The organism is Micromonospora sp. NPDC023956 (assembly GCF_040639195.1).
Lineage (GTDB): Bacteria > Actinomycetota > Actinomycetes > Mycobacteriales > Micromonosporaceae > Micromonospora.
In genome coordinates this window covers 171,520-227,220 of record NZ_JBEZZN010000010.1, presented here as the reverse complement: position 1 = coordinate 227,220, position 55,701 = coordinate 171,520, and the positions used below count along the sequence as shown (strand labels likewise).

Sequence of the window (55,701 nt, the reverse complement as noted above, 5' to 3'; positions counted from 1 at the left end):
GGCGTCCGGCCACCGACATCGGCATCGCGCCGAGCCCGATCGCGCCCACCTCGACCGGGCCGATGCGGCGGTGCTGCATGGTCTTCCTCCTCGTTCGCTGCCGGCCGGCTCCCACCGGCCGGGCGGGTCGTCCCGCTGACCGGACAGCATGCCCGGCGTCGCCCGCCCCGTCCCGACAGCGTCCCCGGCCAGCCGGTGGGGAAACCGGGCCGGTCGGCGGCGGTGAGGGTGACGGCTGACACCTTCGGTCCGGTCGAACCAGGCGCTAGGCTGGGGCACGTGCTGAGCATCGACCGGTCGATCGTCGACGCGATCGTCGCGCACGCCCGTCGGGACCATCCGGACGAGGCGTGTGGAGTCGTGGCCGGCCCCGCCGGCAGTGACACCCCGACCCGGCACATCCCGATGGACAACGCCGCCCGCTCGATGACGTTCTACGAGTTCGACTCGATGGAGCAGTTGCGGGTCTGGCGCGAGATGGACGACCGCGACGAGGAACCGGTCGTCATCTACCACTCGCACACCGCGACCGAGGCGTACCCGTCCCGCACGGACGTGTCGTTCGCCGGTGAGCCGGGAGCGCACTACCTGCTCGTCTCCACCCGCGACCCCGGCACGGAGGAGATCCGCTCCTTCCGCATCGTGGACGGCGTGGTGGCCGAGGAGCAGGTCCGGATCGTGGATGCCACCGTGGACCCGCACGCCGTCCAGTCCTACATGTTCGGGCAGAGCCCGGCGACGGTCGACTACGAGTGTTCCGACCGCTGAGCAGTTCAGCGTCCGGTACACCTTTCCGTCCGTCACCGTAGCCACACCCGAACGAGGAGTCACGACACCATGGCCATCGAGGTTCGCATCCCCACCATCCTGCGCAGCTACACCGGCGGCGCGAAGGTCGTCGAGGGCGCCGGGGACACCCTGGCCGACCTGCTCACCGATCTCGACTCGCGGCACGGCGGGCTGCGTGCCCGGCTGGTCACCGAGACCGGCACGCTGCACCGCTTCGTCAACGTCTACGTCAACGACGAGGACGTCCGCTTCCTCGGCGCGCTCGACGCCAAGGTCGCCGACGGCGACACGGTGACGATCCTGCCGGCCGTCGCCGGTGGTGCGTTGGGCTTCGCCGCCATGGCCGCGATCAGCGGACACGGCAGCGTTCGTCACGCCGTCACCGCCCGCTGAGGCGGTTCCGCCATGGCGCGGTACGACAGCCTTCTCGACGCCTGCGGCGGAACGCCCCTGGTCGGGCTGCCGCGCCTCTCGCCGACGGTGCCCGAGGGGGCACCGCCGGTGCGGCTCTGGGCGAAACTGGAGGACCGGAACCCGACCGGCAGCATCAAGGACCGGGCCGCACTGTTCATGGTCCAGGCGGCCGAGGCCGCCGGCCGGCTCCGCCCGGGGGACACCATCCTGGAGCCGACCAGTGGCAACACCGGCATCTCGCTGGCCATGGTGGCGAAGCTGCGCGGCTACCGGCTGGTCTGCGTGATGCCGGAGAACGTCTCGACCGAGCGGGTCCAGATCCTCCGGATGTACGGCGCGGAAATCATCTTCTCGCCGGCCGCCGGCGGCTCGAACCAGGCGGTCGCCACGGCCAAGCAGATCGCCGCCGAGCACCCCGACTGGGTGATGCTCTACCAGTACGGCAACGAGGCCAACGCGCGGGCGCACTACGAGACCACCGGGCCGGAGCTGCTGCACGACCTGCCCACGATCACTCACTTCGTGGCGGGGCTCGGCACCACCGGCACGCTGATGGGCACCGGCCGGTACCTCCGGGAGAAGGTCGAGGACGTCCAGATCGTCGCGGCGGAACCCCGCTACGGCGAGCTGGTCTACGGCCTGCGCAACATCGACGAGGGCTACGTCCCGGAGTTGTACGACGCGACGGTGCTCTCCCGCCGCTTCTCCGTCGGCACCCGGGACGCGGTGCTGCGTACCCGGCAGTTGGTGGAGGTGGAGGGGATCTTCGCCGGCTTCTCCACCGGGGCGATCCTGCACGCGGCGCTCGCCATGGCGCACGAGGCGGTCCGGGACGGCCGTCGTGCCGACGTGGCCTTCGTGGTCTGCGACGGTGGCTGGAAGTATCTCTCCACCGGCGCGTACGGCAGCACTCTCGCGGAGGCCGAGGAGGCGCTCGAGGGCCAGCTCTGGGCCTGACCGGCGCCTGTGTCGACCGGTGGCCAGCCGGGGTGCGGTGGCTCGGGTGTCCGGCGCGGTGCCCGCAGCGGTACCGCGCCGGTGGCCTGCTCAGGGCAGGCTGGCGGTGAGCCCCGCGCTCACCCCGACGACCACGTTGGCCAGCCCGAGGGCGGCCCACCGCAGCCCCGGACGGGCGGCGGCGTGCAGGGCGACGCCACCCAGGGCGATCCCGCCGAGTCCCAGGGCGGCCACGGTCGGCTGGTACCACTGTGGGACGGTCCCGGTCAGCACCAGCACCAGACCGCGTATGCCCGAGGCGATGGCCACCGTCCCCAGGCCGGTGGCCCAGCCGTAGATCACCAGAAGCGGCCCGCTGCCGGCCGCCCAGCCCCGCCGCCGGGGCGCCCGGTGCCGCCCGCCCGACACCGACGACCGCGACCGGGCGGCGTCCTCCGTCTCGGTCCGCACGTTCTGTTCCACCCCGTCGTCACCCCCGCCGACGGTCGACGGGTTTCACCGTGTGCAACGGTTCGATCCGAGAAGCGTGACGGAGTGGGCGGGGGAGACATGGAGGGGTGTCACGTTCGCGACAACTTCCATCAGATCATTCTTGCCACCGCCCTGTCCGGCGTAGGCTGCGCAGCGTGGCGTACGCGTCGGTAGAGATCATCGGCGGGACGAGTCTCGACGGTTCGACTACCGGCAGTGGCGACGGGGCGACCGCATGAGATTGACCGTGCTGGGCTGTGCGGGCAGCTTTCCCGGCCCGGAGTCCGCCTGTTCGGCGTACCTGGTGGAGGCCGAGGGCTTCCGGCTGTTGCTCGACTTCGGCACCGGTTCCCTCTCCGCGCTCCAACGCTACGCCGGCCTGCACGCCCCGGACGCGATCGTCCTGTCCCACCTGCACTGCGACCACATTCTCGACGCCGCCTCCTACGTCGTCGTCCGCCGGTACGCCCCGGACGGCCCGTACCCGCCGCTGCCGGTGTACGCCCCGGCCGGCGCCCCGGACCGGCTGCACGCCGTCTACGGGCAGCAGGAGGACCTGGGCGTGGAGGACGTCTACCAGTTCTACGCCCTGGAGCCGGGCACCTTCCCGATCGGCCCGTTCAGTGTCACGGTGGACCGGATGAACCACCCCGTCGAGACGTACGGGATCCGGCTGGAGCACGGTGGTCGCACCCTCTGCTACTCCTCGGACACCGCCCCCTGCGAGCCCCTGCTGCGGCTCGCCCAGGATGCCGACGTCTTCCTCTGCGAGGCCAGCTACCTCGACGGCGTGGACAACCCGCCGGACCTGCACCTGACCGGTCGGGAGGCGGGTGAGGCGGCGACCAAGGCCGCCGTCGGCCGGCTCCTGCTCACCCACCTGGTCACCGCCTGGGGCAGTGAGGCGCAGACGGTCGAGGCGGCCAGTGCCGCGTACGCCGGTCCGCTGGAGGTCGTCCGCCCCGGCTCCCGGTACGAGATCTGACCCGGGCCGCCGCACGGCGGGCGGGAGACCCCGGGAGAGTCCGATCACGGCACCGCATAGAGTGCCTGCATGGCACGACCTGACGGGCGCCAGCCCGATCAACTCCGACCGGTGACCCTGACCCGGGGCTGGAGCACCCACCCGGAGGGCTCGGTCCTGGTGGAGTTCGGCAGCACCCGGGTCCTCTGCACGGCCAGCGTGACCGAGGGGGTGCCCCGCTGGCGGAAGGGCTCCGGCCTCGGCTGGGTGACCGCCGAGTACGCGATGCTGCCCCGGGCCACCCACACCCGCTCGGACCGGGAGAGCGTCAAGGGACGCGTCGGTGGGCGGACCCACGAGATCTCCCGGCTCGTCGGCCGGAGCCTGCGCGCCTGCGTCGACCTGAAGGCGCTCGGCGAGAACTCCATCGTGCTCGACTGCGACGTCCTCCAGGCCGACGGGGGCACCCGCACCGCCGCGATCACCGGCGCGTACGTCGCCCTGTACGACGCCGTCACCTGGCTCTCCGGGCGCAAGGCGCTCGCCGGCAAGCCGGAGAAGGTGATGCACCGGTCGGTGGCCGCGGTGAGCGTCGGCGTCGTCGACGGTGAGCCCCGCCTCGACCTCGCCTACGACGAGGACGTGACCGCCGAGGTCGACATGAACGTGGTGTGCACCGGCACCGGTGACTTCGTCGAGGTGCAGGGAACCGGCGAGTCCGGGGTCTTCGCCCGGTCGCAGCTCGACGCCCTGCTCGACCTGGCCGTCGCCGGGTGCGCGCAGCTGGCCGCGGCCCAGCGCGAGGCCCTCGGCCGGTGAGCGCGCGAGGAACGGGCCGCCGGGCCCCGCAGACGGCGACGAAAGGTGGTCCAGCGTGAACAAGGTCCTGCTCGCGACCCGTAACCGGAAGAAGCTGGTCGAACTCCAGCGGATCCTCGACGGTGCGCTGGGCGCGCACCGGATCGCGCTGCTCGGCCTCGACGACGTCGAGGACTACCCCGAGCTGCCGGAGACCGGCCTCACCTTCGGCGAGAACGCGCTGATCAAGGCGCGGGAGGGCTGCCGGCGCACCGGTCTGCCCACCATCGCCGACGACTCCGGGATCGCGGTGGACGCCCTCAACGGCATGCCCGGGGTGTTCAGCGCCCGCTGGGCCGGCCGGCACGGCGACGACCGGGCGAACCTGCAACTGGTCCTCGACCAGATCGCCGACCTGCCGGACGAGCACCGGGGGGCGGCCTTCGTCTGCACCGTGGTGCTGGTGCTGCCCGGTGGCAAGGAGCACCTGGTCGACGGCCGTCAGACCGGCCGGCTGCTGCGCGCGCCGCGCGGCGAGGGCGGGTTCGGCTACGACCCGATCTTCCTGGGGGACGGGCAGAGCCGGACCAACGCCGAGCTGACCCCGGCGGAGAAGGACGCGGTCAGCCACCGGGGCAAGGCCCTGCGGGACCTGGCCAAGCTGGTCGCCAAGGTGCTGCCGCCCGCCCCCTGACCTGCCGACCCGGCCGCTGCCGGCGGGGGCCGGACCCCGGCGCTGGCGGGTAGGACGCCGGCGGAAGGGAAAGGGACGACGTGCCGGGTGTCCTGACGGGCTTCGCGGTCATCCTGGCCGTCGTCGCGGTCGGCTGGCTGCTCGGCCGGCGCGGCACGCTCGGCCCGGACGCGTCGACCGTGCTGTCCCGGGTGGCGTTCTTCGTGGCCACCCCGGCGCTGCTGTTCCTGACCACGGCCCGCGCCGACGTGCTGGCGGTCGTCTCCTCGGCCATGGTCGTCACGGTGGCGGGCACCGCCGTGGTGGCGGCCGTGTTCGCCGCCGTCGCCGGGCTCTGGTGGCGCCGGCCCGCGCCGGAGGTCACCATCGGGGCGCTCGCCTCGTCGTACGTCAACGCGGCGAACATCGGCATCCCGGTCGCCGTGTACGTCCTCGGCGACGCCTCGGTGGTCGTGCCGGTGATGATGTTCCAACTCGTGGTGATGGCGCCGATCGCCTTCGCGGTGCTGGAGACGGCGACCGGCACCCGGGGGTCGCTGGCCCGGACGATGGCGCAGCCGCTGGCGAACCCGGTCACCGTGGCCTGCGCGCTCGGCGTGGCCTGCGCGCTGACCGGCTGGCTGCCGCCGGAACCGGTGCTGCGGCCGGTGGAACTCGTCGCGGCGATGGCGGTGCCCGCCGCCTTGCTCGCGTACGGGCTGTCGCTGCACGGTGCCCCGGCGCCGGGCTCGGGGGAGAACGGGCGGGAGGTCCGGCTCGCCGTGTTCCTCAAGACGGTGCTCCAGCCGGCGGTGGCCTACCTGGTGGCCCGGTACGCGTTGGGGCTGCCGCAGCCGGTGGTGCTGGCCTGCACGATCACCGCCGCGCTACCGACCGCCCAGAACGTCTTCGTCTACGCGGTTCGCTACGGCCGGGGCGTGGGGCTGGCCCGGGACGCGATCCTCCTGTCCACCGTGGGCGCGGTGCCCGTACTGATCGCCGTCGCCCTGCTCGGCACCGGGTGAACCCCCGCGCCGAGCAGCACCAGCCACCAGCCGGCGCTCAGCCCAGTGGGCCCACCTCCCGCTCGATCGCGGTGCGCAGCTGCGGGCTCCGGACGACCTCGCGGGCCGCCTCCATCACCGGGGCGAGGAAGACGTCCGGGCCGGGCTCCCCGGCGATCCCGCCCAGCGCCGCGATCGCCGCCCGACCGGCCGGGGAGGGGACGAGCGGGGTGCGCAGTTGCAGTCCGCGTACCGCCGAGAGCAGCTCCACCGCGAGCAGGCTGGTCAGGTTGTCCAGGACCGTGTGCAGCTTCTTGGTGGCCGCCCAGCCCATCGAGACGTGGTCCTCCTGCATTCCGCTGGTCGGCAGCGAGTCGACCGAGGCGGGGGCGGCCAGCCTTCGGTTCTCCGCGACGATCCCGGCGGCGGTGTACTGGGCGATCATCAGCCCCGAGTTCACCCCGGCGTCGGGGGAGAGGAACGCCGGCAGGTCCCGGGAACGGGTCACGTCGAGCAGCCGGTCCACCCGACGTTCGGCGATCGCCCCCACCTCGGACGCGGCGATGGCGAGGAAGTCGGCGGCGAAGCCCAGCGGCGCACCGTGGAAGTTGCCGGTGGACTCGACCCGGCCGTCCGGCAGCACCACCGGGTTGTCCACCACGGACACCAGCTCCCGGGCGGCGACCTGCTCGACGAAGGCCAGGGTGTCCCGGGCCGCTCCGGCCACCTGCGGGGCGCAGCGCATCGAGTACGCGTCCTGCACCGCGTGCGCCAGGTCGTCCCGGTGCGAGTCCATCACCGCCGAGTCCTGGAGCAGCCGGTGGATGTTCGCCGCCGAGGTCGCCTGCCCCGGATGGGGGCGGATGGTGTGCAGCTCGGACAGGAACGGCCGTTCCGAACCGAGCATCGCCTCGATCGCCAGCGCGGCGGTCACGTCGGCCATGGTGAACAGGTGGGCGGCGTCGTGGATGGCCAGCAGGAGCATGCCGAGCATCCCGTCGGTGCCGTTGATCAGCGCCAGCCCCTCCTTGGCGGCCAGCGCCAGCGGGGTCAGCCCGGCCCGGCGCAGCTCGTCGGCGGCGGGGAGCCGCCCGCCGTCCGGCCCGAGCACCCACCCCTCGCCGAGCAGCACCAGCGCGCAGTGGGCCAGCGGGGCGAGATCACCGGAGGCGCCGAGCGAGCCGTGTTCGGGCACCCACGGCGTGACGTCGTGGTTGAGCAGGTCGACCAGGGCCTCGGCGACCAGCGGCCGGACCCCGGAGCGGCCGAGGGCCAGCGACCGCACCCGCAGCAGCATCATCGCCCGTACCACCTCGCGGGGCATCGGCGCACCGATCCCGGCGGCGTGCGAACGGATCAACGCGTGCTGGAGTTCGGCCCGTCGCTCCGGCGCGACGAACGTGTTGGCCAGCGCGCCGAAGCCGGTCGACACTCCGTAGACCGGGCGGCCGGAGGCCTCGATGCCGTCCACGATCGCCCGACTGGTGGCCATCGCGTCCACCGTGGCCGGGTCGAGGACGACCTTCGCGGTGCCCCGGGCCACGGCGAGCACGTCGGCGGGACGGACGCCGGTGGGCTGGACGGTCACGACGCTCACGAGGTCACCCCGTCCCGGCTGGCGGAGCGTCGGGGCTGGTGCGTACGGGGTTGTTGCTTGCTCATCGCGGAACTCCGTTGTGCAGGACCTGGCGGATCAGGGGAACCCCCGGCCGGTAGGCCAGGTGCAGGTGGGACGGGGCGTCGAGGATCATCAGGTCGGCCCGCGCCCCGGGGGCGAGGACGCCCACGTCGTCGCGGCGCAGCGCCCGCGCGCCGCCGGCGGTCGCGGCCCAGACCGCCTCCGCCGGGGTCATGCCCATCTCGCGCACGGCGAGCGCCACGCAGAACGGCATCGACGACGTGTACGACGAACCGGGATTGCAGTCGGTCGCCAACGCCACGGTGACCCGGGCGTCGAGCAGCCGGCGCGCGTCCGGGTACGGCGACCGGGTGGAGAACTCCGCGCCGGGCAGCAGGGTGGCCACCGTGGCGGACCCGGCCAGCGCGTCCACGTCGGCGTCGTCCAGGTGGGTGCAGTGGTCGGCGCTGGCCGCCCCGAGTTCCACCGCGAGCTGGACCCCCGGGCCGGGGCCGAGCTGGTTGGCGTGCAGCCGCACCCCGAGGCCGGCGGCCTGCCCGCAGGTGAGGATCGCCCGCGCGTGGTCGGCGTCGAACGCGCCCCGCTCGCAGAACACGTCGACCCATTTCGCGTACGGGGCGGCGGCCCGCAGCATCGGCCCGCAGACCAGCCCGACGTAGTCGTCCGGGCGGTCGGCGTACTCGGCCGGGACGACGTGCGCGCCGAGGAAGGTGGTCTCCCCGGTCACCTCGGCGGCGATCCGCAGCGAGCGGGCCTCGTCGGCGACGGTCAGGCCGTACCCGCTCTTGATCTCGATGGTGGTGGTGCCCTGGCGCAGCGCCTCCGCGCGGAGCCGGCGCACCGTGTCGCGCAGCGTGTCGTCGGAGGCGGCGCGGGTGGCCGCCACCGTGGTCCGGATCCCGCCCCCGGTGTAGGGCTGCCCCGCCATCCGGGCGGCGAACTCGGCGGCCCGGTCCCCGGCGAAGACCAGGTGGGCGTGGCTGTCCACGAAACCGGGGAGCACCGCCGCGCCGTCGGCGTCGATCCGCCGGGTGGCGGCCGGGGCGTACCGGGCCGGGCCGAGCCAGGCGATGCGGTCCTCCTCGACCAGGATCGCCGCGTCGCGGCGGATGCCGAGCCGACCGCCCTCGCCGGTGCCGGCCACGTTGGTGACCAGCTCCCCGATGTTGTCGATCAGCAGGCTCGTCATGGGGTGCCGTCCTTTGTTCGCGACTGCGGGGCTCGCAAACCCGGCTCACTCCTCACGCTCACCTGCTGATCACCGCTTGGATGGTGTCGGCCAGCGCGGCGGGCACGTCGACGGTGGTGTGCCGGCCGTCCCGGACCACCACCCGACCGTCCACGACGACCTGGGTGACGTCGGCCGCGGTCGCCGCGAAGAACACCCCCACCGGGGGTACGCCGGCCGTCCGCGCGCTGTCCAGCCGGACGGTGACCAGGTCGGCCCGCCCGCCCGGGGCGATCCGTCCCGCGTCGGTCCAGCCCAGCGCGGCGTGCCCGGTCACGGTCGCCGCGTCGCACAGCGCCGCCGGGGTGAAGTGGCCACGCTGCCGGCTGCCCAGCCGCTCGTCCAACTCCACCGCGCGGGCCTCCTCGAAGAGGTCGACGACCGCGTGACTGTCGCTGCCCAGGCTGAGCGGGCTGCCCGCCTCGGCCATCCGGCGGGCCGGCCCGATGCCGTCGGCGAGGTCCCGCTCGGTGGTCGGGCAGAGGCAGACGCCGGTGCCGCTGGCCCCGAGCAGGACTATGTCGGAGCTGGTCAGGTGGGTGGCGTGCACGGCCGTGGTGGCCGGACCGAGGACCCCGTGGTCGGCGAGCAGCCGGGCCGGGGTGCGTCCGTGCACCGCCCGGCAGGCGTCGTTCTCGGCGGGCTGCTCGGAGAGGTGCACGTGCAGCGGCGCGTCGTGCCGCCGCGCCCACCCGGCGACCGTGCCGAGTCCGTCGGCGGGGACCGCCCGCACCGAGTGCACCGCCGCGCCGACGCGGGCGTGCGCGCCGGCCGGGGCGAACGCCTCGACCCGGTCCGCCCAGCGGGTCGCGTCCCCGTCGCCGAAGCGGCGCTGCGGGCCGGTCAGCGGCCGGCCGTCCACCGTCGCGGTCAGGTAGCAGGTGTCCAGCAGCGTGATCCGGATGCCGGCCTGCGCCGCGGCCTCCACCAGCGCCGCGCCCATCGCGTTCGGGTCGTCGTACCGGCCGCCGTCGGGGCGGTGGTGCAGGTAGTGGAACTCGCCGACGCAGGTGACGCCGGCCAGCGCCAGTTCGGCGTAGACGGCTCGGGCCAACGCCAGGTAGCTGTCCGGGTCGAGCCGGTCGGCGACCGTGTACATCAGGTCCCGCCAGGTCCAGAAGTCGCCCCGCCCGTCGTGGGTCCGTCCGCGCAGGGCCCGGTGGAACGCGTGCGAGTGGGCGTTCGCCAGGCCGGGCAGGGTCACCCCGGGCAGGCGGACCGCGTCGTCCAGCACCTCGACCCCGGCGGTGGGCGGGGTCCGGCCGGCCAGCGGGGTGACCGTGGTGATCCGGTCGTCGACGGTTTCGATCAGCACGTCGGCGGTGGGTTCGGCGGCGCCGGGCAGCCAGGCGTACTGGGCGAGCCAGCGGGCGGTGGTCATGTCGCCGCCCCGCTCCGGTCGGTGCGGCCGGCAAGGTCGTCGTTCGCGGCCCGGGAGGTCAGCTCCGCCAGTACCCGGGCCAGGGCGGTCACCCCGGCGGCGCAGTCGGCGTCGGAGGCGGACTCGGCGGGCGAGTGCGACACCCCGGTCGGGTTGCGGACGAAGAGCATCGCGGTCGGCAGGTGACCGGCGAGCACCCCGGCGTCGTGCCCGGCCGCGGTGGGCAGCGTCGGCGCGGCCAGCAGCGCGGCCAGCCGCCGACCCAGGTCGGCGTCGAAACCGACCAGCGGCGTCGCCGACTCCTCGGTCAGGGTGACCTCGGTGCCGTCCCGGCGGGCCCGCTCGGTCGCCTTGACGCGTACCGCCTCGACCAGCTCGGCGAGCGTGCCCTCCTCGGCGGCCCGCGCGTCCAGCCACCCGGTCACCCGGGCCGGAATCGCGTTGGTGGCGTTCGGTTCGACCCGTACCCGCCCGACGGTGGCGTGCGCACCGCGCAACCGGGCCTCCTTGTTCGCCGCCAGCACGGTGAACGCGTAGGTGAGCATCGGGTCGCGGCGGTCGGCCATCCGGGTCGTACCGGCGTGGTTGCCCTCGCCGGTGACGTCGAACCGCCAGCGGCCGTGCGGCCAGATGGCCGTCGCCACGCCGACCGACGCGTCCCGGTCGACCATCGCCCGGCCCTGCTCCACGTGCAGCTCCACGAAGGCGGCGAACCCGGCGAGCAGATCCGGCCGGGCGCCCGCCGGCCGGTCGCCGAGCGCCTCGGCGAAGCCGATCCCGTCGGCGTCGCGCAGGTCGGCCGCGCGTTCCGGCGGGAGTGCCCCGGTGAGCAGCCGGGACCCCAGGCACGGTACGCCGAACCGGGCCCCCTCCTCCTCGACGAACGCGGCGACCACGACCGGCCGCTCCGGCGTGATCCCGGCGGCCCGCAACTCGTCCACGGCGAGGAAGGCGCTGACGATGCCGAGCGGCCCGTCGTACGCCCCGCCGTGCGGCACCGAGTCGAAGTGGCTGCCGGTGAGCACCGCGCCCCCGGCCGCCGGGTCGCCCCAGCGGGCGAAGAGGTTGCCGTTGCCGTCGTCGGTGACCGGCATGCCCCGCCGTTCGGCCTGCTCGCGGAACCACTCCCGGAGCCGCCGCTCCGGCTCGCCGAACGCGTACCGCAGGTAGCCGCCGGTACGCGGGTCCCGCCCGATCGGCGCGATCTCGTCCCACAGCTCGCGGAAGCGGGCGGTGCTGGCAGGGGAACCCTGCCTGGCGTCTTCGGTGAACAAGGGCCCTCCTACCGCTCGGCCATCGGGACCCGCACCCCGGTGCGGGCGGCGACCTCGTGGGCGTGGTCGTAGCCGGCGTCGACGTGCCGGATGACGCCCATCGCCGGGTCGTTGGTGAGCACCCGCTCGATCTTCTGTCCGGCCAGCGCGCTGCCGTCGGCGACACAGACCTGACCGGCGTGGAGGCTGCGGCCGATGCCGACCCCGCCGCCGTGGTGGATGGACACCCAGGACGCCCCGCTGGCCGTGTTGACCAGGGCGTTGAGCAGCGGCCAGTCGGCGATCGCGTCGGAGCCGTCGGCCATCGCCTCGGTCTCCCGGTACGGGCTGGCGACGCTGCCGCAGTCCAGGTGGTCCCGGCCGATCACCACCGGGGCGGAGAGTTCGCCGGCGGCGACCATCTCGTTGAAGCGCACGCCCGCCCGGTCGCGTTCGCCGTAGCCGAGCCAGCAGATCCGGGCCGGCAGGCCCTGGAAGGCGACCCGCTCCCCGGCCAACCGGATCCACCGGGCCAGGGACTCGTTCTCCGGGAAGAGGTCGAGGATCGCCCGGTCGGTGGCGGCGATGTCGGCCGGGTCGCCGGAGAGCGCGGCCCACCGGAACGGGCCCTTCCCCTCGCAGAACAGCGGCCGGATGTACGCGGGCACGAAGCCCGGGAAGTCGAACGCCCGCGCGTACCCGCCGAGCTGCGCCTCGCCCCGGATCGAGTTGCCGTAGTCGAAGACCTCCGCCCCGGCGTCGAGGAAACCGACCATCGCCTCGACGTGTTTCGCCATCGAGGCGCGGGCCCGGTCGGTGAACTCGGCCGGCTTGGCCGCCGCGTACGCGCGGGCGTCGGCCAGTTCCACCCCCTCCGGCAGGTACGACAGCGGGTCGTGCGCGCTGGTCTGGTCGGTGACGATGTCGATGTCGACGCCCCGGCGCAGCAGCTCCGGGAAGACGGTGGCCGCGTTGCCGACCACGCCGACCGAGAGCGCCCGGCGGTCCCGCTTCGCGGCGAGCACCCGCTCGACCGCGGCGTCCAGGGAGTCGGCGACCTCGTCCAGGTAGCGGTCGCGCACCCGGCGGTCCAGGCGGGACCGGTCCACGTCGACGATCAGGCAGGCCCCGCCGTTCATGGTCACCGCGAGGGGCTGCGCCCCGCCCATCCCGCCGCAACCGGCGGTGAGCGTCAGCGTCCCGGCCAGGCTGCCGCCGCTCAGCGGCTGCCCGTCGCCACGGGCCCCGGCGAGCTTCGCGGCGACCGCGGCGAACGTCTCGTAGGTGCCCTGGAGGATGCCCTGGGTGCCGATGTAGATCCACGAACCGGCGGTCATCTGCCCGTACATGGTCAGGCCGAGCTGCTCCAGGCGGCGGAACTCCGGCCAGGTGGCCCAGTCGCCGACCAGGTTGGAGTTGGCCAGCAGTACCCGGGGCGCCCACTCGTGGGTGCGCAGCACGCCGACCGGCCGGCCGGACTGGACCAGCATCGTCTCGTCGTCGCGCAGCTCGGTCAGGGTGCGCACCAGCGCGTGGTACGACGGCCAGTCCCGCGCGGCCTTCCCGGTGCCGCCGTAGACCACCAGATCCTCGGGACGTTCGGCGACCTCCGGGTCGAGATTGTTCATCAGCATCCGCAGGGCGGCCTCCTGCGGCCATCCCCGGGCACTGCGCTCGGTGCCGCGAGCGGCACGAACGGGCTGGTACATCGTCGGATCTCCTCTCACCCGAGGAACAACTGTCGGCGGGCGGCGGACGCCTCGAACGCCTCCAGTCGGGCCTGCGTGTCGGTCGGCGCGGCGTCGCAGATCGCCTGGAGCACCACCATGGCCAGGGCCATCGGGGCGGTGTGCAGGTCGAAGACCAGGTCGGTGCCGACGGCTGCGGGCAGCACGAGGTCGGCGTACTCGGTCGCCGGGCTCACCGGCGAGTCGGTGATCGCCACGACCCGTAGCCCGGCGTCCCGGGCGGCCCGCAGCGCGTCCAGCGTCTCCCGGGGGTAGCGGGGCAGGACGAAGGCCAGCAGCGCGTCCGCGCCGGCCACGGCGGCCTGCTCGAGGCGGTCGGTGAGCAGGCTGCCACCGGTGTCGAGGACCCGTACGTCCGGGTGCACCTTCGCCGCGAAGTACGCGAAGTACGCGGCCAGCGGCGCGGCGGCGCGCAGGCCGAGCACCGGCAGCGGACGGCTGGCCGCCAGCAGCGCGCCGGCCCCGGCGATCCGTTCCCGGTCGGCGAGCTGGCCGGCGAGCCGGTCGAGGTTGCCGATCTCGGCCCGTACCGCGCGTTGCAGTTCGTTCTCCCCGGCAGCCGTGCCGGTGGCACCGGTGCCGGCCAGCTCCCGCAGCCGGCGGCGCAACGCGGGGTAGCCGTCGTGACCGAGCGCGACCGCGAACCGGGTCACCGACGGCTGGCTGACCCCGGCCAGCTCGGCGATCTCGGCGGCGGAGAGGTAGGCCACCGAGCCGGCGTGCTGCACCAGGCAGTGCGCGATCCGCCGCTGGGTCGGGGTGAGCCGGACGCCGTGGAAGAGATCCAGCAGGCGGTCGCTCGGCGTGGCCCCGATGGTGGCGGTTTCATTCACACCGTGACTCTATGCAAGAAATATTTCAGCAGGCAAGGGTTCGCCACCCCTGCCTTCCCGCCCCTGCCTCCCCGTTCCCGCCTGCACCCACTCCCGGCCGCCTCTGCCCAGTTCCGGCCGGCTCGCCCCGCTCGCCGCCGCGGCGCCTGCCGGTGGCACCCGCGCCCCGGTGTGCTGTGGGGTGTTGACAGCCGTTCTATTCATAGTCGACCATCGATATTGCCAATGGCGGCGCGGGTGCCATCACGGCGGTTGCTTCGTCCGGCAATCGCAGGAGCGATCACTCCTGATGCGTACCCCACGAAACTCGATGGGGGAATGCATGCGACGTGGGACCTCCTCACCTCTTCGTCTCTTCAAGATCTTGGCTGTCGGTGCCGCGCTCGTCCTGGTCGCGCCATCGGCCACGCCAGCAGCGTCTGCAGCGCCGGCAGCGCAACCGCTGGCCAGCAACGACTTCCGGGTGACCGCATCGTCGGCCGACCATGACACCGGCACGTTCGCCCGCTCGGCCACGATGATCGAATTCGCGGCGGCGGCCACGAGCGCCGTGTCGACGAAGGTGACGCTGACCGTCGGCGGCAAGACGTTCACGGCCACCAAGGACCACGCGAAAGGCTCCGCCCGGTGGTCCGGTGGTGGTGCCTCGTTGCAGCCGGACGAGAACCTCGCGCTCGACGCCTTCGCCAATGCCCTCGAGTCGACGTGGGTCGAACCCGCCAGTGCCACGAAAGCCCCGATCCCGTTGCACCGGGACCTGACCATCCGTCTCGCCATGCTCCTCGCCGAGGCGCCCCCCGGCACCAGGATCGGCAACCAGGACGTGCCCCGTCCGGCGGAACGGTTCGGTGACCGGAAGCTCCCGGAAAGTGCGGTCGCGGTGGAGTCCTGCCTGAAGGAGGGCACCTTCGCCACCGTGAAGAACAGCGCGGAACGGAAAGCGGTGGTCGCCGCCTGTCAGGAGAGCAACGAAGACGGGATCTGGTACACCGGATGCAACGTGAACGAATGGGTGCTTCACGATGCGGGCGACCACTGCATGATGAGCGAGGTCGTCTATGTCGGCCCGGCCTCGTACGACTGTATGGGTAAGTGCGGTGGCGGATGCTTCATCATCACCGGCTACACCTACGACTGCGCTGACCACGACCGCTGTGGTCGGGTCCACGGCGGATCGACGGACCCCTGGGACAGCGAGTGCGGCGACGAGTACTGGGAAGCTGACGACGACTTCCTGTGGTCGACGAACCAGTGCGGTTAGAGGCCGGTCCTCCCCAACCATGAAGCGACTTCTTCTCACCGTGTCGTTCGTCGCGCTGGCGCTGGTGACGACCGGCTGCGGGTCCACGGACCGCTCCGTGGACCCGCCGCCGAACGCGCTGGCCACCGTGGCCGGCCAACCGGTCACCGTCGAGCAGGTCCGGGCACTGATTCCGGAGAACCCCCTGCCGGCGGTGCTGGTGGCAGGCGGCTACTCCGGTCCGTGGCCCGAAGCGCTGGAGCGGGCGATCCGGGACGAACTGCTGGGGCGGGAAGCCGCCCGCCGTCGCATCGGCGGGTCGACCAGGGCCGCCCAGATCGCCACCCTCATCACGCAGGAGCAGCGCAGTGCTCCCGACCTCGCCGTCGAGAGCATCACGGACGGGGAAGCGCGCGCCTGGTACGAGGAGCACCGCCGGTTGTTCGGGAACGTGGCACAGGCCGACGTGGCGTGGGCCGAGTTCGCCGACTCCGCCCAGGCTAATCTGGCCCTGGAACGTGCGGCCGGTACGGATCAGTCGACCTTCCAGCGGCTGGCGCGCGAGGGCGGTGCGACGGGCAGTGGCACGGCCACACTCGACGATCACGGCGAGGGGGCGGACCCGATGATCGCCCGCGCGGCCTTCGCCGTCGCCGCCGCCGGGGGAGTCGGGTTGTCCGCAGACCCGAAGAACAAGCGGTGGTGGGTGGTCCGCGTGGAGCGCATCTCGTTCAAGCAGTTGACCTGGGACGCAGCGCTGGCCTACAAGGTGAGGTCCGCGATGGCCACGTACCGTCAGGAGGAACACCTGCGCCGGCTCGCGCACTCCCTGCGGAAGACGTGGCCGGTCCACGTGTACGAAGCGCGGCTCGCCGACGTCGTCGCGACAGAGGAGCCACCGAGGTGACCGTAGCCACGACAGTGGGCGCAGTTCTGGCGCTGTTCATCGCCCTGGCAGCGTTCAGGCACCTGAGCAGGCACCGCGCAGTACCCGACGTCGTCGGCCGGGTGTTGAGACTGCTTGCGTTCGCCGCCACGACCGGGATCGCCGTCGCGCTGTTGCCGTCCACGGTCGCGGACAGTGGCGCCTCCACCGGCTACCTGCTGGGCGTGCCCGTGGTGGCGGCCGTGGGTCCCCTCGTCGCGGACCTGGCCGGCCGCGCTGTCGGAGTCACGACGGTGGTCGGGGCCCTGGTCATGCTGGTATGGGGCCTCGTACTCGGCCTCGGCATCGGATTCTGGTTCATCCTCCCGGCCCTGTTGCTGGGGGCAGCGGCGGTAGCCGGCATCTCTTCGCGCCGCGCGACGGCGACCGGCGACCAGGCCGCCGGCTGAGGTCGGGGCTGTCAGCAGACACGTCACGGAGAACCGACGCACGTCCCCGAAGCCGCCGACCGCGTCCGGTCCACCGCCTCCCGGACCCGGACCCGCAGGTGGTGGCCCTCCTGGCTGCCGTGCCGGCCCGCCGACGCCCCCCTTTCGCGGACCGTTCCGATCCGGTAGCGGGAAACTGGTGCTGGCGCTCGCCCCGGGGGTGGGTGGTACAACCCTTGCGTGGACGCAACCAAGCTTCGTCGGGCCATCGCCCGCACCCCGCTCGCCCCGGTGGCCGCCTTCCCCAAGCGGCTGGTCCGGGTCGCCCGGCACGACACCAAGCTGTTGAAGGTCTCCGCCCGGTGGCTGGTGACCTCCCGGGAGCACCACAACTACACCTACGACCTCACCTGGCTGAGCAAGAGCCACCTCGCCTGGTTCGTCAGCGTCGTCTGCGACACCCCGGTGAAGCAGATCAGGACGTACATCCAGGAGATCGAGAACGACGAGAACCTGCGCCGGCACATCGAGCGGTCCACCCAGGGCGCCGCCCGGCGTGGACTCGCCGACCGTCAGGTCCGCTACGCCCGCCGCGTCGGCTGGTACGCCATCGTGCGGGCCCGCCGTCCCCAGCACGTCGTCGAGACCGGGGTGGACAAGGGCCTCGGCAGCTGCGTCCTGGCCGCCGCCCTGCTGCGCAACGCCGCCGAGGGACACCCCGGCCGGCTCACCTCCCTCGACATCAACCCCGAGGCCGGTTACCTGGCCCGCACCGCGCCCTGGTCCGACGTGGTCGACCTGGTCATCGGCGACTCCATCGCCTCCATCGGCGCCCTGGACCGCCCGGTCGACCTCTTCCTGCACGACAGCGACCACAGCAAGGCCCACGAGAAGCGGGAGTTCGACGCGGTCGAGCCGAAGCTCGCGCCCGGCGCCATGCTGCTCACCGACAACGTCACCGTCACGCACGTCCTCGCCGAACACGCCGAGCGCACCGGCCGGCGCTTCCTCGCCTACCGGGAGACCCCGCTCAACCACTGGTACCCCGGTGACGGGATCGGCGTCGCCTGGTGAGGGCGGTGTCCCTGCACACGTACCCGGTCAAGGGCTGCCACCGGCTCGACCACGACGTGGTCGCGGTCGAGCCGTGGGGCCTGGCCGGCGACCGCCGGTGGATGATCGTCGACGCCGACGGGATCGGGGTGACCCAACGGCAGCATCCGGTGCTGGCCACCCTGCGGCCGGTCATCCGGCCCGGCGGACTCGTGCTGCGCGGCCCCGGCCGCCCCGACCTGGAGGTGCCGGAACCGGCCGGCACCGCCCCGGTCGCGGTCCGCACCTTCCGGCACCGGAAACTGCCGGTCGACGCGCTCCCCGCCGGTCCGGCCGCCGACGCCTGGCTCACCGCCGTCCTCGACCAGCCGGTCCGGCTGACCTGGCTCGCCCGGCCCACCCGGCACATCGCCGAGGGTGAACGCGCCCACGACACCGGCGACCAGGTCAGCTTCGCCGACGCCTACCCGCTGCTGCTGACCGTCACCGCCTCGCTGGAGGCGCTCAACGGCTGGCTGGCCGAGACGGGCGCGGCACCCGTGCCGATGACCCGGTTCCGGCCGAATGTGGTGGTCGAGGGCGCGCCCGCCTGGGTCGAGGACGACTGGGCCGGCCGGACCCTGCAGATCGGAGGGGCCACCTTCCGCGCCGCCGGGTCGTGCGAGCGCTGCGTGGTGACCACCACCGACCAGGAGACCGGGGTACGCGGACACGAACCTCTGCCCACCCTGGCCCGACACCGTCGCATCGACCGGAAGGTGCTGTTCGGACTCCACCTCGTCCCGGTGTCGGGCGGCCAGATCGGCGTCGGCGACCCGGTGCGGGTCGAGTCGGCGCCCTGATCCCGGGCCCGACGGGGGTGTCCGTCGGTCGACCCGGTCGGGCCGCACGGGCACGTCGGGACGGGCCCGGCCGGGAAGCCCCCGCAGCTCGGCCGCTCGCCGCCGGCTCGGCTGCCGTGGGCCCGGCCGGGCCGCGGAAGGCCCGGCCGGCTGTTGCTCGTGCGGGAGAGGGGACTCGAACCCCTACGCCCGAAGGCACAGGAACCTAAATCCTGCGTGGCTGCCTAGTTACACCACTCCCGCCTGACCCAGAGAGTCTAGTGCGTCGCACCTGTGCCGTGTGCAGCCCGGCGGCCCGCAGGATGTTCGACACCGTGCCGTGACTGGGCTGGTCCCGTCCGCCGGTGGCGACCCGGATCAGCTCGGCGAGCTTCCGGGGGCCAAGGTCGGGATGGGCCAGCGCATACCGAACCACGAGTGCGGGGTCCACCACCGGCGCGCGGGCGAGCCGTGGCTGCGGTGCGACCATGCCGGTCCGTTCGAGGCGCTGCCGGAGGCGGTAGACGTGGTTGCGGTGGCAGCCAATCCGGCGACCGGCCTCCACCGCGCTCATCGCACCGGCCGTGACCTGCCGCACCAGGGCCTCGACCTGGCCCGGATCGAGTGGCCGGAGCGGCTCGGCCCAGTCCGGGTCATGGTTGGCCGGCTGTTCACCGGCGGGCGTGGGCACCGGGGAGGGCCCGCGGTTGCGGCCGGCGTACGTGGCGGTCTGGCTGTGGCAGTTCGGGCACAACAGGCGCAGGTTCGGCGGACGGTTGTCAAGGAAGTCGCCGTTGACGTGGTCGACGTGCAGGGTGAGCGGAGCGCCCCGCCAGGTCGTCCCGACGCCGCACTCCTCACACCGCTGCGCAACGCCGATGTCGGACAGGGCCCACCTGAGCCGGGTGCCGGCCGTGCGGCGAGAGCCCTCGGGCAGCCGCACCAGCAGCGTCGAGGACGAAACCCGGCGTCGGGGACCGGGCAGCCCTCGGGGTCGGCCGGTGAAATGGGAGGTGTCGATGCCGAACCGCTTGAGCTGACGGCTGATGTGGGCGTGCGAGCCGCCGCTGACCCGAACGCCCAACAGACGCATCACCTCGGTGACGCTGTGGGCGCGCGCCGCCGCGTCGGCGAGCACCTGCGGGGTGTACCGGTACCGGACCACGTACGGAGGGTAGGGGCCCGGTCTGACAGTTCCCGTCACCCGGAACGGACGCCCCGCTCCGGGTGACGGTCGGCGGGGTTTCAGTCCAGGCCGAGGTCGCGCCGCAGTTTGGCGACGTGCCCGGTGGCCCGGACGTTGTAGAGCGCCCGTTCGACCGTGCCGTCCTCGTCGACGACGAAGGTGGAGCGGATCACCCCGGTGACGGTGCGGCCGTACATCTGCTTCTCGCCGAACGCCCCGTACGCGGAGAGCACGGCCTTGTCGGGGTCGGAGACCAGCGGGAAGCTGACGGCGTCGCGCTCGCGGAACTTCGCCAGCTTCTCCGGCTTGTCCGGGGAGATGCCGACCACCTCGTACCCGGCCGCCTGGAGAGAGGCGAGCGAGTCGCGGAAGTCGCAGGCCTGCTTCGTGCAGCCCGGGGTCATCGCGGCCGGGTAGGCGTACAGGATCACCTTGCGCCCACGCAGGTCGCTCAGGGAGAGCGTGCCGCCGGTGTCGGTCGGCAGGGTGAACTCCGGCGCGGGGTCGCCGGGGCTGAGACGGTGCGGCGTGGTCATGCCCGAGACCCTACGGCTTGCCGTCCGGGCCGGGGCGCGACCCCACGCGCCGTGTCGCCCCGTTTGCCGTCTATCCGGCCCGCTCGGGTCGGAGGTGCCCGATGCCGGTCGGCCGGCGGGTGGTCGCCTCGGTCACCGCCCGACTCGCGGCGTGCAGCCGGAACACCCCGGCCAGGGTCGCCCCCGCCCCGGTCACCAGGATCAGCGTGACCACCAGCCGGACGGGCTGGGCCGGCCAGGGCACCGGGGGCACCGAGCGGGCCAGCACCGCCGCGTTGGTCACGCCGGCGAACAGGGCCAGGCAGGCGCCGGACAGGGCCAGCCCGAAGTCGGCGGCGGCGTGCCGGGTCAGCGCCCAGCCGCCGGCGGCCACCGCGCCGAGGCCGGTGATCAGGGCCCAGGTCTGGCCGGTCGACAGGGTGACGAGCAGTCCGCCGACCCCCTCGGCCCCGGCGTCGAGGGCCCGGCCGACCGCGACCGCGACCGCCGCCAGTCCGCCCACGGCGAGCAGCGCGCCGAGCCCGGCCAGGGCCCGGCGGCCCGCCCGGGTACCGGCCGGGGCCAGCCCGAGCGCGCCCAGCGCGAGCGTGCCGAGGGCCACCGCCGCCCACCACGGGTACGGGTCCGGCGGCGGGACCCAGTCCAGGGTGCCGCGCAGTTCCACGGCGGCCTCGCCGTCGCGCAGCGGCACCACCCAGTCGCGTACCCGGTGTTCCCGGTCGGGGGCGGCACCGACCTGCGGCGGCGGGCCGGCCTCCCGCCACAACGCCCGCTGGTCGTGCCAGCGGGCCACCGGCTCGTCGGCGATCCGCCGCCAGGACGGCTCGGCGGTCGGGTCGGCGTCGGCGGGCACGGCGGTCTCGCCGGCGAGGGTCCGGTTCAGGTACGTCGCCGGGGAACGGACGTTCTCGTACACCCCGTCGGGGCGCACCTGGAGGTACGGCTCGCCGGAGTAGCCGAGCACGGTGACCGTCCGGTCGGTGTGGTTGCGCAGTTCCAGCCGCGCGCCCGCCTCCACCGTCCGGACGTCCACCCCGTCGCGGGCCGGGGCCAGCCCGGTCACCCCGACCCGGTAGTCGCTGCCGTTCGGGGCGTCCGCGCCGTGTGCCGTGGCCGGGGCGGCGCTCGCCAGCAGCGCGACGAGCGTCCCGACCAGGGGAACTCCCACCCGGAGCAGCAGCGACCGGATCACCGGGCGGCTGCCTCGACGGCCGCGGTGATGGCGTCCGGGGTGGGGTTCTCGACCGGCTTGCCGTCGATCAGGACGGTCGGGGTGCCGGTGATCCCGGCCCGGCTCGCCTCCTCGGTGACGTGCTCGGTCCACGGCTTGAAGGTCCCCTCCCGCAGGCAGGAGGCGAACCCGTCCCGGTCGATGCCGGCCCCGACGGCGATGTCGGTGAGTTCGCCGTCGCTGAGCCCCGCACCGCCCTCCGGCGGCTGCCGCTCGAAGAGTGCCTTGGCGTACTCGCGGTACCGGCCGCCCTCGGCGGCGCAGCCGGAGGCGGCCGACGCGCGGGTGGAGTACTCCGTGCTCGAGAAGCGGTTGAGGTACGCGACCGGGTGGTAGACCACCCGGACCTTGCCCTGGTCGATCAGGGTGTCCAGGGTGGGGCCGCTGAGCTGCTCGAACTGCTTGCACGCCGGGCAGATGAAGTCCTCGTACACGTCGACGGTGACCGGTCCGGAGCCGGCCACGATCCCGGTGCCGGCGTCGTTCGCGCCGGTCGGCGCGGTGAACTCGTCGGAGCGCTGCCCGGCGTAGACGCTCCAGCCGATCAGTCCGGCGATCACCAGCACCGCCACGGCGGCCACCGAGGTCCAGAGCGTGCGGCGTCGCCGGCGTTCCCGGGCGAGCTGCTCGCGGACCACCCGGGAGGCGTCCTTCCGCCCCTTGCGACTACTCATCCTCGTCCTCCGTGGCCGGTGTGCCCGCCAGCCACCCGTCCACCGAGACGGGGCTGCGTGGCCAGATCAGCAGGAACCCGGCGAGCGCCAGGAAACCCAGGTCCCGGAGGATCTCCGGGAGGTAGGCGGGGCTCTGGCCGGCGGCGAGTTCGCCACCCCCGCCGAAGCAACCGCAGTCGATGGCGAGGCCCCGCGCCCAGGCGGAGACGATGCCGACCACGAAGACCACCAGCAGCGCCGCCGACACACCGGCGGTGAGCCGGGTGGCCAGTCCGACGAGCAGCAGGACGCCGAGCGCCAGTTCCACGAAGGGCAGCGCCGCGCCGACGACCATCGCCAGGTCGTACGGCATGACCTGGTAGGCGTTGACGGCGCGCCCGGAGCCGGCCAGGTCGCCGACCTTGCTGCCGCCGGCGACGAACCACACCGCGGCGAGGCCGAGCCGGGCGGCGACGGCGAGCCAGGGGCGGAGGAGGGGCCAGCTCATGACCCGGGGGCGGGGTGCGGTCACGGTCATTGGTCGCTCCGATCCGCCGTGAAGTTCCGGGGCGGGATCCCGTACGACGATCTCGTGACCCAACTCACCGGATTCGATGGACCGCCGGCCGGTCCGGTCGGTGCCGGCCGCCCGTCGCGTCGTCGCCCGTCCCACCGCCCGGCCTCCTGCTCAGCTGCCCAGGGCGTCGCCGACCGCCTCGATCAGTTCGCCACGGGCGCGGGCCACCCGGGACCGGATGGTGCCCACCGGCACGCCCCCGACCGCCGCCGCCTCCGCGTACGACAGGCCGAGGAGCTGGGTGAGGACGAAGGCCTCGCGTCGGTCGGCGGGGAGCCGGCGGAGCAGGTCGGCGGCGCCGAAGTGCCCGGCGGGGTCGGGGTGCGGCCGGTCGGTGTACGCCTGCGCGGCGAGCCGTTCGTCGAGCCGCCGCCGCCGGACCACGGTGCGGAGGTGGTCGGCGCAGGTGCGGCGGGCGATGCCGAGCAGCCAGGTACGCGCGCTGGCCCGTCCCTCGAACGCCGGCAGCGCCCGGAACGCCCGCAGGTAGGTCTCCTGGGTGAGGTCGTCGGCGTTGTCCGGGTCGATCAGCGCGGCGACGAAGCGCCACACCTCGGCCTGGGTGAGCCGCACGAACGCGGCCTGTGCCACCGGGTCGCCGTCGCGGGCGGTGAGCGCCCAGTGGGTCGCCGGGTCGGGTCCGGGGGCGGCGGGGTCGCCCGGCGTCGCCCACACGGGCTCGGCCGGGGTGTCGGCGGGACGGCCGACCCCGGCGGCGTCCAGGGGCGCGGGGATCACGACACTCCAGGTTACGCGGCGATGACGGAACGGGCAGAGACCTTCGGCACTTCCATGGCGTGTGCCACGTCGGGAACCAACCGGGCCCGGCCACCGACTATCCCACCATGACATGCGACGACGTACGCGCGGCGCTGTCGGCGCGGCTGGATGGCGAGGATCCGGGCACGCCGCCGGCCACGCTGGACGCGCACACCTCCACGTGCTCCGGGTGCCGGAGCTGGCTGTCCCGCGCCGAACAGGTGACCCGGCTGGTCCGGGTGCAGGCCGTGGCCGTCCCGGATCTGACCGCCGCGGTGCTGGCGGCGGTGGCCGCCGACGAGCAGGCCGCCCGGGTGGCGGCCACGGCGGCGGTCCGGGCCCGCCGGCAGGTGCTCCGGGTGGCGGTGGCGGTGGCGGCGGCCGCCCAGCTGGCCATCGCGCTGCCGATCCTCCTCGCCGGCCTCGGGGTGGCCGTCGACCCGCACACCAGCCGGGAGATGGCCTCCTTCGACGTGGCGCTGGCGGTGGGCTTCGCGCTGGCCGCGTACCGGCCGGAGCGGGCGCAGGCGTTCGTGCCGGTGGCCTTCGTGCTCGCGGTCTGCCTGGCGGGCACCAGCGCGGTGGACATCGCCAACTCGACGACCGCCCTGGTGCACGAGATCGGCCACCTGGCCGCGGTGGTCCAGGCCGGTCTGCTCTGGGCGCTCGGCCGCACGACCCGCCAGGTCGACCGTCCGCTCACCGCTCCCGCCGTCGCGGGACCGAGGTGACCTGGGTCGTCAGGGTGCCCAGGCTTGGGCGAGCATTGCGCACATGACAGCTCCGACACCCCTCCCGCGCCGTCGCGGCGCGGTCCATCCGCTCGCCCGCCTGGCCGCCGGGGTCGGCCTGCTGGTCGTCCTGGTCGCCCTGCTGCTCGTCCCGGCCGGGCCAGCGAGCGCGCACGCGGTGCTGGTGAGCAGCAGCCCGGCCGCGTCCGCGGTGGTGCAGAGCGCCCCGGCCGAGGTGGTGCTGACGTTCAGCGAGTCGGTCCGGCAGGTTCCCGACAAGATCCGGGTGATCGGCCCGGACGGGTCACGGGTCGACCGGGACGGGCCGGTCTTCGACGGCGGTGTGGTGACCGTGCCGGTCGACCCGGAGGGCGGTCGCGGCACCTACCTGGTCAGCTACCGGGTGATCTCGGCCGACAGCCACCCGGTCTCCGGGGCGTTCACCTACTCGGTCGGCGCGCCGTCGACGCCGCCGGTCGACGCCGGGGCGGACAGCCGTGCCGACCCGGCGGTGGGCCTGAGCATCAAGGTCGCCAAGTACCTCACCTACACCGGTCTGCTGTTGCTGGTCGGGCCGGTGCTGATCCTCGCCGCCTTCTGGCCGCGGCGGCTCTCCCGCACCGGGCCGGCCCGGGTCACCTGGATCGGCTTCGCGCTGGTGGTCGTCGGCACCCTGACGGGGCTCTGGGCGCAGGTGCCGTACACCACCGGCGGCGGGCTCCTCGACGTCGACGGGGCGAGCCTGCGGGACGTGCTCGGCAGCGACTTCGGCCTGGCCCACCTGGTCCGGCTCGGGCTGCTGGCCGCGTCGGCGTTCCTGCTCCGGCCGCTGCTGGCCGGTCGGGAGGGCCGGGCGGACCGGGTGATCCTGGCCGTCCTCGGCGTCGCCGCGCTGTTCACCTGGCCGCTGGCCGGGCACCCGGCGGCCTCGCCCGCCCCGCCGCTGTCGGTCTTCGCCGACGCCGTGCACCTGGGCAGCATGGCCGTCTGGCTGGGCGGACTGGTGGTGCTCGCCGGGTTCCTGCTGCGCTCGGCCGAGGAGCAGGAACTGGCCGCGATCCTGCCGGTCTGGTCGCGGTGGGCGGCGATCGCCGTGGTCGCCCTGCTGCTCGCCGGCACGGTCAACGCGCTGATCGAGGTGGGCAGCCCCGGTGCGCTGGTCGACACCACCTACGGTCGGCTGCTGATCGCCAAGATCGCACTGTTCGCGTTGGTGGTCGGGGTGGCGGCGGTCTCGCGTCACCTGGTACGCCGCTGGCGGGAGGCAGCCCGGCCGAGGCCGCTGCGCCGGGCGCTCTGGCTGGAGCTGGCGGTCGCCGCGGTGGTGCTCGGGGTCACCGCCACGCTGGTGCAGACCACGCCGGCCCGTACCGCCGGAGCCGACATCGCCGGGACCGGCGGCACCCTGTTCAGCACCACGGTCACCAGCTCGCTCTACTCCCTCCAGGTGGAGGTGGACCCGGCCGGGCCGGGCAGCAACTCCATGCACCTGTACGCGTACCAGCCGGACAACCGGCCGCAGCCGGTGGTGGAGTGGAGGGCCACCATCGCCCTGCCGTCGGCCGGGATCGAGCCGATCGAGATCCCGCTGCTGCCGCTGACCGACAACCACGCCACCGGGGAGATCAACCTGCCGGCGTCGGGGGAGTGGCAGCTGCGGGTCACCGCCCGTACGTCCGACATCGACCAGGCCACGGTGACCACCACCGTGCCCGTCCGTTAGGAAGGTTCCATCCCATGATCCCTCACCGGCGCATCGCGGCAGCCGCCGCCGCCCTCACCCTCGGCACCGTCGCCACCGCCGTCCTCGGCTTCGCCGGGCCGGCCTCGGCGCACGTCACGGTCAACCCGAAGGACGCCACCCAGGGCAGCTACGGCCGGTTCGCGTTCCGGGTGCCGAACGAGAGCGACACCGCCTCGACCGTCAAGGTGGAGGTGGTACTGCCGGAGAACGCCCCGGTCGGCTCGGTGTCCACCATGCCGGTGCCCGGCTGGACAGTGACAGTCGAGAAGCGCAAGGTCGACCCGCCGGTGGAGGTGCACGGCAGCCAGCTCTCCGAGGTGGTGTCGAAGCTCACCTGGACGGCCGCGGCCGGCGGTGGGGTCAAGCCGGGCGAGTTCCAGGAGTTTCCGGTGTCGATGGGACCGCTGCCGCAGACCGAGCAGATGATCTTCAAGGCCCTCCAGACCTACTCGGACGGCAACGTGCAGCGGTGGATCGAGGAGCCGACCCCGGGCGGTGCGGAGCCGGACAGCCCCGCGCCGGTGCTGGCCCTCGCCGCGGCTGCCCCGTCGGCCGGCCCGACGGCCGCTCCGGCGGGCCGGGACGCCGATGACGACGACGCCGACGAGGCGTCGGAGGACACCGGACTGGCCGTCGGGCTCGGGGTCGCCGGGCTGGTCGCCGGGCTCGCCGGGCTGGGGCTGGGCGGTGCCGCGTTCGCGCGTACCCGGCGGGAGCCGGCGCGGGACGCCTGAGCCGTACCGCCTCACAGCGGCCCTGTCGGAACCCGGCGGGGCCGCTGTCTGAGCCGTGCCACCGTCACAGCGGCCCCGTCGGATTCCGGCGGGGCCGCTGTCTGGGCGGACCGGCGAGCGGTGGTCGGACTACTGTCCGCTTCATGGCTATATCCGGGGATTGTGCCACTTGTCTGGGTAAGGTCGTCCAGGTACCCGGCTCAGGAGGAGGACGACACGGATGCGGTTCGCGCGGGCGCTTGCCGGAATGCTGTTGCTGGTCATCGGGATCCCGGCCCTCGTCGCCGGCGGTGCCCTGTGGATCGTCGCCCGCCAGGCCGACCCCGACGGCGGGTTCCGCGCCCGGCTCGAACCGGTCACGACCCCCGGTCACGCGGTGGTCGTCACCGACCTGCCCGACCTGCTGCGTCGGGACGCGCCGTTCGTCCACGCCGGGACGAACCGGCTCCGGCTGACCGCGCGGACCGCCGAGGGGCCCGCCTTCCTCGGGCTGGCCCCGACCGCCGAGGTGGACCGCTGGCTGGGCGACGCGCCCCGGGCCGCCCTGACCCGCATCGTGGTGGCCCGGGGGGCGCTGCCGGCGCGGGTGGCGCCGGTGGGCCGCGCGGATCCCGTCGAGCCCGCGCCCGGCCCGGTCGGCCGACCGTTCTGGGTGCACGAGGGCATCGGCGTGCTGGAGTGGACGCCGGCCGAACTCGACGACCAGCCGCTGAGCCTGGTGCTGATGCGCCCGGACGGCCGGGCGGACCTGACCCTCGACGTCCGGGCCGAACTGCGGCCCGCCTGGCTCACCCCGGCCCGCTGGGCCCTGCCCGCCGGTGGGGCGCTCCTGGTGGCCCTGGCGCTGGTGCTCCTGCTGCGTCCGCCCCGCCCCCGCGAGGTGGTCTTCGTGGTCGAACCGGACCAGGTGCCGATCCTCGCCCAGCGACTCGGGGTGACCTCGCTCAGCGCGCTCGGCGACCCCGCCCCGCCGCCCCCGGAGCGGACGCTGGTGGCGGTGGGCTCGGGTGACCGTGCCGCCATCGGAGCGGCCCCCGGTCGTCCGACCACCCTGGCGGACCTGGCCACCGGTCGGCGCGGACCGGAGGGGGAGCGCCTCGTCCCGCCCGGCCTGGTCTGGCCGCCGCTGGCGTCCGACGGGACCGGTCCGGCGGCCTCCGGGGGCCGGGAGCCGGACTGACTCGGCCCGGTATGCGGGTGGCCCCCCGCGCTGCCGACGCGGAGGGCCACCTTCACCGGGGGATCGGTGCTACCTGAGAGAACGTCTGAGGTAGGTGGTACCAGATTAGCCGAAAACGCGTTACCCGTCAGTTCTGTCCATTTGATGCAACTTTCGTCTTCGGTCGCCACCGGATCCACCGGGGCGGTCGTGCCCGGGGCACGTGCGGACCCGCCTCCGGCACCCGGTCCCCGGCGGCCGGTCGCACCGGCAGCACCACCAGCAGCAGGAGCGAGAGCAGCACATAGGTGTTGCGGGTCAGCACGTCGACCGGGTCGTCGATCCGGGCCGGACCGGCCCCCCAGTCCTGGAACGAGACCACCCCGTAGGTGATCACCAGGTAGGTGGCGACGGCCGCCACCACCAACCAGCGGAACCGGACCCGCCCTGCGGCCGGTTCGGGGTCGTCGGCCGCCGGCCGGGCACGGTCCGGATTGAGCCCGGCGTCGAGCATGATCACCACAGCCGGGATGAACCAGTAGATGTGGTGGGTCCAGGTGATCGGGCTGACCAGCCCGCCGACCAGGCCGGTCAGGGTCAACCCGGTCAGCGCGTCACCGGCCCGTGCCGCCCGCCAGGCCCGCCACAGGCCGTAGGCGGTGACCGCCGCCACCAGCAGCAGCCACACCAGCCGGTCCGGCTTCTCCGGCACGGTGAAGCGGCTCAGCAGCCCGAACAGGGACTGGTTGCCGGTGTAGTCGGTCCGCCCCACCCGGTCGGTGGCCCACAGCTCGTGGGTCCAGAACCGCCACGAGTCACGCGGTGCGACCGCCGCCGCCACCAGCGTCGCCGCCGCGGCGGTCGCGCTCGCCACGACCGTCGCCCGCCACTGCCGGGTCACCAGCAGGTAGACGATGAAGATGCCGGGGAAGAGCTTGAGCGCCGTCGCCAGCCCCACCGCCACCCCGGCCCAGCGACTTCTCCCGGGTACGGCGAAGAGCAGGTCCGCCAGGATCAGCACCACCAGCAGCATGTTGATCTGGCCGAAGGTGATGGTCTCCCGGGTGCTCTCCACCGCGAAGGCGAGCAGCACCGCCACGGTCAGCGTGAACAGGCGGGGCAGGTCGTGCCGGGCGAGCAGTGGGCCGACCAGCCACCGGGTCGTCACCAGCACACCGAGCGCGGTGAGCACCGTGAAGACGGCGATGGTCGCGCCGAGCGGCAGCGCCGCGAACGGTCGCAGCAGCAGCGCGCTGAACGGTGGGTAGGTGAAGTACAGCGCACCCTGGACCCGGTCCGGCTGGCTGTAGTCGTAGAGCGGGTTACCCGCCGCCCACCACTCCATCGCCCGCATGTAGATCTTCAGGTCGAAGAAGTCGTGTACGAGTCCCGGCAGGTAGAGGGCGGGCAGCACGGCGGCGAGGGCCAGCACGGTCAGGAGCCGGCGGACCCTGCGGCCGCCCGGGTCCTTCTCGACCAGGGCGGACGAAACGGCAGGTTCGGCTGGCACGGGGAAACCCTAACGGTCGTCCCGCCCGACGGTGCGCAGGCGCGGGCCGTCTGCGCTGCGCGTAGTCTGTGCCGGTGGCTGATCTTCTCGTCTGGATCGACTGTGAGATGACCGGGTTGGACCTCGGCAGCGACGCGCTGATCGAGGTCGCCGCGCTCGTCACCGATCCCGACCTCAACGTGCTCGGTGACGGCGTGGACGTGGTCATCCACGCCGACGAGGAGAAACTGGCCGGAATGCCGGAGATCGTGCGGACGATGCACGAGAAGTCCGGCCTCACCGAGGAGGTACGCCGCTCCCCGGTCACCCTCGCCGAGGCCGAGGACCTGGTGCTGGAGTACGTCACCAGCTTCGTCAAGGACCCGCGTACCGCCCCGCTCTGCGGCAACTCCATCGCCACCGACCGGGGCTTCCTCGCCCGGGACATGCCCCGCCTCGACGGGCACCTGCACTACCGCATGATCGACGTCTCCTCGATCAAGGAACTCTGCCGGCGCTGGTACCCACGGGTGTACTTCGGGCAGCCGACCAAGGGGCTGGAGCACCGGGCGCTGGCCGACATCCGGGAGAGCATCCGGGAGCTGGAGTACTACCGCCGTACCCTGTTCGTCCCGCTGCCCGGACCGGACGTGGAGACCGCCAAGGCGATCGCCGCGCAGCTGTAGGGCCCGATTCCGAACCGGGAGCGGAACCCGCTCGACGGGAGCGGGAGGGGTGTGGCTATTATTGGTCGGCGCGCCCGCCCGGGTCGGTGATCCGGGCGAGACGGCATGGTGGCTGTAGCTCAGTAGGCAGAGCACCGGGTTGTGGTCCCGGGTGTCGTGGGTTCAATTCCCATCAGTCACCCCAGTTGGCGATGAGCCCCCTCCACGGAGGGGGCTCACTGCTTTTCCGGTCCTGCCCCGGGCCGTGGGGGCGCCGCCGGTCACGGGCGGTGCCGGAAGTTGTCGAAGTTCGTGGATATCACCGACGGCGATCCGAGGCCACTGCCGGTAACGTACGTAGCATGACTACTGTTACGCCTCGTCAGGCACCGATAACCGTGATCCTGGCCGCCGTGGTGTTCCTGCTCGCCGGTCTCCAGGCCGTCCTGCGCATGTACGACGGCCTCGGCGGCGCGGGTGGGGTGGTCGTCGCCCTCATCGCGGCGGTCATCTACCTCGCCATCGCCTTCGGGCTCTGGAAGGGCAACAAGATCGCCTGGATCCTGGCCCTCATCGGTGGCGCGCTGGCCCTGCTGAGCGTCTTCAGCGGCGAGTGGCTGTCCTTCGTCACCGGTCTCGTCCTGCTCGTGCTCCTGCTGCTCCCGCAGTCGCGCCAGTGGTTCAACCGGGCGTGAACGGGGACGGCCGGGGTGGCCCGCCTCCACCGCGGGCCACCCCGGCCGTCACACGCTGATCGTCAGCGTCCGGTCACGGCGTCGGCGTCGCCTCCGCAGACGGGGCCGCCTCCGGCTGGTACGGCAGGGCGCTGCCCTTGACGTACTCGTCCCAGCTCATGTTCCAGTCCGTCCAGCCGTTGCCGTTCTGGAGCTTGCGCTCGGTGCCCTTGACGGTGACCGGGTCACCGATCCGGGTCTGGTTGAACAGCCACGCGCCCTCGGCCATCGAGACGTTCACGCAGCCGTGCGACACGTTGACCCGGCCCTGCTGCCCCTCCGACCAGGGCGCGGCGTGGATGAACTCCCCGCCCCAGGTGAGCCGCTGCGCGAAGTCGATGTCGGTCCGGTAGCCCTCGTCCGGTCCCAGCTCGTCGAAGGTGTCGAAGACGGTCTCCTTCAGCTTCTCGATGACCACCATCGTCCCGCTTGAGGACGGGGTGCTCTTCTTGCCGAGGCTGACCGGAATGGTCCTGATCACCTTGCCGTCCCGGGTGACCGTCATCCGCTTGGTCTTGTTGTCGACCGTCATCACCGTGGCCGGACCGATCTTGACGTCCACGTTCAGGTCGGCCCGCCCGTACCAACCGGCCCCCACCGGCAGGCCGCCGGCCTGCACCCGGTACTGCACCGTGCTGCCCGCCTGCCAGAACTGCTTCGGCCGGTAACGGACCTCGGTCGGACTGACCCAGTGCCAGATGCCCTCCTGCGGCGGGTCGGAGCGGACCGTCATCCGGCTCTGCACGTCGTCGCGGAAGTCCTCCGGGATCGCCCGGCCGAACTTGACGATCAGCGGCATGCCGACCCCGACCACCTGGCCGTCACCGAGGAAGCTGGTCACCCGCACCTGGTTGGCCGGCTTGGCCATCGTGGTGAAGGAGTGCGTCGCGGTCGCGGCCTTCCCGTCCGACCCGGTCGCCGTCACGGTGGCGGTGTACGTCGTGCCGTACTCCAGCGCGCCCGAGGGCAACCAGCTCGTCCCGTCGGCGGCGAGCGTACCCTCGACCACCGTACCGGCCGGGTCCTTCAGCTCGACCGTCGTACCCTGGGCCTTCTCGGTGGTGAAGGTGAGCCCGGTCGAGGCCGGCACGTCCTTCGCGTCCGCTGCCGGAGCGGTGATCGCCACGGTCGCCTCGGGCGTCTTCTCGCCGGCGCCCGGCGGGGCCGCCGGCCCGTCGCCGCCACCGGTGCAACCCGAGGTCAGCGCGAGGGCGACGGCGAGCACCGCCGCCGCGAACCCGCCGCGTCGCCGGCCGCGCCGGGCGCCCCCGCTCCGGATCAGCCGGTTCTGGTCAGCTCGCATGATGTCCTCACAGTCGTGGTCCGGAAACCATCGTCCCCCAAGAGACGCAGGGAACCCGGTAACCGTTGCGGGGCGTGAAGGAGAACACCCGACCCGGTCGGTCAGAGCGCCAGCGCGGCGCCCTCACCCCCGTCCGGTACGGGCAGCGCGCTGCCCTTGACGAACTCCGTCCAGCTCAGGCTCCACGCCGTCCAGCCGTTACCGGCTGCGAGCTTACGCTCCGTACCGGTGATGGTGATCGGGTCGCCGACCATGGTCTTGGCGAACAGCCACCGGGCATTCTCCATGGAGACGTTGACGCAGCCGTGCGAGACGTTGCGTCGTCCCTGGTGCTGGACGGACCACGGCGCGGCGTGGATGTACTCGCCGCCCCAGGTGAGCCGCTGGGCGAAGTCGATGTCGGTGACGTAGCGGTTGGCCGGGTCGGGGTCGTCGCGGGTGTCGAAGACGGTGGCCTCCTTCTTCTCCATCACGACCATGGTGCCGCTGGAGGAGGGGGTCGACTTCTTGCCGAGGCTCACCGGGACGGTCTTGACGACCTGGCCGTTCTCGTACACGGTCATCTGCTTGGTGGCGTTCTCGACCTTCATCTCGAAGGCCCGGCCGATCTTCGCCTTGGCCCGGCGGTCGACGTTGCCGTACTTCCCGTTGCTCAGCGGGATGCCCTCCAGGGCGATCCGGACGGTGATCGTGGTGCCCGGCGTCCAGTACTCGGCGCCCCGGTAGTAGGCCTGGGTCCCGTTGGACACCCAGTGCCACGCGCCCGGCTGCGGCGGGTCGGTCTGGACGAACATCCGCTTCTGCACCGCCGCCCGGTCCTTCTTCGGGATGCCCGGGGAGAACTCGGTGACCACCGGCATCGCCACGCCGTAGGTCTTGTCGTCGAAGAGGTAGAGCCCGGAGCCGACCAGGGACCTCGGCTTCTTCATCGTGGTGAAGGTGCTGGTGCCGGTCACCTGGCCGGCGGCACCCGTGCCGGTGACCTTGGCCGTGTAGCGGGTGCCGTACTTCAACGGGGCGGCCGGCACCCAGGAGGAACCGTCGGCCCGCGGCGTGCCCGCGACCGGCTTGCCGTCGGCCGTGGTGAGCGTGACGTCGGTGATCTTCACGTCCGGCGTCCCGGCGGCGATCTCCGTGCTCACCGGCCGGTTCGTCGCACCGTCGGCCGGACTCACCGTGACGGGCCCCACGGGCCCCTCGCTCTCCCGGCCGCCCACCGGTGCCGCCACGCCCGTCTCGGGCGCGCCCGACGGGCCGCCGCCCACGAACGCCGGCTTCTGCGGGTCCGAGCCGCAGCCCGTCAGCGCGATCGACGCTGTCACAGCCAGGGCGCACACCATCGCCCCGGCCCGCGCGAACCTGACCATCCCCACCCCAGTTTCTTGCGTGCCTGGCGGACATCGTGCCGCATCGGCGCCCGCCGGCGATCCCCAGTGACCGGAATCCTGAGGCTTTTGCCCGGTTTTGGGGATTAATCTCGTCCGAAGAGGTGAGGAGGGGATCGGATTGGAACCCTCCTCATGGTGCGTGCTAGGGTTCTCTCCGTTGCCAACGAGCGCCGCTAGCTCAACTGGCAGAGCAGCGGACTCTTAATCCGCGGGTTCGGGGTTCGAGTCCCTGGCGGCGCACCAACGAGATAGGCCCTGACCTGGTGGTTCACACCGGGTCGGGGCTTTTTTCGTGTACGACGGTGGTGGGTGGTCGCTCGGCGGGTGCTCGGGAGCCGTTGGACCGGGTTGGGTGCCAGTGGGATATGGCGGGGTGTTCAAGGATGCCGTCGGTGTGGGGTGGCCGGGGGTGGAGCCTGTTGGTGGTTGCCGGGTCGGCTGCGGTGGTTCCCGGATGTGTTCGGTGCCGGGGATGGGCCGATCTTGCTGAGGTTGCGGTTTGCCGGTCTTGTGGCTTCTGTCGTCGCTCTTCGGCTGATCTGGTGAACAGTGGGTCATAGAGAACGTCGTGCACGTTGATCCGGGCCGGTCGGTGAGGTGATCGCCGAACGCGAGCAGTTCACTGCCGGCCTCGGCAGGGTCCTTGCTGGTTATCGGCGTACCGCCCCGGTCGTGCCGGTCGGCGTAGTGCTGGTCATCGCGCAGCACGCCGCCGGGAGAAACCTGCTGACCGACCTGGTGAGCGGGCCTTTGCGCGCATCGGTCGGTACCACCACCGTCGACCTGCTGCACCTGCACTGGCCGTTCCGCTGCCGATCATGGGAAACCGGATGGAACACGACGAGGGGGTTGAGGGGACGAGGTCAAGACGGAGTTCGCCGAGCGCGTATACGCCGCCACGGAAGAATCCTGCGAAGCCTCGGGGAGTGCCAGGATCATCGGGACCCACGGGTTCGCACTGACGGTTCGTCGCGGCCTGGATCAAGATGCCGCTTGAAGCCCTTGGTGCGCTGGTACCTACCTTCGCGAGCGTGTCAGCCCGCCGCTCACCGCCACGGCTGCCCGGGGCTAGGCGTCCGGCGGCCCGGGACATCGGGTCCGTTTCGTGCCTCCGCCTCCTCAGTGCCGGTGGTCACGTCCGGTCGCTGTGGCTGAGTTGTTCCAGCAGACCAACGGCGCGCAGCTTCTGGTCCGCGCTGAGGTTGAGGATCATGGAAATGAGTTTCTTAGTGACGTCGGCGCCGGCGCCGTCCTGGGCTTCGGTCAGGCCCAGCCATTGCGCCAGCAGTGTGAAATCCAGGTCGTACAGCTGGGCCAGTTCCCAGATCACCGCGGGGTCAGGCTGGCGGATGACGCCCCGCTCGATCTGTGAGAGATAGGCATTGGGGCGCCCGGTGCGGCGTTCGACCTCCCGCAGACTCCACTGGCGGTACTGCCGGGCCCGTCGCAGCGTTTCACCGACCGATTCCGGTGCGCCGTCCGCTGGCGGTGACGCGTCTGAATTTGTCGGACCGGTCGGGGAGGATGGGATGCCGCGTGCCATGGACCCAGCCTAGGACCTTCGACACGCCCGGCAGGCAAAGCAAGTTGCAAAGTCGCTTCGCACTGTTGCAGAGTAGCTTCGCACGGCGGAGGGAGATCGAGTGAACGTCGCTGAGACCGTGACCAACAACGTGGTGCTGCCCCATGCGCGCTACGCGAGGACCTGGGATTCCATCATCGTGGACCAGCAGGTCAAGGACCGGCTGCTGCGGTGGGCGGTGCTGAGCTTGCGCCTACGCGGACAGTTGCCGTTCGAGGCCACCGCGCTGCACGGGCTGATGCTGCTGTACGGGCCGCCGGGCACGGGCAAGACCACCCTGGCGCGAGGTCTGGCGCAGCAGTTGGCTCCGGTGATGGTCACCGGCAGGGCGCGGCTGATCGAGCTGAACCCGCACGGGCTGATGAGCGCCGAGCACGGGCAGTCTCAGCAAAAGGTGACCGAGCTGCTGACCGGGCACGTTCCCGCTCTGGCCGACGACGGCCTGCCGACGGTGGTCCTGCTCGACGAGGTGGAGTCGATGGCCGTGGCGCGCAGTGAGGCGTCGTTGTCGGCGAACCCGGCCGACGTTCACCGGGCGACCGACGCGGTGCTCACTGCGCTGGACGACAACGCCGCCCGGTATCCGCATCTGCTGGTCGTGGCCACCTCCAACTTCACCGGCGCTTTGGACGCGGCGTTCCTGTCGCGGGCCGACGTCGCGGTCGAGGTTCCCCCGCCGGACGCCGAGGCCGCCCTGGCGATCCTGGCGGGCACGCTGCGCGACATGGCCCCGGCGTTCCCTGCCCTGGGTGAGGTGGCCGACGACCCGGCGCTGAAGGAAGTGGCGAGTCTCCTCGCCGGCACAGACGGCCGACAGATCCGCAAGTCAGTGACCGAGGCGATGGCTGGCCGGCTCGAAACCGTCCAGCGGCCCGACCGGCTGACCGTCGACGACCTGCGGCAGACCGCCGAACGGGTCGCCTCGGCCCGGCGCGCCACCGGAAAGGGAGCTCATGCAGCGTTCTAGGACTATCGCGGGTCCGCCGCAGCGGACCGCGACGGCAGCGTGGGAGAGCGTCGCGACGTTGATCAGCGACACCCTCACCGTCTCCGGTCGGATCTCCGCCGGCACGGTGACGGCGGCGCTGGCGCCGCTGCGCGGGATCGGCCCGGCACTCATCGCCGCTGGTCACCTCGAAACGGGTTCGGCCGTGCTGGTCACCGGGCCGTTGCACGTCAGCATCACGGTGGTCACCGGTGCCGCCGTCACTGCAGTGGAAGAGAACCTCAACCCGGTGCCGGGCGGCGCGAACGCCACCGCGGACTGGATGCTGTACCTGCCGAACCCGGCCGGCTTCGCCGCAGCGCTGGCCGCCGCCGTCAAGCAATCGGGCCACCTGTCGGTCGCGGCGCCACCCGACGACACCGACATCTCCGCGACCGCGAGCGGGCGCCCAAACCTGGTCAACCTGGCCGCCCTGGACACCCTGGGACGTTCGTCGTGAGCACCTCGACCTCGACCAGTACCTGGACGATCGTTCACACCGCCACCCATCTGGCGGATGTCATCCTCGGCTCGATCGCGGACATTCTCGGTCACCTCGGCATCGACGCGACCCGGCTGTTCTCCACCTGGGCCCAGGACGAGAGCGCGATCAGCGCCTGGATCGCCGAACAATCCCTGGACACGGTGGTGCTCGAGTGCCACCGGCCCAGCGGCGTGGTCGACCCAATCCTGGAGTTCCCCGTCACTTACACCAGCACCGGCGTGGCCGACAAGACCTTCACCGCGGACCGCGCCAGCCTGGCCAGGTACCTTGCCAAGCTCGGCACCGTGCCCCGCGGCACCACCTACCGGCTTTTCGTGACGTTCCGCACCGCTCGCACCCCGCAGCCCGGCTGGTCACCCGGCAGCCGAGCCGGCACCGACGGCATGCGTTCGTCCAGTTTCGGGACGCTCGCCGGAGCACCGCATGGCAGCGCTGGCCTGCGCTACCTCACCAGCAAGTAGACCTCACGATCGGAGCCGACCACTGCAATGGGCTACATCGATGACGCCTTCGACGGGCTCAAGGAAAAACTGGAGATCGGCCCGGCCGAGCAGGACCTCGCCAAGTCGCGCCACCGGCTGATCCGCGATCACGTCAAGAGTGTTTGGACGACCACCGGTGACTTTCTCACCGGCAGCTACGACCGGCACACCAAGACCAAGAAGCTCAAAGACGTCGACATCTTCATCGTCATCGACCGCGACGGCCCGCAAAGCCACCTCGCCGACGGCACGGGCACCGCCGCCGTGAACGCGTTGTGTCAGGTTCTGCGGACCCGTTGGCCCAACGTCACCGGCGACGACTACGTCGCCCTGGTCGAGTACGCCGGCGAGGACGTCGCCTCCTACGAGATAGCACCGGTCTTCGCCCGTGCGGGCGGTGGCTACCTGATGCCGTCCGGCAGCGGCTGGATGGCCACCGATCCGAACACCCACGCCGAGATGGTGACCGCGAAGAACAAGGACTGCGGCGGCAAGTTCGTGCCGTTCGTCAAGATGGTCAAGGGCATCAACCGCGAGGCCGGCGACCCGATCGCCCCGGCCTTCCTTATCGAGGTGATGGCCCTGGAACTAGTACGACCGCCATTCGGCCGCTACCGCGACGAGATCCGCTGGTTCCTCGCCTCGGCTGCCGAGCAGATCACCGACGACTGGCCAGACCCGGTCGGCCTCGGCCCCGACGTCAACAGCGGCCTAAGCCACGCCGACCGGCAGCAGCTGGCCGCCACCCTGCAAGGCTGGCAACACACCTGCGAGGAAGCCATCCTGCTGGAGAACGCAGGTAAGGACCGCTCCGCCGTCGAAACCTGGAAAACTCTCTTCGGCTGGCGCATGCCCCGGCCCTAGCCGCGCGCCGACGATCTCTAAGGACGAGAGCAGATGACCGTCGCGAACTCGAGTATCACCAACGCCCAGAACAGTGAGCGGGCACTGACTCTGCTGGCCGCCCAGCGACGGCTCTACTCCGACGCCAAGACTATCCAGGGGACCCGTCTTCTCATCACCGCGGTCGGCGCCGTCGGCGGCGTTGCCGCCGCGCTCGCTCTCCCTCCCTGGCGCACGTCGATCGGCATCATCACCGGCCTCGTTCTGCTATCAGTCAGCGTCCTGGGCGGTACCCGCGAGAAGCGCAAAATCAAAGAAGCGTCCTCGGTCCAGGAAGAACTCGACGTGATGCTGTTCGGCCTAGGGTGGAACGACCTTTGTGCCGACCGGCCCACCACGACCATCATCGCCGCCGCAGCGACCCGCCACAAAAGCGACCGCAGTGACCTACGGAACTGGTACCCCGACACCGGTACGGTGCCGTACCCGATGAACGTCCTAATTTGCCAGAACAGCAACCTCGGCTGGGGTTCAACCGCACACCGCGCGTGGGCCGCCACTCTGACCGGGACAATCGTCGTCCTACTCTGCGTATCCACAATCATCACGGTTGTGGGCCGGATGGGCGTCGTGGAAGCGCTCATCGCGGTCGTCGTCCCTCAACTGTCCCTGATCAAAGAACTCTACGAGATGACTCGGTCCAACCTTGACACCGCTACCAGCAAATCCAGCGCCGAGGGGAAGGTCATGAGCCTGTGGCGGCGGGGGCTCAACAACCCCGCTGCCGTCACGATCGGTGACTGCCGCGACGTGCAGGACAAGATTCTGCAGTTCCGGCAGAGCGGTGCCTCGATCCCGGACTGGTTCCACAACCGGGTACGCCCGCACCAGGAGGCCACAATGCGCGCCACGGCCGCGCACTTGGTCAGCGAAGCCCAAGCGCACGGCATTGCTTGACGGACACGGACACGGACACGGACACGACCGGCTACCCGCAATTCGAGGTGTCCGGCCGAGAGGGGTCACTTCGGCTGGGCGCGCCCCGTGCCTTGCCGACGATTCGATGCGGCTCGCTATGTGGAGGAAGGCACGGTTCCGTCTTCGAGGTAGACGCCACCCCGCCCAATCGCGGCGACCGCCGCGGCAACCCGCCGAGCCAACCGGGGGATCAACACTTCGCCCAGGCGCTCCGGCTCGACGAACTCGAAGCCGTCGAGTTCGTCCGGGCACAGGCGCATCGCCGCGATCTGGTCCGCTGTCAGTACCCCGCCGTCGAACACGAACATGCGCCCTCCGTCCCACGGCGGGCTCACCGGCACCCAGTCGACGCACAGCAGCGCCCCTGAGGGTATCGACAGGCCCAGCTCCTCCCGGATCTCGCGCGTGCAGGCGTCCGCGGGGGACTCGTCCGGCTCCACCGTTCCGCCGGGAACTTCCCACACGTCCTTGTAGGCCGGGTGCACCAGCAGCACCCGGCCGGTCTGGTCGCGGAGGATCACGCCGGCCGCCGCGCGGACCCGGGTCACGCTTGCGTGTAGGAGAGGTCCGGTTCGGTCTGCGTCTCGGCCACGCGACCGACCCTACGGGCTCGCCCTCGGCGCATAGCCCGTTCCTGAAGCAAGACGCGGCAACGATCCCTCTAGTGTCGTTACTGAAGGTAATCATCCGATTGGTGCGTGGCGTGTTATCGCCGAATCGGGACGGGCTTGTCGGGCGCCTCCGAAAGGTCAGCGCTGCAGTGCGGTGCCGATCGTGGAGATCAACTAATGGCGGCCCGATTTGACCGTATCGCGCTTTCTGTCCTCAGCTCTTCGGCTGATTCACTGAACAGTGATCTCCAAAATCGGCCCCAAAACCACGGTTTGGGTATGTGGGTGCTCGCACGGGCCGCCGACGCCTCGCCCAACGGCTCACGCCGAACGCTGTCTCCGGTCACGGCGATCCCGGCTACCGATCTCCCAGCCGGAACATCGACCACTTTCTGTCACGACTGTGGGAAACAGGATGTTGGACTGTCGGGGCCGGAGGGATCATTGGAGAATGGGTGACCAGGGTGCCACGCGGCGATTGTCCCCGCGGCGGTGGCGGATCCTGTCGTACCTGGCACAGCATGGTTCCGCGTCGACGCTGGACGTGGCGCTTGTCTGTGCGGTGTCGCGGCTGACCGCTCACCGGCACCTCGTATGGCTGCACGAGGCGGGACTGGTGCGCCGCGAGCGCTCGCCGGAGGACCGGACCCATACCTGGTGGTACGGAGTCACGGCCCAAGGGACCGAGGTGCTCCAGCGTGCCTTGACGGCGTCGGGGCAACCAGTTCCGTTGCGGTTGGGTCAGCGGTCCTCCGGTGTGGCGGATGCCCTGCTTTTCCTGCCGCTGGTGGAGGTATCGCGGCGCAACCCGGGGTGGTGCGAGCTGTTCCAGTGGCTGGCGACGATGGAGACCTCGTCGTGGTTGCGCCAGTACGACCTGGCGCAGTTGCGGGCTGAAGGCTACGGCGTCTGGCTGCAGGACGGGCGGTGCCTTCGGTTCCTGGTCCACGTCGACCGTGGCCCGATCGGCGACGTTGTTGCCGAGCACGAGCGCCCGACGTCAGGGCTGGGTGGCCTGCTCGCCGGCTACCGCCGCGCGGACCGGCTGGTGCCGGTCGGGGCGGTTCTCCTGATCGCTCAGGACGTCGAGCGGGAGGAACGACTACAGGCCGATCTGCTCTGCGAGCCGCTGTGGAACATTGTCGCCACGACCACCCGGCAGTTGTTGTATCGCCACTGGCCGGACGAGCAGGTATGGCGGGTGCCGGGCGAGACTGGCAGGCACCGCCTCATCGAGGTCGGAACCTGACCGCACCTCGTCACGATCCCAAACCTCCTGATCGTGACGAGGCCGGCGGCGTGGTGCTGGAGTCAGCGGCGTCGTGGTGCGCTGCTACCCCTACGCTGGCGGCATGAGGGAATCCAGCGCGGACCGGACTTACGCCACGCCTGACGACCTTCCGCTGTCGGCTGTGCTACCTGAACTACTGCGGAGCGTGCGTGAGGGCCAGATTGTCTACCTGAGCGAGCGGGACGAGCCCGTGGCCGCTGTCGTTCCTCTGGAGGTGGCAAGGGCGGGATTGGCGGCCCTGGGCAGGTCCGACGGGGGCCCTGATGACGGCCCTCTCCGGTAGGTGGTGATGAACCGGCGTGCGGCGGCACATGCCGAGGCGATTCCCGACGCTATCCGGGCGGACGTGGAGACGCTCTGGCGCTACCACGACATGCGTCACGAGTTGCGCCCGTGCGACGTGGGGATCGGATTGGGCAGTCATGACCTTGGCGTGGCTGTCATCGCGACGCGATTGTTTCACGAGGGCCTGTTCCCAAGGATCGTGTTCACGGGCGCGAACGCCCCGACGACCGTCGAGCGGTTCCCGCGTGGAGAAGCGGTGCACTACCGCGAGTACGCCATCGTGCAGGGCGTACCTGCGGAAGCGATTCTCGTGGAGCCGCGTGCCACGAACACCGCCCAGAACCTGGAGTACTCGCGTCAGCTCCTGAGCGAACACCGGATCCCGGTGAAGTCGGTGCTGATCATTTCGCGGCCCTACCAGCAGCGTCGGGCCTACGCCACCTGCAGGCTGATGTGGCCGGAGGTCGATGTGGTGTGCGCGTCGAACCCACTTGAACTGGACGACTATGTGAGCAGCATCGGCGACCCGCGGCGGGTGGTGGACATGCTGGTGGGCGACACGCAGCGGATCGAGGTGTACGCCGAGCGCGGGTTCGCTATCCCGCAGGAGATGCCGGATGAGGTACGGGCGGCCTTCGAGCGCCTGGTGGCGGCTGGCTACACGAGCCGGCTGATCTGAGCCCAGCTACCAGCGCGGCCCTCCCGACCGGACGCCCATCCGGTCGCTGAGTTCGACGGCCAGTCGAGGTGGCCGGGGGCGAGTGAGGATGTCCCGGACAAGGTCGCGGGAGAGCCGGTGGTAGCGCACCTGGTCGGGGCCGATGACCTCGGCGTCCAGAATCGCGGCGAGCGCGTCGTCGATGCGGTTCCACCGGGCAAGGGCTCGGGCGGTTTCGATGGCGTGCCGAACCTGCCGCTCGACGGGCACGGTGCTGGTGTCGAGTGGGGCGCCGAAGGCGATGGCGCGTTGCACGTCGCCGAGTTCCATCGCCACGGTCGTCTTGTGGATCGACACGTTGGTCGGCCCGAACGCGGTCCACACGTGGTTGCCATCGGCACCGAGTCGCCGTGCGGCGGCATCGGCCTCGGCGATGTGGGTGTCGGCGGAGGCGCGGTCGTCGTCTCGGGCAGCGGCCAGCGCGCAGACCAGGTGCAGGCTGCCGTAGACCGACAGCAGCTGCGGAGTCGGCTTGACCAGCCGTGGTTCCAGGAACTGTGCCGCCGTGGCGGCGAGGCCGCGGGCTTGGGCGTACTCACCGATGGACGCCAGCGAGTGCGCGGCGGAGCGGCTGAGTGAGCCAATGACGACGTGATCGTGGCTGGCGTTGGCGGCGGCTAGCCCTCGGCTGGCGGCGGTCCACGCGAGGTCACCTTCGCCCAGCTTGGTGAGGAACAACGCGGCGAGCTGGTGCGCGTAGGCGGTCATCGCCTGCGCGCGCTGGCCATCGTCTCCGTCGTACGCCTCGGTGGCGGTGAGGCAGTCGTGGATGAGGTAGGGCAGCCGGCGGGCGAGGGTGCCGTACCGCGAGTGCTGGTAGGCGGTCCAGATCTCGGCGACATCGTTCTCGATCTCGCGCAAGGCAGGAGCCTCGACGTCCCCCGTGCGGGCCAGCGCTGGCGCGAGGTGACGATAGTCGTGAAGCGCGGCCCGCAAGGCCGGGATCGTCTCGCGCCCTGAGTCGTCCGACCACTCGAACAGGCTCGGTGCACCGATCAGGTCGCCGAGGGACACGTCGAGGGCCTTGGCGATCGCGCGTATGACCGACAGCCGGTCCAGGTCGGCCCGGTTTGTCTCGACCTTGCGTAACCACTCCTGCGTCTTGCCGACCAGACCGGCCAGCACCTCCTGGGAGAGCCCTCGCCGACGCCGGTAGAAAGCGACGCGCTGGCCGATCGTCATGTCGTCCGTCATCCCTCGCACACCATCACCCTGCCCGCTGAAGGCCGCCGGACCCGGTACGGATTTTCCCGGTCCTCCGGACGGACCGCTCCTACGTTCAGTTCACCCTCAATCACCGGCGTGTGTCGATGCCGGTGTCAGGGATGACTGACAGAGAGCTGCAGATGGAGGGATCGATGAGCGACGCACCACACTACGGCATGGGCCGCTGGCTCGGCCCGTCCGGGAGCGAACTGTCTCGGCGCTTTCCCCGCCTGCGTACCGCCATGAGGGCTGCGCGGGTGGGTGATCGGCGGTCTGCTCCCAGCCGCCGTGATGCGGCGGCGGGCTCGCCCTTCCCCCGGCGAGCCCGCCGCTCATCGTCCCTGGTGGGGGTGGCGGCATGACGGTGTACGTCTCGCGTAACGCCATGGCCGGCCAGTCCCGGCGCCCCGAGTCCAGGTGGACGGCCTCGCCGGGGCAGGTGTGGCCCGCTGATCCGCCGCTGCTCACCTTCGTGTGGCGTCGGCTGTTCGCGCAGCAAGCCCGCGAGGGCGGTCGCCGGTGACTGGCCAGCAGCGCCGTCTCGCGGCGAACCGGCTCGCGCCCGCCGAGGTGGACCATCTGCCGATGCGCCCGCTGTGGCTGTGCCGCCGATGCGGGCAGCCGTGGCCCTGCGGCGCAGCGAAGCTCGCGCTCCTGGCCGAGTACCGCGAAGTGCCGGTGAGCCTGTTCCTCTACCTGGCCGGCTGCCTGCACGACGCGATCGACGACCTGCACCGGCTCAACCCGAGCGTCACGGGCAGCGCCGCCGACATGTTCGACCGGTTCCTCGGCTGGCCCGCCCGCCACACCCATGCCTACCGCGTCAGCACCACCACGGCCGTCAGCATCGAGGGGGCCACCTCGTGAACAGCATCGGCCTCATCAACGCCACAGGCCAGCCGGCGATCGCCGGCAGCTTCCACACCCTAGTCGTGCAGCCAACGAGCTTCTGCAACCTCGACTGCACCTACTGCTACCTGCCCGACCGGAGATCCCTCCGCCTGATGAGCGGCGCGGTCGCGCGGGCCTGTGCCGAGTCGATCGCCCAGCAGAACAGCGGTCATCCCGTGAGTGTCGTGTGGCACGGGGGTGAACCCACCGCCACACCCATAGGGCTGTTCCGGGGCCTGCTGGCCCCCTTCGAGGAGCTGCGGAGCGCGGGGATGGTGCGTCACGAGATTCAGACCAACGGCACGCTGATCAACCGCCAGTGGTGCGAGCTGTTCACCACCTACGGGTTCGAGGTCGGGGTCAGCATCGACGGACCGGGCGCGTTGAACCGTAACCGCCTCGACCGGGCCGGCAACCCAACGGACGCCCGGACCCTGCGGGGCATGCAGACCCTGGCCGACGCAGGGCTGAGGTACTCGGTGATCTGTGTGGTCACCCCGGAAACCATCGACCACGCGTAAGCCCTCGTCGACTTCTTCACCGGCCTGCCCGGCTGCGAGTCGGTGGGCTTCAACATCGAGGAGCAGGAGGGCGCCGACCGGGCACCGGTGTCGGAGGATGCCGCGTACCGGTTCTGGCAGCGCCTCATCGCACGTCGCGTCGGCGGCAGCCCGCTGCGGATCCGCGACGTGGACCGGCTGGCCGACTATCTAGCCGCCACCCGCGCTGGGCGCGTCGACCACGCGCCGTACGAGCCGATCCCGACCGTCTCTTGGGATGGGCAGGTGGTGCTGCTGTCACCGGAGCTGCTCGGCATCACCGAGCCGCGATACGGCGACTTCATCGCCGGCAACGTCCTCCATCAGCCGATAACCGCCATGCTCGCCCGTGCCGCCGACCTGGACTACGTCGCCGAGTTCGTCACTGCCCTCAACGACTGCGCCGCCCACTGCGCCTTCTACGACTTCTGCCGTGGCGCCCAGGCCGGCAACCGCTACTTCGAGCACGCGACGTTCACCGCCCGCGAGACGACCTACTGCCGGACCACCCGACAGGCCCTCGTCCGCGCCGCCGCGGATCACCTCACCCCTCAAGGAGGAGCACCATGACCAACGCACTCGCGGTCCTCGTCAACGCCGCACCCGAGCAACTCGCCCGCCTCGGCGTCGACCCGCAGCGGTCGGTAGCGTCGATCGACGCGGCGAAGTTCGACAATCGCCCCACCTGGGACAACAAGGGTAAGTTCGACAGTCGACCCGGCTGGGACAACTGGAACAAGAAGAAGTAGCCACCACCACGGGGACGCGCGGGGTGGCGTGCCCACCCCGCGCCCGCACAGGTTGAGGACACATGCGCACCACCACGATCGGCGACGTGAAGGTCCTGCTGCCGGACCTCGAACCGGACGACCTCGACACCGCCACGGACCTGGACGGGGGCCTCACCGAGGCCCTCGTCGAGGGCGCCGCGTGGCACGGCTCGCACCTGGAGGACGCCCGCATCCGCAGCAGCCTGATCACCGGCGTGGACCTGAGCGAGAGCACTTGGGAAGCCGGCAGCCTCTACGGCTGCGAGATCACCCGCACCGACTTCTCCGGAGCGACCCTGACCGGCATCACCATCGAGCGGTGTGCGATCAGCGGCTCCCGGTTCACCGGCGCCCGACTCACCGACGTACGCCTCAAGGATGTTCTGTTCGACGGCTGCCGCTTCGACTACGCCACCCTCCAACGGGTCACCGCTGCCAGCTCGGTCGCGTTCACCGACTGCACTCTCACCAATGGCGCGTGGTCTTCCTGCCGACTACCGCGCATCGCACTGCGGTCATGTGACCTCGCCGGCCTGGAACTGGACTCCTGCCACCTCGACGGCGCCGACCTGCGGGGCAGCCGCCTCCACGGCCTCAAGACGCCGCTGGACAACCTGCGGGGCGTCACCCTCGGCGAGGACCAACTTCCTGACCTCACCCAGCTGACCGTCGCCGCCCTCGACCTCACCGTCCGCGACAACTGAAGCCGAGGAGGCATCGTGCTCGCTGAAGCCACCGGCAGCCCGGACACGATCCTCGTCTGCATCCGGGGTAACTCCGGCTCGGGCAAGAGCAGCATCGCCCGCGAGCTACGACGCCGGCACGGCCGGGGCTGCGCCCTGGTCGAGCAGGACTACCTGCGCCGCATCCTGCTGCGCGAGCGAGATAGGCCCGGCGGCGCGGCGCCGGCGTTGATCGGGCAGACCGTTCGGTTCGCGTTGGACCACGGCTATCACGTCGTGCTGGAGGGCATCCTGCACAGCAGCCGCTACCGCAGCATGCTGACCTCTCTGCGGGACGGCCACCGCGGCCGGTCGCTGTTCTGCTATCTCGACGTGTCCCTGGCCGAGACCCTGCGCCGGCACCTCACGCGCCCGCAGGTCAGTGAGTTCACCGCCGAGCATATGAGCGGCTGGTACGCCGCCCACGACGTCCTGATCTGGCCCGGCGAACTCGTTCTCCCCGAGACCACGGGCCTGGACGAGGCCGTCGAGGCCATCGCCGCTGTGGCTGGGCTACCCCAGACCGGACGCGACGACGACCTGCTTCCGAGCGTTCCGTTGCCGTAGAGCAGCCCAGCTGGCTACCGGTGTCGCGCTTCGGCGTACCGTTCGCCGACATCGGTCCCGAATGGCCAGACAGCCCGCCAAGCACGGCGACTGCGACGGCATGGAGCTCGCCCTACCGCGCCCGCCTGAGCCAGCTCTCGATGACAGTGAAGTCGTGCTCGGTCAACCCGCGACGGGGATCGACCCGATGCAGCAGGGCTCGACTTGGGTGATGAGCCGACACCCACTGCTGATCGACGTAGGAGATCTCGTCGTCGACCCAGACGAAGGGGCGTCCCTGTGCCCACTCGACCAGCCCACGGGTCTTCCAGTGCAGAATGCCGACCTCGTCGGAGTCGGGCCAGTCCACGACGGGCAGAGGCGGCAACCCCAGCAGCGGCGCGAGTACATCGTTTGCGTCGCTCATCCAGGTCGTCACCCACACCAGATCACACGGCAGGGCCTCCAGCCGGCGGCCGTGTTCCGGATTGACCTTGTGCAGCAGGGGATGGGCATCGGCCGGTAGAACCGGTGCCTCGCGGTGGCCATCCGGCATGCCCGGCCCAGCCGCCGCGGGTGTTCCGAAAGGGATGAGGGTGCCGTCCACATCGAGGAACAGCAACGGACGCGGCCCAGGGGCGGACATGACCCCAGAGGCTAGCCCTCACCCCGCCAACGGCTACCTGCGCGCTCGGTGAAAAGAAGGCACCCGCACCGCTTCGCAGGCCATTCGTCTCGCTGCTGCTCCGTGCCGGCAGGCGTGCGCCACCGACGGCGACCACGACAGGGGCGGCGCCGGGGTGCTCTCACCGGATCCTTCCGCTCCGGCGGCACCGGTGACCCGAACACGCCAGCAACACCACATTCCACACCCTCGACCAAGGAGTTCTCGTGCTTCCGCCGACACCTTCACCTACTGCCATAGGCATTGGCAGTGATGAGTTCTGGCTTGATCCCCGTTCGGGGATCGGGCTTGGCGTCAGCGTTGACGTCAGTCTTCAGCCGGACCCCCGAACCGACCCCCTGTCTCCTCTCACACCGCAGGTCAGCCCGGCTGTCAGCGCCGTCGGCTTGTCCTGCGACAGACCCTGCCTGGTCTCGGGTCTCTCCCCTGGGGCTGGAATTCCCTACCCGGTAAGGAGGTGGTAGCCGGTGGATGATCCGGTCCTTCGGGTCCAGTCCCAGCTGACCGGCCGTGATCGTGTGCTGCTGGGCTGGTTGTACGACCACGGCGTGTTGACGTCGTTCCAGCTCGCGCACGCCTTGTTCCCGTCCCTCGATTTCTGCCAGCGGCGGCTGCGGACCCTGTACCGGCTGCGCCTCGTCGCCCGGTTCCGGCCGCAGCGGGCCGACGGCGGCTCGTACCCGTATCACTACGTCATCGACCAGCTCGGCGCCGAGGTCGTCGCGGCCAGCCGGGACGAACGTCCACCGCGGCGGGACCACGCCCGGGTGGAGCGGCGGCGCTGGACCTCCACCCGCAGCCTCTCCCACCGCCTCGGGGTGAACGGGTTCTTCACCGACCTGGCCGGGCACGCCCGTGCTCATCCGGGCACTGGCTTAGTGGAGTGGTTGCCGGAGGTGGTGTGCCAGCGCGCCGGGACGTTCACCAGCCGCCGGGATCCGGGGCTGGTGCGGGCGTATCAGCCGCGGGTCCGCCCGGACGGCTACGGCCGGTGGGTCGACAACGGTGTCGGGGTGCCGTTCTTCGTCGAGTACGACACCGGCGCCGAGCAGCTGTCGATCCTTGCCGGCAAGGTGGACGTCTACCAGGAGTGGTTCGCCACGCTCGGACGGGCGTGGCCGGTGCTGTTCTGGCTTCACTCGGCCGCCCGGGAACGCAACCTGCGCCGCGTCCTTGGTGAAGTGCCGCTGGCGGTGCCGGTCGCCACCGGGGCCCGCGACCACGCCGCGACGGCGGGCCTTGGCCCGGCAGAGGCGGTGTGGGCAGTGGCCGGCGGGGAAGGGCAGCGGCTACGGCTGGCGGATCTGGCCCGGTATGCCGTTGACGTCTCCAGCCGGGCGGGTGAGGCCGCGTGACCGGTGACGGCACGACGGCGGCGGACAGTACCTCCGCTGAGGATCGAACAGCAACGGCCGGCGTCTGTCACGGATCTGTCGTGAGCAGTTCGGCCGGTGCTGACAGATCCGTGAGAGCACCGAACGTCCGCTCCCACCGCGGCCGGACCGCGTCCCCGTCCGGCGTCCGCGACGGGCGGTCCGCAGCCGGCGTCCGGCGCCCGTCCCGACGGTTGTCCGACGCCGGGCCGGTCCACTATCCGGTCCCGGCTCCCGCGACTGGCGGACGGACCGGAACCCAGGTCCGGGTCGAGGAGGTGATGAGCCACGACAGCACCTGTCCCTGACTCAGACGGCGGTCCGCGCGATAGCCGCGTCGAAGGCGTCGTCCAGGTCGTCATCATGCTGGCCATCGGCGGCGCAGCCGGGGCGGCCAGCTTCACCCACGTACACAACGTGGCCGCCGCGCACGGCCAACCCGGCTGGCTGGCCTGGGCCGACGCGATCGTCCTAGAGCTGATGTCCATCGCCTCCGGCCTGGAACTACGACGCCGTAAACGCGCCCACACCTCCACCGTCTTCCCCGCCACCGTGCTGGCGTGCGCGGTCACCCTGTCCCTGGCGGCGCAGGTCGTCGAGGCCGAACCCTCGATCATCGGCTGGGTCGCCGCCGCCGTACCCGCGCTCGGATTCCTCGTCATGGTCAAGATCGCCCTCGGTCGGACCAGCACCGCCACGCCCGCCCCTGCGGTGGCGGTATTGGATTACCAGCTGGATGCGGCCGGGCGGACCGTTGCGGACAGCGGACCGGACGAGGCCACCCGGTCCGTTGTCACGGCGGGGGAGCGGTCCCGGACCCGGACCGTCCGCTCACCGGATGCTCGTCGCCGACATGGCGGACGGGACCGGCAGCGAGCGGACCGGGGACGGTCCGCGCAGCTGTCCGGCGACGTTGGCGAGCTGCTGCCGGCGGCGCGCAAGGTGCGGGACCGGCTCGCCGCGGACGGGCAGGCGCTGACCCGGGCAGCGCTCGCCGAGGCGCTGCGCGCAGCCGGTCACACCGTGTCCAACACCCGAGTATCCGAACTCCTCAAGACCCTCAAGGTCGAGTCGTCGGCACCACCCGAGCTGATCGTGAGCCCGGCCGTGCCGACCAACCAGATGCCACCGCCTCTGTCATCGAAGCGGGGCAGCGGCGGCGGAGCAGCCACCCCTGCGCCGGTCGACCCCGCCGGGGCTACCCCCGCTCCTACCGCACAGCCACCCATCTCATAACCAGGAGAACCCTCATCATGAACAGCCCAACGAATCACGCTGACCAGACCACCCGCACTACGACCGACAGCACCACCACCGCGCCCGCCGTCGGGGAGGTGTGGACGATCGAGCGCATCCGTGCCCTCGGCGTCACTACCACCCTCGCCACCACCGCCTCGGTGCTCGGGATCAGCCGATCCCAGGCGTACCGGCTCGCCGCCACCGACCAGTTCCCTCTACCGCTGATCCGGGCCGGCAGCCGCATCATCGTCCCGGTTGCCGCCCTCCTCCAGCTCCTCGAACTCGGCCCCGCCGCGACCGGCGGCGGGCGACTTGAAGCCGACGCGAAGGTGAGCGTGGATGCGATGACCCCGCCACCAGCGGATTCCACCCGATACCGCTGGCGGCACCATCCGGAGCCTCCAGGAGACGATGAGTGAAGGGATCCACCTTCAAACGCTGCGGCTGCCGCGACACCACCACGGGCCGGCGACTGGGACGCTCCTGTCCCCAGCTTCGCCGGCCCGCCGGCGGCTGGTCCCGCACCCACGGCCACTGGCACTGGCAGATCGAAGTACCCGCCCGCGCCGACGGCACCCGCCGCCCACTGCGCCACGGCCCCTACGCCACCCAGGCCGACGCCGACGCCGTCCTGGACCGTATCCGGGCCGCGCTCGCCGTCCCCGACCCCACCGACCCGCACACCACCGTCAAGACCGGCGACCTGATCGAAACCGCCGTCAAGACCGGCGCACCCGTTCCCACCCCGGACCAGGTCCGCCGGGCGCTGCACCTGGACATCACCCCTACCGAGCTGCCCACGATGGCGGCGTACCTGACCGACTGGCTCGCCGGGCGCAAGAACATCAAGACCGGCACCCTGCGCTCCTACGAAGGGCACATACGCCTGTACCTCATCCCGCACCTCGGCCACCTGCGCATCGACCGGCTCCGCCCCGGCCACATCGACTCCATGTACGACGCCATCGCCAAACGCAACACCGCCATCGCCACCCTGCGCGCCAGCCGCGACCCCGCCAAGCGCGACCAGGTCAAGAACCAGCGGATCGTCGGCCCCAGAACCCTGCACGTCATCCACGCCACCCTGCGCAAAGCTCTCAATGACGCCATGCGCCGGCACCGCTACATCGACACCAACCCCGCCCTCATGGTCGAACTACCCACAGCCCGGCCACCCAGGCCCACCATCTGGACCGACCAACGCATCCGTACCTGGCGCGACACCGGCAAGACCCCCAGCCCTGTCATGATCTGGACCCCCGAACACACCGGCAGATTCCTCGACCACACCCACGACGCCAACGACCGCCTCTACGCCCTCTACCACCTCATCACCTTCACCGGCCTGCGCCGAGGCGAAGCCTGCGGCCTGCACTGGGACGACCTCGACCTCGACGCCGCCACCCTCACCGTCCGCTGGCAACTCGTCCAACACGGCTGGGCCACCGCCATCGACACACCGAAAACCACCGACAGCGAGGCTGCGGTCGCCCTCGACACCGAGACCGTCGCAGTGCTGCGCGCCCACCGCACCCGGCAACACCGCGAACGCCTCGCCGCCGGTGCAGCCTGGACCACCACCGGGCTCGTGTTCACCACACCCACCGGCGGTCGGCTCCACCCTGCCGACGTAACCGACCACTTCCACCACCTCGCCACGCAAGCCGGGCTACCACCCATCCGGCTTCATGACCTCCGCCACGGCGCCGCGACCATGGGCCTCGCCGCTGGCGTCCAGATGAGGGTCATCTCCAACCGGCTCCGCCACTCCAGCCCACACTTCACCGCCAAGTTCTACGGCGATGTCCTTCCGGAGCTGTCTTACGCTGCTGCAGAGGCCACGGCGGCTGTGGTAACCCGACGCCGAGGTGCCGGGACGCATTCGGCATAGACCTACGTCTGCGCTGGCCCTGCTCGAGGAAATCCTGCAGGGAGCGATCCAAGCTCAGCACGCAACGCCTGCTCGTCCGCCGGCTACCGCGCCACGGCCACGGCTACGGCGTGCTCGCGTCCAAGCGCCCCGCCTTCAGCGTGGTACCCCTCGTGGCACTCCACCCATGAAGCCAGTGTGCATGGTCGGGGTGGGATGAGTGCTCGACGGCACGGCTTGATCCGGCCATACCCTACTAGATCAGGTGTAGACCGGCCTCCGGTCCCCCGATAGGGTAGGCGTCCCCGATGCGCTTCCCGCTGGCTGTCGACTGGAGGTTTCACCTTGGCTGAGCCCTGGCTGTCCGCCGACGACATCGCTGCCCACCTCGGCGTCACGAAAGACACGGTCTACGCGTGGATAGCCGAGAAGGGCATGCCAGCCCATAAGCTCGGCCGACTTTGGAAGTTCCAAGCTAGCGACGTCGATGAGTGGGTGCGCAGCGGTGGCGCCGCCTCGTCAGGTGCCGATGCGCGACCGGACTGACCCCTTGGCGCGACCGGTCGACCCGCGGAAGTGTCGGTGGGTTGCCATATCCTGAACGGCTTGCCTGGAACTGGAAGGAGGCACCCGGTGGGTGAGACGGTTACTACTATGCGCTACAAGCTCTCCTTCACTAGCGGTGCTCTCCTCATGCGAGAAGCGGTGATCGCCGCACCGCTTTACCTGCGTGAACGTGACTGGTCAAAGGTACGTGTGCTGATTGAGGGCGACAACCTCCTGCAAGCCCGCACGGTTGCGTCGGGGCAGCGCTTGGCGCGCGAGGTTGTGCAGCGGCTTGCCGTACTCGCCGATCACGAGATTGAGCTGCTCATCGAGGCGTCGGCCAACGAACGTGGGTACCTGCTGTGGGCGGCTGCTTGCCGTCGCTACGACCTGGTCGGCGAGTTCGCCGAGGAGGTCGTGCGCGAGCGGTTCCTCCTGCTGAGCTCGACGCTCACGTACGAGGATTTCGACAGCTTTGTCCGGGCTAAGGCGCTGTGGCACGAGGAGCTGGCCCAGATCAAGGACTCGACGCTGCAGAAGCTGAGGTCAAACGTGTTCAAGATGCTGCAGGAGGCCGAGTTGCTGTCGGACGCGCGCTTCATCATGCCTGCCGTGTTGTCCGAGCGAGTTGCCGCCCCGCTCAGCGCTCGCACACCGAGTGATTTGCGGTTCTTCCCGACCCAGCAGACCGAAGGTCTGGGGGGCGCGCTGTGATCCCGAAGACTCTCCCTGAGCAGGAGGAGCACCTGTTCGCGGTGCTCCGCAGCCGACGTTTCCTGCAGATGGAGGGCCTGAGCAACGAGGTTCCGTTCTTCATCTACCCGTATCCGCCTGAGGATGCGCTCGCCGTAGCGGCGGCAAAGAAGCGGATCAAAAACAGGCTGTCCAACGCTGGCGTTGCCGTCTTCGAGATCAACCTCTATGACCTGTCGGTCGAGCTGCTCAAGGAGCGGGGTGTCTGGGGCCGGGTCCTGGCCATCGAGCCGGATCAGGATAAGGCCGAATTTCGCGAGATGCTCCAGAATATGCTCGACCCGCAGGTGCATATCGCCCCGGCGATCCGCGACCGGCTCTCGCAGGTGGACTTCGACATCTTCTTCCTCACCGGGATCGGTGAGGTCTTCCCATTCATCCGTTCGCACAACGTGCTGAACAACCTGCAGTCGGTGGTCAAGGGCAAGCCGATGCTCACGTTCTTTCCGGGCCGTTACGAGCAGTCCGACACGTTGGGCTCATCGCTCGTGTTGTTCGGTCGGCTCAAGGATGACCAGTACTACCGAGCCAAGAACATCCTGGAACAGGAGGCGTGAGCTCGATGCAGCTCAGCGAGATCTTCGCGAAGGACATCCAGCGCTCGATCGAAGGCGTCATCAAGGCCGATGACGTTGCGCACCTGAGCACCGAGGTCGACGAATACGTCTTAACCAACGAGGCTGCGAAGAGCCTGGAGATCCTCCTCGAGGAGTACACCTCCTACACCAACGCCAACGGCGTGTGGATCTCCGGCTTCTTCGGCTCCGGTAAGTCACACATGCTCAAGATGCTCGCCCACCTGCTAGGGGACGTCGAAGGCCAGGACTACCCGCGCCAGAACGTTTCCGACAGCTTCCGGGCCAAGACGCCGGACGCCTTCCTGCCCGGCTTACTCAACAAGGCCGATCGCATCCCGGCCAGGAGCCTGCTGTTCAATATCGACCAGAAGGCCACCCTGATCAGCAAGGACCAGACCGACGCCCTGCTGAAGGTGTTCGTCAAGGTCTTCGACGAGAGCCGCGGCTACTACGGCAACCAGGGACACGTCGCCCGCTTTGAGCGCGACCTGGACAACCGTCGACAGTACGAGGCGTTCAAGGAGGCGTTCGAGCGGATAGCAGGCATCCCCTGGACGCAGGGCCGCGAGCAGAGCGCGTTGGAAGGTCCGAGCATCGACCGGGCCTTCGCCGAGGTGAACGGTGCGACGGCCGACGGCATCATCAAGCAGTACAGCGCCTCATACTCGGTCTCGATCGAGGACTTCGCCGAGGAGGTCAAGGCCTGGCTCGACAAGCAGGGCGCCCCGAACTTCCGCCTCAACTTCTTCGTCGACGAGGTCGGCCAGTTCATCAGCTCGGACACCAAGCTGATGCTCAACCTGCAGACCATCGCGGAGTCGCTCAACACTAAGTGCGCCGGCCGCTCGTGGGTGTTCGTGACCTCTCAGGAGGACATGGAGAAGGTCATCGGCGACCGCACCAGGCAGCAGGGCAACGACTTCTCTAAGATCCAAGCCCGGTTCAAGACCCGCTTGAAGCTCACCAGCGCCGACGTTGAGGAAGTCATCCGCAAGCGCCTGCTGGAGAAGAACGACGCGGGTGTGGCTGCGCTAAGCAAGATCTATGCAGACCAGCACGCCAACTTCAAGACGCTCTTTGACTTCGTTGACGGGGCCAAGACCTACCGCAACTACACCGACGAGGCGCACTTCGTCGGGACCTACCCATTCGTCAGCTACCAGTTCCCGCTGTTCCAGGCCGCGATCGAGGGCATCTCAGACCACAACGTCTTCGAGGGGCGCAACAGCTCGGTCGGTGAGCGGTCCATGCTCGGCGTCGTCCAGCAGGTCGCCAAGGACATCGGCAACGTCGACGTCGGCCAGCTCGCGACCTTCGACAGCATGTTCGCCGGCATCCGCGCGTCGCTGAAGTCCGCCGCCCAGCGTTCGATCGACGTCGCCGAGCGCAACCTCGACAACCAGCTGGCCGTTCGGCTCTTGAAGGCGCTCTTCCTCGTCAAGTACGTCGAGAGCTTTCAGGCGACCCCGCGCAACCTCACGGTGTTGGTGTACGACCGCTTCGGCCTCGACCTCCCCGCCCTGTCGGACCAGGTGAAGGAAGCGCTGACCCTGCTGGAGTCGCAGACCTACATCCGGCGCAACGCCAACGCGTACGAGTACCTGACCAACGAAGAGCAGGTCATCGAGGAAGAGATCAAGAACGTCGACATCGACGCCTCCGAGGTCAGCACCCGACTGTTCAAGATCCTCTCTGGCGATGTCATCAAGACCAACAAGATCCGCTATGCCAAGAACGGGCAGGACTTCCCCTTCGGGTTCAAGCTCGACGACCAGGCTCATGGCACCCAGCGGGAGCTGGCGGTCCACTTCATCTCGCCGGAGTACCCGTACTCCCCGGAAGAGATCCGCATGCACAGCGCGGGCAAGGATGAGCTGCGCGTCATCCTCGATCCGGACGCCCGGGTGCTGTCGGACCTGCGGCTGCTGATCAAGACCGAGAAGTACATCAAGCGCAAGCAGGGCACCTCGATCTCCGCGATCGAAGACCAGATTCTGCGCTCCAAGGGTGCGCAGAACATCGACCGGGAGAAGGAACTCATCCAGCGGGTGCGCGGTTCGGTCGGCAAGGCCACCCTGGTCATCAACGCCGCGGACATCACTTCAAGCTCCCAGGACGCGCTCACCCGGGTGGCAGATGGCTTTCAGGACCTTATCAGCCGCACCTTCACTCAACTGAAGCTGCTCGGCGGTGTCACCTTCAGCGAGCAGCAGGTCGCCTCGGCCGCGAACCCC

57 protein-coding genes, 3 tRNA genes and 3 pseudogenes (2 of these 63 cut by a window edge) are annotated in these 55,701 nt (G+C 71.1%); 41 read left to right on the top strand and 22 right to left on the bottom strand.

Going from position 1 to position 55,701, the window contains the following annotated elements; all coding sequences use genetic code 11:
• A protein-coding gene (locus AB0F58_RS20700; RefSeq protein ID WP_357145112.1) for an aldo/keto reductase crosses the window boundary here: on the bottom strand, positions 1–79 show its start. Its footprint begins 785 nt before the window's first position; the window shows 79 of its 864 coding nt (coding positions 1–79); it begins with the start codon at positions 77–79; the stop codon falls past the left edge of the window.
• A 200-nt stretch (positions 80–279) separates the two neighbouring features.
• Here AB0F58_RS20700 and AB0F58_RS20695 point away from each other — a divergent pair, with 200 nt between their 5' ends.
• The 3 genes from AB0F58_RS20695 (at position 280) to AB0F58_RS20685 (ending at position 2,160) form a co-directional block, all read left to right on the top strand.
• Positions 280–768: a M67 family metallopeptidase gene (locus AB0F58_RS20695; RefSeq protein ID WP_357145109.1), complete on the top strand. Its 489-nt coding sequence runs from the start codon at positions 280–282 to the stop codon at positions 766–768.
• A 69-nt stretch (positions 769–837) separates the two neighbouring features.
• Positions 838–1,182: a MoaD family protein gene (locus AB0F58_RS20690; protein WP_357145106.1), complete on the top strand. Its 345-nt coding sequence runs from the start codon at positions 838–840 to the stop codon at positions 1,180–1,182.
• A gap of 12 nt (positions 1,183–1,194) precedes the next feature.
• Positions 1,195–2,160: a cysteine synthase gene (locus AB0F58_RS20685; protein WP_357145103.1), complete on the top strand. Its 966-nt coding sequence runs from the start codon at positions 1,195–1,197 to the stop codon at positions 2,158–2,160.
• Between the two features lie 90 nt (positions 2,161–2,250).
• Here AB0F58_RS20685 and AB0F58_RS20680 read toward each other — a convergent pair whose 3' ends face one another.
• Positions 2,251–2,622 (bottom strand): hypothetical protein, encoded by a 372-nt coding sequence (locus tag AB0F58_RS20680; protein WP_357145100.1) that lies wholly within the window; start codon positions 2,620–2,622, stop codon positions 2,251–2,253.
• A 244-nt stretch (positions 2,623–2,866) separates the two neighbouring features.
• Here AB0F58_RS20680 and AB0F58_RS20675 point away from each other — a divergent pair, with 244 nt between their 5' ends.
• The 4 genes from AB0F58_RS20675 (at position 2,867) to AB0F58_RS20660 (ending at position 6,091) form a co-directional block, all read left to right on the top strand.
• Positions 2,867–3,616, top strand: a complete 750-nt coding sequence (locus tag AB0F58_RS20675) for an MBL fold metallo-hydrolase (RefSeq protein WP_357145097.1) — start codon at positions 2,867–2,869, stop codon at positions 3,614–3,616.
• Positions 3,617–3,685: 69 nt separating this feature from the next.
• Complete coding sequence (rph, locus tag AB0F58_RS20670) at positions 3,686–4,414, top strand: ribonuclease PH (protein ID WP_357145094.1); 729 nt, start codon at positions 3,686–3,688, stop codon at positions 4,412–4,414.
• A 55-nt stretch (positions 4,415–4,469) separates the two neighbouring features.
• Positions 4,470–5,087 carry an RdgB/HAM1 family non-canonical purine NTP pyrophosphatase gene (rdgB, locus tag AB0F58_RS20665; protein WP_357145091.1) on the top strand — a complete coding sequence of 206 codons (618 nt, stop codon included), beginning with the start codon at positions 4,470–4,472 and terminating at the stop codon, positions 5,085–5,087.
• Between the two features lie 80 nt (positions 5,088–5,167).
• Positions 5,168–6,091: an AEC family transporter gene (locus tag AB0F58_RS20660; RefSeq protein WP_357145088.1), complete on the top strand. Its 924-nt coding sequence runs from the start codon at positions 5,168–5,170 to the stop codon at positions 6,089–6,091.
• A 37-nt stretch (positions 6,092–6,128) separates the two neighbouring features.
• Here AB0F58_RS20660 and hutH read toward each other — a convergent pair whose 3' ends face one another.
• From hutH to AB0F58_RS20630, 6 genes are all read right to left on the bottom strand, one after another.
• Positions 6,129–7,667, bottom strand: coding sequence for a histidine ammonia-lyase (hutH, locus tag AB0F58_RS20655; protein WP_357145085.1), 1,539 nt, complete (start codon positions 7,665–7,667; stop codon positions 6,129–6,131).
• Positions 7,668–7,728: 61 nt separating this feature from the next.
• Complete coding sequence (hutI, locus tag AB0F58_RS20650) at positions 7,729–8,898, bottom strand: imidazolonepropionase (protein ID WP_357145082.1); 1,170 nt, start codon at positions 8,896–8,898, stop codon at positions 7,729–7,731.
• Between the two features lie 58 nt (positions 8,899–8,956).
• The gene (locus tag AB0F58_RS20645; protein WP_357145079.1) at positions 8,957–10,318 is read right to left on the bottom strand and encodes a formimidoylglutamate deiminase; all 1,362 of its coding nucleotides are present in this window, start codon (positions 10,316–10,318) and stop codon (positions 8,957–8,959) included.
• Positions 10,315–11,592, bottom strand: a complete 1,278-nt coding sequence (locus AB0F58_RS20640) for an allantoate amidohydrolase (protein WP_357145076.1) — start codon at positions 11,590–11,592, stop codon at positions 10,315–10,317. Before AB0F58_RS20640 ends, AB0F58_RS20645 begins: the two co-directional genes overlap by 4 nt.
• A gap of 8 nt (positions 11,593–11,600) precedes the next feature.
• A complete protein-coding gene (gene hutU / locus AB0F58_RS20635; protein WP_357145073.1) occupies positions 11,601–13,280 on the bottom strand; it encodes a urocanate hydratase in 1,680 nt (559 codons plus the stop codon).
• Positions 13,281–13,294: 14 nt separating this feature from the next.
• Positions 13,295–14,152, bottom strand: a complete 858-nt coding sequence (locus tag AB0F58_RS20630) for a MurR/RpiR family transcriptional regulator (protein WP_357145070.1) — start codon at positions 14,150–14,152, stop codon at positions 13,295–13,297.
• A gap of 364 nt (positions 14,153–14,516) precedes the next feature.
• Between AB0F58_RS20630 and AB0F58_RS20625 the strand changes: the two genes are divergently transcribed.
• From AB0F58_RS20625 to AB0F58_RS20605, 5 genes are all read left to right on the top strand, one after another.
• Positions 14,517–15,413, top strand: coding sequence for a hypothetical protein (locus AB0F58_RS20625; RefSeq protein ID WP_357145067.1), 897 nt, complete (start codon positions 14,517–14,519; stop codon positions 15,411–15,413).
• A gap of 19 nt (positions 15,414–15,432) precedes the next feature.
• Positions 15,433–16,299: a peptidylprolyl isomerase gene (locus AB0F58_RS20620; protein WP_357145063.1), complete on the top strand. Its 867-nt coding sequence runs from the start codon at positions 15,433–15,435 to the stop codon at positions 16,297–16,299.
• A complete protein-coding gene (locus AB0F58_RS20615) occupies positions 16,296–16,727 on the top strand; it encodes a hypothetical protein (RefSeq protein ID WP_357145060.1) in 432 nt (143 codons plus the stop codon). The genes AB0F58_RS20620 and AB0F58_RS20615 overlap by 4 nt, the downstream gene beginning before the upstream one ends.
• Before the next feature lie 219 nt (positions 16,728–16,946).
• Positions 16,947–17,780, top strand: coding sequence for a class I SAM-dependent methyltransferase (locus tag AB0F58_RS20610; RefSeq protein ID WP_357145056.1), 834 nt, complete (start codon positions 16,947–16,949; stop codon positions 17,778–17,780).
• Positions 17,777–18,601: an MOSC N-terminal beta barrel domain-containing protein gene (locus tag AB0F58_RS20605; RefSeq protein ID WP_357145053.1), complete on the top strand. Its 825-nt coding sequence runs from the start codon at positions 17,777–17,779 to the stop codon at positions 18,599–18,601. The genes AB0F58_RS20610 and AB0F58_RS20605 overlap by 4 nt, the downstream gene beginning before the upstream one ends.
• Positions 18,602–18,761: 160 nt before the next feature.
• Here AB0F58_RS20605 and AB0F58_RS20600 read toward each other — a convergent pair.
• The 7 genes from AB0F58_RS20600 to AB0F58_RS20570 form a co-directional block, all read right to left on the bottom strand.
• Positions 18,762–18,844 (bottom strand) — tRNA-Leu (locus tag AB0F58_RS20600).
• Complete coding sequence (locus tag AB0F58_RS20595; protein WP_357145050.1) at positions 18,807–19,745, bottom strand: hypothetical protein; 939 nt, start codon at positions 19,743–19,745, stop codon at positions 18,807–18,809. Before AB0F58_RS20595 ends, AB0F58_RS20600 begins: the two co-directional genes overlap by 38 nt.
• 80 nt (positions 19,746–19,825) lie before the next feature.
• Positions 19,826–20,302 (bottom strand): thioredoxin-dependent thiol peroxidase, encoded by a 477-nt coding sequence (gene bcp, locus AB0F58_RS20590; protein WP_357145048.1) that lies wholly within the window; start codon positions 20,300–20,302, stop codon positions 19,826–19,828.
• Positions 20,303–20,372: 70 nt separating this feature from the next.
• Positions 20,373–21,494: a hypothetical protein gene (locus AB0F58_RS20585; RefSeq protein ID WP_357145046.1), complete on the bottom strand. Its 1,122-nt coding sequence runs from the start codon at positions 21,492–21,494 to the stop codon at positions 20,373–20,375.
• A complete protein-coding gene (locus AB0F58_RS20580; protein ID WP_357145043.1) occupies positions 21,491–22,207 on the bottom strand; it encodes a thioredoxin domain-containing protein in 717 nt (238 codons plus the stop codon). Before AB0F58_RS20580 ends, AB0F58_RS20585 begins: the two co-directional genes overlap by 4 nt.
• Positions 22,200–22,724 carry a MauE/DoxX family redox-associated membrane protein gene (locus AB0F58_RS20575; RefSeq protein WP_357145041.1) on the bottom strand — a complete coding sequence of 175 codons (525 nt, stop codon included), beginning with the start codon at positions 22,722–22,724 and terminating at the stop codon, positions 22,200–22,202. Before AB0F58_RS20575 ends, AB0F58_RS20580 begins: the two co-directional genes overlap by 8 nt.
• 150 nt (positions 22,725–22,874) lie before the next feature.
• A complete protein-coding gene (locus AB0F58_RS20570) occupies positions 22,875–23,438 on the bottom strand; it encodes a sigma-70 family RNA polymerase sigma factor (RefSeq protein WP_357145218.1) in 564 nt (187 codons plus the stop codon).
• A gap of 170 nt (positions 23,439–23,608) precedes the next feature.
• Between AB0F58_RS20570 and AB0F58_RS20565 the strand changes: the two genes are divergently transcribed.
• The 4 genes and pseudogenes from AB0F58_RS20565 to AB0F58_RS20550 all read left to right on the top strand — a co-directional run.
• Complete coding sequence (locus AB0F58_RS20565; RefSeq protein WP_357145038.1) at positions 23,609–24,253, top strand: zf-HC2 domain-containing protein; 645 nt, start codon at positions 23,609–23,611, stop codon at positions 24,251–24,253.
• A 43-nt stretch (positions 24,254–24,296) separates the two neighbouring features.
• Complete coding sequence (locus AB0F58_RS20560; protein ID WP_357145035.1) at positions 24,297–25,976, top strand: copper resistance protein CopC; 1,680 nt, start codon at positions 24,297–24,299, stop codon at positions 25,974–25,976.
• 14 nt (positions 25,977–25,990) lie between these two features.
• Positions 25,991–26,731 carry a YcnI family protein gene (locus AB0F58_RS20555; RefSeq protein WP_357145032.1) on the top strand — a complete coding sequence of 247 codons (741 nt, stop codon included), beginning with the start codon at positions 25,991–25,993 and terminating at the stop codon, positions 26,729–26,731.
• A gap of 742 nt (positions 26,732–27,473) precedes the next feature.
• Positions 27,474–27,689 (top strand): annotated as a pseudogene (locus tag AB0F58_RS20550) (hypothetical protein); the annotation flags it as partial.
• Between the two features lie 349 nt (positions 27,690–28,038).
• Here AB0F58_RS20550 and AB0F58_RS20545 read toward each other — a convergent pair.
• Positions 28,039–29,400, bottom strand: a complete 1,362-nt coding sequence (locus AB0F58_RS20545; protein ID WP_357145029.1) for a glycosyltransferase family 87 protein — start codon at positions 29,398–29,400, stop codon at positions 28,039–28,041.
• Between the two features lie 68 nt (positions 29,401–29,468).
• On the opposite strand from AB0F58_RS20545, the gene orn reads away from it, so the two are divergent.
• The 3 genes from orn (at position 29,469) to AB0F58_RS20530 (ending at position 30,739) form a co-directional block, all read left to right on the top strand.
• Positions 29,469–30,065 carry an oligoribonuclease gene (gene orn, locus AB0F58_RS20540; protein WP_357145026.1) on the top strand — a complete coding sequence of 199 codons (597 nt, stop codon included), beginning with the start codon at positions 29,469–29,471 and terminating at the stop codon, positions 30,063–30,065.
• Between the two features lie 108 nt (positions 30,066–30,173).
• Positions 30,174–30,249: transfer RNA gene (locus AB0F58_RS20535), tRNA-His, on the top strand.
• Positions 30,250–30,406: 157 nt separating this feature from the next.
• The gene (locus AB0F58_RS20530; RefSeq protein ID WP_357145023.1) at positions 30,407–30,739 is read left to right on the top strand and encodes a hypothetical protein; all 333 of its coding nucleotides are present in this window, start codon (positions 30,407–30,409) and stop codon (positions 30,737–30,739) included.
• Between the two features lie 73 nt (positions 30,740–30,812).
• On the opposite strand, the gene AB0F58_RS20525 is transcribed toward AB0F58_RS20530, so the two are convergent.
• A complete protein-coding gene (locus AB0F58_RS20525) occupies positions 30,813–32,081 on the bottom strand; it encodes an Ig-like domain-containing protein (RefSeq protein WP_357145020.1) in 1,269 nt (422 codons plus the stop codon).
• Positions 32,082–32,182: 101 nt separating this feature from the next.
• Positions 32,183–33,448 (bottom strand): Ig-like domain-containing protein, encoded by a 1,266-nt coding sequence (locus AB0F58_RS20520; RefSeq protein WP_357145215.1) that lies wholly within the window; start codon positions 33,446–33,448, stop codon positions 32,183–32,185.
• A gap of 188 nt (positions 33,449–33,636) precedes the next feature.
• Between AB0F58_RS20520 and AB0F58_RS20515 the strand changes: the two genes are divergently transcribed.
• A tRNA-Lys gene (locus AB0F58_RS20515) sits at positions 33,637–33,712 on the top strand.
• A gap of 889 nt (positions 33,713–34,601) precedes the next feature.
• Here the strand turns inward: AB0F58_RS20515 and AB0F58_RS20510 are convergent.
• Complete coding sequence (locus tag AB0F58_RS20510) at positions 34,602–35,012, bottom strand: helix-turn-helix domain-containing protein (RefSeq protein ID WP_357145017.1); 411 nt, start codon at positions 35,010–35,012, stop codon at positions 34,602–34,604.
• A 118-nt stretch (positions 35,013–35,130) separates the two neighbouring features.
• Between AB0F58_RS20510 and AB0F58_RS20505 the strand changes: the two genes are divergently transcribed.
• Genes AB0F58_RS20505 through AB0F58_RS20485 form a run of 5 tightly spaced genes read left to right on the top strand, consistent with a single transcriptional unit; the run spans position 35,131 to position 38,823 of the window.
• Positions 35,131–36,018 (top strand): AAA family ATPase, encoded by an 888-nt coding sequence (locus tag AB0F58_RS20505; protein WP_357145014.1) that lies wholly within the window; start codon positions 35,131–35,133, stop codon positions 36,016–36,018.
• Positions 36,019–36,076: 58 nt separating this feature from the next.
• On the top strand, positions 36,077–36,496 hold the full coding sequence (locus AB0F58_RS20500; protein WP_357145011.1) for a hypothetical protein: 420 nt from the start codon (positions 36,077–36,079) through the stop codon (positions 36,494–36,496).
• On the top strand, positions 36,493–37,002 hold the full coding sequence (locus AB0F58_RS20495) for a hypothetical protein (RefSeq protein ID WP_357145008.1): 510 nt from the start codon (positions 36,493–36,495) through the stop codon (positions 37,000–37,002). The genes AB0F58_RS20500 and AB0F58_RS20495 overlap by 4 nt, the downstream gene beginning before the upstream one ends.
• 27 nt (positions 37,003–37,029) lie before the next feature.
• Entirely contained in the window at positions 37,030–37,887 is an 858-nt protein-coding gene (locus AB0F58_RS20490; protein ID WP_357145005.1) for a CBASS oligonucleotide cyclase, read from the top strand.
• A gap of 33 nt (positions 37,888–37,920) precedes the next feature.
• Entirely contained in the window at positions 37,921–38,823 is a 903-nt protein-coding gene (locus AB0F58_RS20485; protein ID WP_357145002.1) for an S-4TM family putative pore-forming effector, read from the top strand.
• A gap of 116 nt (positions 38,824–38,939) precedes the next feature.
• Here AB0F58_RS20485 and AB0F58_RS20480 read toward each other — a convergent pair whose 3' ends face one another.
• Positions 38,940–39,392 carry an NUDIX hydrolase gene (locus tag AB0F58_RS20480; protein WP_357144999.1) on the bottom strand — a complete coding sequence of 151 codons (453 nt, stop codon included), beginning with the start codon at positions 39,390–39,392 and terminating at the stop codon, positions 38,940–38,942.
• Between the two features lie 514 nt (positions 39,393–39,906).
• Here AB0F58_RS20480 and AB0F58_RS20475 point away from each other — a divergent pair.
• Together AB0F58_RS20475 and AB0F58_RS20470 are read left to right on the top strand one after the other, a co-directional pair.
• Positions 39,907–40,704 carry a MarR family transcriptional regulator gene (locus tag AB0F58_RS20475; protein WP_357144997.1) on the top strand — a complete coding sequence of 266 codons (798 nt, stop codon included), beginning with the start codon at positions 39,907–39,909 and terminating at the stop codon, positions 40,702–40,704.
• 325 nt (positions 40,705–41,029) lie between these two features.
• On the top strand, positions 41,030–41,710 hold the full coding sequence (locus tag AB0F58_RS20470) for a YdcF family protein (RefSeq protein ID WP_357144994.1): 681 nt from the start codon (positions 41,030–41,032) through the stop codon (positions 41,708–41,710).
• Between the two features lie 6 nt (positions 41,711–41,716).
• On the opposite strand, the gene AB0F58_RS20465 is transcribed toward AB0F58_RS20470, so the two are convergent.
• Positions 41,717–42,943: a helix-turn-helix transcriptional regulator gene (locus AB0F58_RS20465; protein ID WP_357144991.1), complete on the bottom strand. Its 1,227-nt coding sequence runs from the start codon at positions 42,941–42,943 to the stop codon at positions 41,717–41,719.
• Between the two features lie 370 nt (positions 42,944–43,313).
• Between AB0F58_RS20465 and amcA (AB0F58_RS20460) the strand changes: the two genes are divergently transcribed.
• From amcA (AB0F58_RS20460) to AB0F58_RS20435, 6 genes and pseudogenes are all read left to right on the top strand, one after another.
• The gene (gene amcA / locus AB0F58_RS20460) at positions 43,314–43,478 is read left to right on the top strand and encodes a multiple cyclophane-containing RiPP AmcA (protein WP_357144988.1); all 165 of its coding nucleotides are present in this window, start codon (positions 43,314–43,316) and stop codon (positions 43,476–43,478) included.
• Positions 43,475–43,822 (top strand): hypothetical protein, encoded by a 348-nt coding sequence (locus AB0F58_RS20455; protein WP_357144985.1) that lies wholly within the window; start codon positions 43,475–43,477, stop codon positions 43,820–43,822. The genes amcA (AB0F58_RS20460) and AB0F58_RS20455 overlap by 4 nt, the downstream gene beginning before the upstream one ends.
• A pseudogene (gene amcB, locus AB0F58_RS20450) lies at positions 43,819–44,955 on the top strand (cyclophane-forming radical SAM peptide maturase AmcB). The gene AB0F58_RS20455 and the pseudogene amcB overlap by 4 nt, the downstream one beginning before the upstream one ends.
• Complete coding sequence (gene amcA / locus AB0F58_RS20445) at positions 44,952–45,134, top strand: multiple cyclophane-containing RiPP AmcA (RefSeq protein WP_013732934.1); 183 nt, start codon at positions 44,952–44,954, stop codon at positions 45,132–45,134. The pseudogene amcB and the gene amcA (AB0F58_RS20445) overlap by 4 nt, the downstream one beginning before the upstream one ends.
• A gap of 62 nt (positions 45,135–45,196) precedes the next feature.
• Entirely contained in the window at positions 45,197–45,859 is a 663-nt protein-coding gene (locus tag AB0F58_RS20440) for a pentapeptide repeat-containing protein (RefSeq protein ID WP_357144981.1), read from the top strand.
• A gap of 15 nt (positions 45,860–45,874) precedes the next feature.
• Positions 45,875–46,444, top strand: coding sequence for a kinase (locus AB0F58_RS20435; RefSeq protein ID WP_357144978.1), 570 nt, complete (start codon positions 45,875–45,877; stop codon positions 46,442–46,444).
• Positions 46,445–46,556: 112 nt separating this feature from the next.
• Here AB0F58_RS20435 and AB0F58_RS20430 read toward each other — a convergent pair whose 3' ends face one another.
• Positions 46,557–47,069, bottom strand: a complete 513-nt coding sequence (locus AB0F58_RS20430) for an HAD domain-containing protein (protein WP_357144974.1) — start codon at positions 47,067–47,069, stop codon at positions 46,557–46,559.
• Positions 47,070–47,575: 506 nt separating this feature from the next.
• Between AB0F58_RS20430 and AB0F58_RS20425 the strand changes: the two genes are divergently transcribed.
• From AB0F58_RS20425 to brxC, 8 genes and pseudogenes are all read left to right on the top strand, one after another.
• A complete protein-coding gene (locus AB0F58_RS20425) occupies positions 47,576–48,463 on the top strand; it encodes a replication-relaxation family protein (protein WP_357144972.1) in 888 nt (295 codons plus the stop codon).
• A 381-nt stretch (positions 48,464–48,844) separates the two neighbouring features.
• Positions 48,845–49,760: pseudogene (locus tag AB0F58_RS20420) on the top strand (DUF2637 domain-containing protein).
• Entirely contained in the window at positions 49,735–50,139 is a 405-nt protein-coding gene (locus AB0F58_RS20415; protein ID WP_357144969.1) for a hypothetical protein, read from the top strand. The pseudogene AB0F58_RS20420 and the gene AB0F58_RS20415 overlap by 26 nt, the downstream one beginning before the upstream one ends.
• Positions 50,136–51,611 (top strand): tyrosine-type recombinase/integrase, encoded by a 1,476-nt coding sequence (locus AB0F58_RS20410; RefSeq protein ID WP_357144966.1) that lies wholly within the window; start codon positions 50,136–50,138, stop codon positions 51,609–51,611. The genes AB0F58_RS20415 and AB0F58_RS20410 overlap by 4 nt, the downstream gene beginning before the upstream one ends.
• A 324-nt stretch (positions 51,612–51,935) precedes the next feature.
• Positions 51,936–52,136: a helix-turn-helix domain-containing protein gene (locus AB0F58_RS20405; RefSeq protein ID WP_357144963.1), complete on the top strand. Its 201-nt coding sequence runs from the start codon at positions 51,936–51,938 to the stop codon at positions 52,134–52,136.
• A gap of 108 nt (positions 52,137–52,244) precedes the next feature.
• Positions 52,245–52,850: a DUF1819 family protein gene (locus tag AB0F58_RS20400; protein WP_357144960.1), complete on the top strand. Its 606-nt coding sequence runs from the start codon at positions 52,245–52,247 to the stop codon at positions 52,848–52,850.
• Positions 52,847–53,446, top strand: coding sequence for a DUF1788 domain-containing protein (locus tag AB0F58_RS20395; protein ID WP_357144957.1), 600 nt, complete (start codon positions 52,847–52,849; stop codon positions 53,444–53,446). The genes AB0F58_RS20400 and AB0F58_RS20395 overlap by 4 nt, the downstream gene beginning before the upstream one ends.
• A 5-nt stretch (positions 53,447–53,451) precedes the next feature.
• Positions 53,452–55,701 carry the 5' portion of a BREX system P-loop protein BrxC gene (gene brxC / locus AB0F58_RS20390; protein WP_357144954.1) on the top strand. Its footprint extends 1,224 nt past the window's final position, so 2,250 of the gene's 3,474 nt are visible here — the first part of the coding sequence; the start codon lies at positions 53,452–53,454; its stop codon lies beyond the right edge, outside the window.

Coding starts and splice junctions, on each gene's coding strand:
- AB0F58_RS20690 (WP_357145106.1), top strand. CDS start 838: ATGGCCATCGAGGTTCGCATCCCCACCATCCTGCGCAGCTACACCGGC.
- AB0F58_RS20685 (WP_357145103.1), top strand. CDS start 1,195: ATGGCGCGGTACGACAGCCTTCTCGACGCCTGCGGCGGAACGCCCCTG.
- AB0F58_RS20675 (WP_357145097.1), top strand. CDS start 2,867: ATGAGATTGACCGTGCTGGGCTGTGCGGGCAGCTTTCCCGGCCCGGAG.
- rph (WP_357145094.1), top strand. CDS start 3,686: ATGGCACGACCTGACGGGCGCCAGCCCGATCAACTCCGACCGGTGACC.
- hutI (WP_357145082.1), bottom strand. CDS start 8,898: ATGACGAGCCTGCTGATCGACAACATCGGGGAGCTGGTCACCAACGTG.
- AB0F58_RS20645 (WP_357145079.1), bottom strand. CDS start 10,318: ATGACCACCGCCCGCTGGCTCGCCCAGTACGCCTGGCTGCCCGGCGCC.
- hutU (WP_357145073.1), bottom strand. CDS start 13,280: ATGTACCAGCCCGTTCGTGCCGCTCGCGGCACCGAGCGCAGTGCCCGG.
- AB0F58_RS20620 (WP_357145063.1), top strand. CDS start 15,433: ATGAAGCGACTTCTTCTCACCGTGTCGTTCGTCGCGCTGGCGCTGGTG.
- bcp (WP_357145048.1), bottom strand. CDS start 20,302: ATGACCACGCCGCACCGTCTCAGCCCCGGCGACCCCGCGCCGGAGTTC.
- AB0F58_RS20580 (WP_357145043.1), bottom strand. CDS start 22,207: ATGAGTAGTCGCAAGGGGCGGAAGGACGCCTCCCGGGTGGTCCGCGAG.
- AB0F58_RS20575 (WP_357145041.1), bottom strand. CDS start 22,724: ATGACCGTGACCGCACCCCGCCCCCGGGTCATGAGCTGGCCCCTCCTC.
- AB0F58_RS20565 (WP_357145038.1), top strand. CDS start 23,609: ATGACATGCGACGACGTACGCGCGGCGCTGTCGGCGCGGCTGGATGGC.
- AB0F58_RS20560 (WP_357145035.1), top strand. CDS start 24,297: ATGACAGCTCCGACACCCCTCCCGCGCCGTCGCGGCGCGGTCCATCCG.
- AB0F58_RS20555 (WP_357145032.1), top strand. CDS start 25,991: ATGATCCCTCACCGGCGCATCGCGGCAGCCGCCGCCGCCCTCACCCTC.
- AB0F58_RS20530 (WP_357145023.1), top strand. CDS start 30,407: ATGACTACTGTTACGCCTCGTCAGGCACCGATAACCGTGATCCTGGCC.
- AB0F58_RS20525 (WP_357145020.1), bottom strand. CDS start 32,081: ATGCGAGCTGACCAGAACCGGCTGATCCGGAGCGGGGGCGCCCGGCGC.
- AB0F58_RS20520 (WP_357145215.1), bottom strand. CDS start 33,448: ATGGTCAGGTTCGCGCGGGCCGGGGCGATGGTGTGCGCCCTGGCTGTG.
- AB0F58_RS20510 (WP_357145017.1), bottom strand. CDS start 35,012: ATGGCACGCGGCATCCCATCCTCCCCGACCGGTCCGACAAATTCAGAC.
- AB0F58_RS20490 (WP_357145005.1), top strand. CDS start 37,030: ATGGGCTACATCGATGACGCCTTCGACGGGCTCAAGGAAAAACTGGAG.
- AB0F58_RS20485 (WP_357145002.1), top strand. CDS start 37,921: ATGACCGTCGCGAACTCGAGTATCACCAACGCCCAGAACAGTGAGCGG.
- AB0F58_RS20475 (WP_357144997.1), top strand. CDS start 39,907: ATGGGTGACCAGGGTGCCACGCGGCGATTGTCCCCGCGGCGGTGGCGG.
- AB0F58_RS20465 (WP_357144991.1), bottom strand. CDS start 42,943: ATGACGGACGACATGACGATCGGCCAGCGCGTCGCTTTCTACCGGCGT.
- amcA (WP_357144988.1), top strand. CDS start 43,314: ATGACGGTGTACGTCTCGCGTAACGCCATGGCCGGCCAGTCCCGGCGC.
- amcA (WP_013732934.1), top strand. CDS start 44,952: ATGACCAACGCACTCGCGGTCCTCGTCAACGCCGCACCCGAGCAACTC.
- AB0F58_RS20440 (WP_357144981.1), top strand. CDS start 45,197: ATGCGCACCACCACGATCGGCGACGTGAAGGTCCTGCTGCCGGACCTC.
- AB0F58_RS20430 (WP_357144974.1), bottom strand. CDS start 47,069: ATGTCCGCCCCTGGGCCGCGTCCGTTGCTGTTCCTCGATGTGGACGGC.
- AB0F58_RS20415 (WP_357144969.1), top strand. CDS start 49,735: ATGAACAGCCCAACGAATCACGCTGACCAGACCACCCGCACTACGACC.
- AB0F58_RS20400 (WP_357144960.1), top strand. CDS start 52,245: ATGCGCTACAAGCTCTCCTTCACTAGCGGTGCTCTCCTCATGCGAGAA.